Here is a 41,363-nt window from a genome sequence, read left to right as displayed (position 1 = left end):
CGCCCGCGCCCGGGTCGGCCGCGAGGCCGCTCCGCACCCGCAGCCGGCCCTCGCCGTCGGAGGCCGTCGCCAGCGGGGGTGTGCCGGGCGGCGCGGCGAGCCGCAGCGTGGACTCGCCGGCCCGGAGGAGGGAGCCCGCCGGGAGGCGCACGGGGGCGCGGCCCACCGGGGCGCCGTCCAGCGTCGTGCCGTTTGTCGAACCGAGGTCCTCCACCGTGACCCGGCCGTCCCCGTCGACCGTGACGGCGCAGTGCAGCCGGGACACGTCGGGGTCGTCCAGCGCGACGTCCGCGTCCGCCGAACGGCCGATGGCGATCCGGCCGCCGTGCAGCAGATGCACGCCGCCCGCGTCCGGCCCCGCGACCACATGCAGCTGCTGGAACCGCGCCGAGGCGTCGGCGGACACCTCCTCGTCCTCCCCCGGGGACTGGAGCCTCAGCACCGCTCCGTCGATCAGCGGCGGCTCCCCCAGCACCCGGCGCTGGGCGTCCAGCCTCTCCCCGCCCGCGTAGAGCACGACCGAGCCCGGCGCGTCGGGGCCGCAGACCGCCGACGCCAGCCCGGACGCCACCGCCGCCAGGGGGGTGCCGGCGGGCGCGGTGACCAGCACGTCGCAGGTCCGTCCCGCGGGTCCGGCGGCGGACGCCGGCGAGGACGCCGACGTGGGGGCCGGGGAGTGCGAGGGGCCCGGGGGAACCAAGGGGGCCGCGGGTGCTGCGGTCGCCGCGGACTGCCCGCTGCGCGGCGCGAAGACGGTCAGCCGGATCTGCATCGCCCTGAGCAATCCCTTCTGCGCGGGGTGCCCGGCAGGGGAGCCGCCCTGTGATCCCCCACCCGGCAGGTCGGCACGCGCCGCGAGGCTCCCTCCCTCACCGCTTTCGTGCTGAGTGCATCCTCGCACCTGCCTCCGACAACCTGCCCGCACCCCGGTCATAAGTGATCTTGAACGATCGTCTCCGGTCGCGAAAGTGCCTGGCAGGCGTCTGCCGCGAGGAGATCCGGCAACCTTCGGCCCTATTTGCGCGTCTTTCCGGCGAACGCCTCAGCGGGGCGCGGCGGGATTTCCGGGGCCTCTTCCGAGGGCTCCTGAGCCCTCCGGAGCAGTCCGGTGACGTGCCGGCGCCCCGCCATCGGCAAGATCATCGACGGTCGGGCACCCCGGCGATGCGCCGCACGGCCTTAAAGTGGGTCGGACACCCGGACGCATCCGGGCCACGCAAGGACCACGATCAGCAGGGAGCGCATGACGTGCGGCCGGTAGGCAGCAAGTACCTGCTCGAGGAGCCGCTCGGCCGCGGCGCCACGGGCACCGTCTGGCGAGCCCGCCAGCGGGAGACCGCGGGCACTGAAGCGGCCGTTCCGGGGCAGCCCGGCGAGACCGTCGCGATCAAGGTCCTGAAGGAGGAGCTCGCCAACGACGCGGATGTCGTGATGCGGTTCCTGCGGGAGCGCTCCGTGCTGCTCCGGCTGACCCACCCCAACATCGTCCGCACCCGCGACCTCGTCGTCGAGGGCGATCTGCTCGCCCTCGTCATGGACCTGATCGACGGCCCCGACCTGCACCGGTACCTGCGAGAGAACGGGCCCTTCACCCCCGTCGCCGCCTGTCTCCTCACCGCGCAGGTCGCCGACGCGCTCGCCGCCAGCCACGCCGACGGCGTGGTCCACCGGGATCTCAAGCCCGCGAACGTCCTGCTCGCCGAGCGCGACGGCCAGATGCACCCGATGCTCACCGACTTCGGCATCGCGCGCCTCGCGGACTCCCCGGGGCTGACCCGTACGCACGAATTCGTCGGCACGCCCGCCTACGTCGCGCCCGAGTCGGCCGAAGGCCGACCGCAGACCTCCGCTGTCGACATCTACGGCGCGGGCATCCTGATCTACGAACTGGTCACCGGGCGGCCCCCGTTCGCGGGCGGCACCGCGCTCGAGGTGCTCCACCGCCATCTGAGCGAGGAGCCACGCCGCCCCTCCACCGTCCCTGACCCTCTGTGGACGGTCATCGAACGCTGTCTGCGCAAGGAGCCGGCCGAGCGGCCGAGCGCCGAGAACCTGGCTCGCGGCCTGCGCACCGTCGCCGCGGGCATCGGCGTCCACTCCACGGCGGCGCAGATCGAGGCGGCGGAGGGCGTCGGCGCCCTGCTCGCGCCCGATCCCGCCCCCGCACAGGTCCCCGACGCCCCCGGCGCCGCCGACTCCACACAGGTGCTGCCGAGCGGCGGGTCCGTGCCGTCGTACGACCCGGCGGCCGCGACCAGCGTGCTGCCGCAGACCGGCGCGCCCGGCGGCGCGGATCTGCCCGGCGCCGACCCGACCGCCGTCATGCCGCCCGTGCCGCCGCGCCCCGAAGGCGCTCCCGGGACCCCGGGCGACTCCGGCCGTCCCGAGGACCCGCACCCCTGGCAGTCGCAACTCCAGGCGGCGCGCGACCGCAACGAGCAGACGCAGATCCAGTACCTCGACCCGAGCGAGGACCCGCTGCGACGCCGCCCCACGCGCCAGTCGCAGCAGCCCCCGCAGTCCCAGCCGTACCAACAGCAGCCCCCACAGGCTCAGCCGTACCAACAGCAGCCCCCGCAGCCGTATCAACATCAGCAGGCCTCGCAGGCTCCTCAGCCGTACCAGCAGCCTCAGCCGCAACCTCAGCGGCCGGCGCGACGCCGTTCTCAGCGCCAGGCGCCACCGGCGCCCCAGCAGTACGCCCCGCCGCCGCAGCAACAGCAGTACGCGCCTCCGCAGCCGCCGCCCGAGCAGCGCCGGCAGCCCGAGCCCCGGCCCCCGAGGGAGCCCAGAGAGCCGCGCCGACGCAGCGCCAACCCCATGCGCATCCCGGGCCTCGGCTGCCTCAAGGGCTGTCTCTTCACCATCGTCCTGCTCGTCGTCGCGGGCTGGCTCATCTGGGAGCTGACCCCGCTCCAGGACTGGGTCGCACAGGGCAAGGGCTACTGGGACGCCATCGGTGACGCCGTCACGGCCGTCAGCGACTGGGTCTCGGAGCTCGGCGGCTCCGATCCCGGCACCGGCGCCGGCACGGGAACCGGACAGTAGCCATCTCACCCGCGTACGTTTAGGCGTCAGGGCGAACGGGGGCGTGGGGCATCGCCAGCGCTGAGGGAGCAGTCTTGGCACGGAATATCGGCAGCCGTTACACGGCCCAGCAGATCCTGGGGCGGGGCAGCGCGGGCACGGTGTGGCTCGGCGAGGGGCCGGAAGGGCCCGTGGCCGTCAAGCTGCTGCGCGAGGACCTCGCCAGCGACCAAGAGCTCGTAGGCCGCTTCGTCCAGGAGCGCACGGCCCTGCTCGGGCTGGACCACCCACGCATCGTCGGCGTGCGGGACCTCGTCGTCGACGGCGAGGACCTCGCACTCGTCATGGACCTCGTCCGCGGCACCGATCTGCGCACCCGGCTCGACCGGGAGCGCAGGCTCGCGCCCGCGGCGGCCGTGGCGATCACCGCGGACGTCGCCGAGGCGCTCGCCGCCGCCCACGCGGCAGGGGTCGTCCACCGCGACGTCAAGCCGGAGAACATCCTCCTCGACATGGAGGGCCCGCTCGGCCCAGGCGGGGCGCACCCCGCACTGCTCACCGACTTCGGCGTGGCCAAGCTGATCGACACCCCGCGGCGTATCAAGGCCCGCCCCACGGGCCCGCACTCCCCGAACCCTTCGGGGATCATCGGCACACCCGACTACATCGCCCCCGAGATCGTCGAGGGCCTGCCGCCGCGCGCCGCGGTCGACATCTACGCCCTGGCGACCGTCCTGTACGAACTCCTCGCGGGCTTCACCCCCTTCGGCGGCGGCCACCCCGGCGCGGTGCTGCGCCGCCATGTCACCGAGACCGTGGTGCCGCTGCCCGGCATCCCCGACGAGCTGTGGCAGCTCATCGTGCAGTGCCTGGCCAAGGCGCCCGCTTCCCGGCTGCGCGCCTCCGAGCTGGCCGCCCGGCTGCACGACCTGCTGCCGCTGGTGGCGGGCATGGCTCCGCTGGACGTCGACGAGCCGGACGAGCCCGAGGTCCAGCCGTCCTCGGAGCCGTACGAGCAGAGCACGCCCCCGGAGGGCTCCGACGCTCCCCGGCGGCGCGGCGCGGTCCCGCTGGTGCCCGGAGCGACGCCCGCCGACTCCAACCGGGACACCCACACCTCCATGCGCGTGCCCGGCCCTGACGAGCTCGCGGGCGGGGCGCGCGGCACGGCTCGGGCGCCCCGCGTCCCCGGCCGGCACCGCCCCGGCTCCGCCCGGCACAAGGCGGAGGCGGTGCGGAAGCGACGCCTCGTGCTCGGCGCCGCCGGACTGGTCCTGGCAGCGGCGGCAGGCGTCGGCGGCTGGCTCGCCACCAGCGGAGACGACGGCGATCAGCAGCCCGAGGACTCCCGTCCCCCGGCGACCGCCGAACCCTAGGGGGCAGGAGTGTCGCAGGCAGCCGTTACGCTGGACCCGTGGCAGTCGTCGATGTATCCGAAGAGCTGAAGTCCCTCTCCTCGACCATGCGGTCGATCGAGGCCGTTCTGGACCTCGAGAAGTTGAGGGCAGACATCGCCGTGCTCGAGGAGCAGGCGGCCGCACCGTCCCTGTGGGACGACCCGGAAGCGGCACAGAAGATCACCAGCAGGCTTTCGCACCTCCAGTCCGAGGTCCGCAGGACCGAGGCGCTGCGCGCCCGGATCGACGATCTCGAGGTGCTCTTCGAGCTCGCCGAGGCCGAGGACGACCCGGACACCATGGCCGAGGCCGAGGCGGAGCTCGCCGATGTGCGCAAGGCGCTGGACGAGCTGGAGGTCCGCACCCTGCTCTCCGGCGAGTACGACGAGCGCGAGGCCCTCGTCACCGTCCGCGCGGAGGCCGGCGGCGTCGACGCCTCCGACTTCGCCGAGCGCCTCCAGCGCATGTATCTGCGCTGGGCCGAGAACCACGACTACAAGACCGAGATCTACGAGACGTCGTACGCGGAGGAGGCCGGCATCAAGTCGACCACCTTCGTCGTACACGCCCCGTACGCCTACGGCACGCTCTCGGTCGAGCAGGGCACGCACCGCCTGGTCCGCATCTCGCCGTTCGACAACCAGGGCCGCCGCCAGACGTCCTTCGCGGGCGTCGAGGTGCTGCCGGTCGTCGAGCAGACCGACCACATCGAGATCCCGGAGAACGATCTCCGCATCGACGTGTACCGCTCCTCCGGCCCCGGCGGCCAGTCGGTCAACACCACCGACTCCGCGGTGCGCATCACCCACATCCCCACGGGCGTGGTGGTCTCCTGCCAGAACGAGAAGTCCCAGATCCAGAACAAGGCCTCGGCCCTCCGTGTCCTCCAGGCACGCCTCCTCGAGCGCCAGCGCCAGGAGGAGCGCGCCAAGATGGACGCCCTCAAGGGCGACGGCGGCAGCTCCTGGGGCAACCAGATGCGCTCTTACGTCCTGCACCCGTACCAGATGGTCAAGGACCTGCGTACGGAGTTCGAGGTCGGCAACCCGCAGTCCGTCCTGGACGGCGACATCGACGGCTTCCTCGAGGCCGGCATCCGCTGGCGCAAGCAGCAGGAGCAGGAGAAGTAATCCGGCTGCTGCCGTATGCCGGAATTCGCTGGCGCAACCGCCTGAGTAAATGAAAACTCGCTTTGTCGACAAGGTAACTGCCGCCTGAGGGGCGGCAGTTCAGTTTTACGTCACAGTTGCATCCCCGCAGGTCAGGCAAGCAATGCCATTTCGGACATCGCACGCGCAACCACCTTGACGCTAGTGCGAAAACTGGGAAAGCTGACGCGCGACATGCGTATCTCGGGGCGCGTGTGACACGGGGGGCGCAGTGAACGACCTTCGGTGTCCGCTGCCCTGGACGCTGTCCTATGACGAGTACAGCTACTGGGGGTAGCAGTTACATGACGAAGAAGACGCGGATCCGCGTTGCGCGTATCGCGGCAGGCGCGGTGATCGCGGCCGGTGCATCGCTCACCGCCGCGGGTGTCGCCCAGGCCGTGGACGACGAGCCGGGCCTGGGAGGCCTGAACGCCGAGGTCACCGTCGCCGCCGAGGCGAACCCGGACGACGAGAACCCGGCCGGCGGTGTCGACGGCGGCAACACGTCCGAGGGTGGTGGTGAGGAGCCGACCACGGGTGGTTCTGGTGAGGAGCCGACGACCGGTGGTTCTGGTGAGGAGCCGACGACGGGCGGCAACGCCAACAGCGGTGGCGCGGGCGACAACGGCGGCAGCGAAACCGCGAACAGCGGCGGCAACGCCAACAGCGGCGGCGCGGGCGGCAACGGCGGCAGCGAAACCGCGAACAGCGGCGGCGGCAACGGTGAGGACACCCACGGCGGTGGCACCACCACCTGCACCGTCGACCTTGACGGCGCCGAGTGCTCCGACAGCAACACCCCGGGCACGAACAACGTCGGCTCGAAGCCGGTGCAGCAGGGTGAGGCCAAGGAGGAGCTGGCCGAGACCGGCGCCGCCGAGACCACGTTCCTGCTGGTCGGCGCCGCGACCATGATCGCCGGTGGCGTCGGCTTCCGTATGCTGCCGCGCCTCGTCGCCGGCGGCCGTACCGCTGTCTGATCCAGTGCGCAGCGCCTTACGGGTGCACAGTGCACAAGGGCCCGGGGCTGGAAACAGCCCCGGGCCCTTGCGTACGTATGAGTGATTACGCGGTCTGGTGCGCGGCCAGCAGCCCCGCCGCCGCGATCAGCAGCGCCAGCAGCGTCAGCAGCGCCGCCGGGCTCAGTCCGCCGAAGGGGCTCTGCTGCAGCCGCTCGCGGTTCGCCCGGCAGACCGGGCAGCGACCCTCGGTAACCGGAGCCGCACAGTTCGCGCACACCAATCGGTCATAGGTCATGCGCTTTCCTCCTCCCGCGTGCCCGGCCGGCCGCAGTCGCGGACCTCAAGCACACTTCTTCCCGGCAACGCCCGGGGAAACGCGACGGTTCCCGGGTGTTCCACTCCCACTGTGCCAGCTCGCGCGGTTTTCGGCGCGTCCCGCTGGGTCGGTCCACTCTCACACCCAGACAAAAGGCGCAACCGGGGACGCCGACTGCGCACGCCTGTCCGTGTCGCGTAATCTCACGCTCACCTACTTCCTCCCGGCTGACCGCGTGGTGCACTGTGATCCGATTCGACAGCGTCTCCAAGAGCTATCCCAAGCAGAACCGTCCCGCTCTGCGCGAAGTCTCCCTCGAGATCGAGAAGGGTGAGTTCGTCTTCCTCGTGGGCTCCTCCGGTTCCGGAAAGTCGACCTTCCTCCGCCTCATCCTCCGTGAGGAGCGAGCCAGCCACGGCCAGGTCCATGTGCTGGGCAAGGACCTCGCCCGGCTGTCCAACTGGAAGGTGCCGCACATGCGCCGCCAGCTGGGCACGGTCTTCCAGGACTTCCGTCTTCTCCCCAACAAGACCGTCGCGGAGAACGTGGCCTTCGCCCAGGAGGTCATCGGCAAGCCCCGCGGCGAGATCCGCAAGGCCGTGCCCCAGGTGCTCGATCTCGTCGGCCTCGGCGGCAAGGAGGACCGGATGCCCGGCGAGCTCTCCGGTGGTGAGCAGCAGCGTGTGGCGATCGCCCGCGCCTTCGTCAACCGCCCCATGCTGCTGATCGCGGACGAGCCGACCGGCAACCTGGACCCGCAGACCTCCGTCGGCATCATGAAGCTGCTGGACCGCATCAACCGCACCGGCACCACCGTGGTGATGGCGACCCACGACCAGAACATCGTCGACCAGATGCGCAAGCGTGTGATCGAGCTCGAAAAGGGCCGTCTCGTACGCGACCAGGCACGCGGCGTCTACGGCTACCAGCACTGAAAGGACGCCATGCGCGCCCAGTTCGTCCTGTCGGAGATCGGCGTCGGTCTCCGCCGCAATCTTACGATGACCTTCGCCGTCATCGTCTCCGTGGCCCTGTCGCTCGCCCTCTTCGGCGGTGCGCTGCTCATGCGCGAGCAGGTCAGCACGATGAAGGACTACTGGTACGACAAGGTCAACGTCTCCATCTTCCTCTGCAACAAGAACGACGCGGCCACTTCGGACAAGTGCTCCAAGGGCGCGGTCACCGCCGAGCAGAAGAAGCAGATCGAAGACGATCTGAAGAAGATGAGCATCGTCCAGTCGGTCCACCACGAGTCGGCCGAGGAGGCGTACAAGCACTACCGGGAGCAGTACGGCGACACCCCCATCGCGTCGACGATCACCCCGGACCAGATGCAGGAGTCGTTCCGGGTCAAGCTCGAGGATCCGGAGAAGTACAAGGTCGTGGCAACGGCCGTGGCCGGCCGGGACGGTGTGCAGTCGGTCGTCGACCAGCGGGGCATCCTGGAGAACCTCTTCAACTTGATGAAGGGCATGAACATCGCGGCCCTCTCCGTGATGGGCCTGATGCTGGTGATCGCCCTGATGCTGATCGTCAACACCGTGCGCGTCTCGGCGTTCAGCCGTCGTCGTGAAACAGGCATCATGAGGCTGGTCGGCGCCTCCAGCTTCTATATCCAGATGCCGTTCATCATGGAGGCCGCCTTCGCGGGCCTGCTCGGCGGAGTCGTCGCCTCCGTACTGCTGCTGGTCGGCAGGTACTTCCTGATCGACGGCGGTCTCGCGCTCTCCGAGAAGATGCAGCTGGTGAACTTCATCGGCTGGGACGCGGTGCTGGCGGTGCTGCCGCTGGTGCTGGTCATCGGCCTGCTGATGCCCGCCCTTGCGGCTGCCATCGCATTGCGCAAGTACCTCAAGGTGTGACAAGCACCCCTGGCGTCGTATGGCCAACAGCCGTACGGCGCCTTTTGCTTGTCCTACACTCAACGCCATGCCGGGCCAGGAGTTCAGCATTCGGCCCCGCCGCATCGGCCGCGGGGCGGTCTTGTCGTTGGTGTTCGCCGGAGTCCTGGCCACCGCGGCCGCCACCAACGCGCTGCCCCGCGAGGAAGATCCGTCGCCGTCCCGTCCGTCCGCCGCCCGTCCCTCCGCCCCCGGCCCCCGGGACGCCGTCGGGCATCTCGACCGCGAGGAGGTGGCACGCGCCGCCGCGGAGGCGATGGCCGACGGCAAGTCCGGCGTGAAGGCCGCCGAGGAGGTCGTCAGCCGCAGCGGCGACCGCTGGGGCGCGGTATACGACAAGCGGGAGTACGAGGAGTTCGCCAAGGCCCTCGACGGCGAGTACACGGGCGTCGGGCTCTGGGCGAGACGCACCCGCGACGGCGGCATCGAGATCGCCAAGGTGCGGCCCGGCGGCCCCGCGGACAAGGCAGGCATCAGAGCCGGCGACCAGCTCCTCGCCGTGGACGGCCGCCCGGTCGCCGAGCGGCCCGTCACCGAGGTCACGGCCCTGCTGCGCGGCGGCGACCGCACATCCGTCGCCCTCGGTCTTGAGCGGGACGGCCGCAGCTGGACCGAGACCATACGGCGCGCCCGGCTGACCACTCAGACCGTCACCGTCGAGCAGCCGCCGGACGCGGACGGCATCGTCATGATCAAGGTCTCCTCCTTCACCAAGGGATCGGGCGAGCGGGTCCGCGAGGCTGTCCGCGAGGCCCCCGAGAACGCCGGAATCCTGCTCGACCTGCGTGGCAACCAGGGCGGTCTGGTCTCCGAGGCCGTCATAGCGGCATCCGCCTTCCTCGACGGCGGCCTGGTCGCCACATACGACGTCCACGGAGAGCAGCGGTCCCTGTACGCAGAGGCCGGCGGCGACGTCGACCGGCCGCTGGTCGTCCTGATCGACGGAGGCACCATGAGCGCGGCCGAGCTCCTCACCGGTGCGCTTCGCGACCGCGGCCGGGCCGTCGCCGTCGGCTCGCAGACCTTCGGCAAGGGATCGGTGCAGATGCCCAGCGAGCTGCCGGACGGCTCGGTCGCCGAGCTGACCGTCGGCCACTACCGCACCCCGGCCGGCCAGAGCGTCGACGGCCAGGGCATCACCCCGGACCTCAGTGTCACCGAGCGGGCCGAGGATCGGGCCCGGGCAGTATTGAGTGGCCTCGGGGGCGGCTCGTAGTGCGAAAATGACGGCACTATGGCAAAGGAAAAAGGGCGCAAGCTGATCGCGCAGAACAAGAAGGCGCGGCACGACTACCACATCCTCGACACCTACGAGTGCGGTCTCGTGCTGATGGGCACCGAGGTGAAGTCGCTGCGTCAGGGGCGGGCCTCGCTGGCAGACGGGTTCGTCCAGATCGACGGCCACGAGGCATGGCTGCACAACGTCCACGTGCCGGAGTACAGCCAGGGCACCTGGACCAACCACAGCGCACGGCGCAAGCGGAAGCTGCTGATGCACCGCGCCGAGATCGACAAGCTGGAGTCCAAGTCACAGGAGACGGGTCACACGATCGTGCCGCTCGCCCTGTACTTCAAGGACGGCCGGGCGAAGGTCGAGATCGCCCTGGCGAAGGGCAAGAAGGAGTACGACAAGCGCCAGACGCTCCGTGAGAAGCAGGACCGCCGCGAGGCCGAACGCGCGATCTCGGCGGCCCGCCGCCGCCAGCGGACCTGACGCCTGCCGCCGCCGGCGGGCCTCGGGCCTGACGCCTGTCGTCGGCAGCGGGAATGCGCTGGCATCCGCAGGCGTTGGTCACGTACGATGACACCTGCACCGCACGGCAGGTGCACACCTTGAAAAATGCACATGGGGATGATCGGTTTCGACAGCGGATGTCGAAGCAGGGGAAGCGTGTCGAGGAAGCGGCAATGATCTCGTAAACCATATGTCGCAACCAATAATCGCCAACACCAAGCGCGATTCCTTCGCCCTCGCTGCCTAAGTAGCGACCTGCGAAGTGTCAGCCCGGGGCTGTTCCCGACCCGGATCCTGGCATCAGCTAGGGGACTAAACCTCTAAGCCCGGTCACGGGGCGTAGAGGGAAATCAAACAGTGACTGAGCCCGTCGGAGACTTGTTCGCGTGATCTCCGGGGCCGAGAAAATCGCAGCGGACTGCACACGGAGAAGCCCTGGTTCCGCACCGTTGGACGCGGGTTCGATTCCCGCCATCTCCACTCATCCCATGTATTGGCCTCCGGCCCGCGAGCCCGCTCGCGGGCCGGAGGCTTTTTGCGGAGCCGCTGCCGCCGCCAGTGCGAGCGCCGCGGCGATGACCGGGACCACGTAGGCGTACGCCGCCGTAGGGGCGTGGTCCGCCGTCCAGCCGCCCGTCGCGGAGCCGGCGGCGAAGCCGGCGAGGAGGGCGGTGACCGCCAGGGTCATGCCCTCGTTGAGGCGGGAGGCGGGGGTGTGGCGCTGGACCCGGGCCATGGCGGTGATCATCGTCGGGGCGGTGGCCGTTCCGGCGAGCAGGAGCGCCAGGGCGAGGGCCGGGAGGCTGCCGATGGTCAGGGCGGACAGCAGCGGCAGGAACATCAGGACCGTCAGCGCCGCCAGGCAGGAGCGCAGCCCGACCGTGCGGCGGATGCGGCCGTAGACGAGGCCCGCAGCGCAGGAGCCCGCCGCCGCCAGGGCCAGGACCGCACCCGCCGCGGGGGCGTCGACATGGGCGAGGGTGACGACCTCCATCGCGCCGAAGACCCCGCCCAGCGCCAGGAAGACCGCGAAGAGGCCCAGCGGCAGGCGGGCGTGGGTCCGGGGCTGGGGCGGCGCGACCGGGGGTTCGGTGGCGCGCTGGGACGCGAAGACCAGCACGCCGGTGAGGAGGAGTACGGCTGCGGTCAGTGTGCCCGCTTCGGGGAAGAGGGACGAGCACAGCACGGCCGCGAGCACCGGACCCAGCATGAAGCAGAGCTCGTCCGCGGCCTGCTCGAAGGAGTTCGCCGTGTGCAGGGCCGCGGGGTCGCCCCGGTGGAGGCGGGCCCAGCGGGCGCGGGACATGCCGCCCGTGTTGGGGGTGGTCGCCGTCGCGGCGTAGGCGGCGAAGAGGGTCCAGTCCGGCGCGTCGAAGCGTACGCACAGCAGCAGCGCCAGCCAGCCGAGCACCGCGCACACGGTGGCCGGCACGGCGATACGGGCCTGGCCGTGCCGGTCCACCAGCCGCGCCGTCCAGGGCGCTGCCGCGGCCGTGGCGGCCAGACCCGTCGCCGTGACCGCGCCGGCCAGCGCGTATGAGCCCCGGCTCCCGGCGATCATGATGATCGCGCTGACGCTGAACATCCCCATCGGAAGGCGGGCCAGCAGACTTCCGGCGGTGAAGGCGCGGACGCCGGGGGTGGCGAAGAGGCGCGCGTAGGGGCCCGGAGGGCGGGGTGGCACAGAACGGGGCGGGGTGAAACGCGGGGCCGCCGCCAGTGTCTCCGGGGTGACGGCGAGAAGGGGCGGACGCGGGAGGGGGCGGGAAGGAGTCGGCATGCGGACAAGCCTCGGGGCGCACGGGAGACGGCGTCCAACACCTGATCGGGGACGATTCACGCACTCACGTTGTTAAATGGCGGTCGTGGTCCCCGACATCGAACCCCGCCTGCTCCGCGGCTTCGCCGCCGTCGCCGACGAACTGCACTTCACCCGCGCCGCCGCCCGTCTCTTCGTCGCCCAGCAGGCCCTGAGCCGCGACATCCGGCGACTGGAGCGGCAGCTCGGCGTCGAGCTGTTCGTCCGCAGCACCCGGCAGGTGGCGCTGACGGCCGACGGGCGGCGGCTGCTGCCGTACGCCCGCAACGTCCTCGATGCGTACGAGGAACTCGCCACGGCCGCCGGCGATCCGGCCCGCCCGCTGCTCGTCGACCTCAACAGCGAGGGCATGACCTCCTCCGAGGTGCTGAAACGCGCCCGTGAACTCGCCTCGGACTGCGAGCTGATGGCGCGCTTCGAAAGCGGGCTCACCGGGGCGGCCGAGCAGATCGCCGCCGGACGGCTGGATGTGTCCTTCGGGCGGTTCGCCGGGCTCGACCCCGCCGTCCGGAAGCTGCTGGCGCAGCAGCCCGTACGGTACGAGCCGATGGCCCTGCTGCTGCCGCACGGCCATCCGCTCGCCCGGCTGGAGCGCATCCCGCTGTCCGTGCTGTCCGGCGAGACCGTGTACGCCGGGGCCGGCAACGACCGGACGCTGGAGTGGACGGACCTCGCCCGGCGGCTCTTCGCGGGCCGCGGCATCCGGCTGGCGCCGCCCGCGCCGCTCGCGGTGGGCGTCGACGAGTTTCGGCGGATGATGGCGAAAACAGGCCACCCGGTGCTCGCGGTGGTCGGCTATTCGGCCATCCCGGGCACGGTGCTGCGGCCGCTCACCGACCCCGTGCCGCTGTCCCCCGTCTCTCTCGTCTGGCGGCGTGGCCTGCGTCACCCTGGCCTCGAAGCGCTCCGCGCCGCCGCGGCCGAGCTGGCCGCCGCCGGGAACTGGCTGGTCAGACGGGATGAGGACTGGGTTCCCGGGGAGGATGCGGACATGATGGGCGCATCGCCCGGCCGCGGGCTCACAGACGGGATGTCCGCCGGGTGAGAGCAAGGTTTCAGACCGGTCACCTCCTGCCACGGCGCTGAAACGAGCCGTTTCTAGCGTCGTTGCCACGATCCGACACCCGTGGAGGCATGTGATGGCTGGCCGGTGGATTCAGCAGTGGGACCCGGAGGACGAGACCTTCTGGCGGGAGAAGGGCGAGCGCATCGCCCGCCGCAATCTCATCTTCTCCGTGGTCAGTGAGCACATCGGGTTCTGCGTGTGGAGCCTGTGGTCCGTGATGGTCCTCTTCATGGGGCCGGAGTACGGGATCGACCCCGCCGGCAAGTTCTTCCTGATCGCCGTCGGCACCTTCGTCGGCGCGGTGATCCGCGTGCCGTACGCGTTCGCCGTCGCCCGCTTCGGCGGCCGCAACTGGACGGTCTTCAGCGCGCTGATGCTGCTCGCGCCGACGCTCGCCGCCTTCGCGGTGATGGAGCCGGGCACCTCATACAGCACGTTCATGGCGGTGGCGGTCCTCACCGGCGTCGGAGGCGGCAACTTCGCCTCCTCCATGACCAACATCAACTCCTTCTTCCCGCTGCGCAAGAAGGGCTGGGCACTCGGCGTCAACGCGGGCGGCGGCAACATCGGCGTCGCCGTGGTGCAGTTGATCGGCCTGCTGGTCATCGGCACGGCGGGCGCCGCCAACCCGCGGATCGTGCTCGGCATCTACATCCCGCTGGTCATCCTCTCCGCCGTCTGCGCGGCGCTGTTCATGGACAACCTCGCGCCGGTCAAGAACGACACCGGGGCCGCCAAGGAGGCCGCCCGCGACGCGCACACCTGGATCATGTCGTTCCTCTACATCGGCACCTTCGGCTCGTTCATCGGCTACAGCTTCGCCTTCGGCCTCGTCCTCACCACACAGTTCGGCCGCACCCCGCTGCAGGCCGCCTCGCTCACCTTCATCGGTCCGCTCCTCGGCTCGCTGATCCGGCCCGTCGGCGGACTCCTCGCCGACCGCCTCGGCGGCGCGCGCGTCACGCTGTGGAACTTCATCGCCATGGCCGCGGCCACCGCCGTCGTCGTCACCGCCTCCGTGAGCGAGTCGCTGCCCGGCTTCCTCGCCGGCTTCATCGCGCTCTTCGTGCTGACCGGCATCGGCAACGGCTCCACCTACAAGATGATCCCGGGCATCTTCCAGACCAAGGCACTGGCCAAGGGCCTGACGGGGGAGGCGGCCGCGGCGCACGGACGCCGGCTCTCCGGGGCGTCGATGGGCCTCATCGGTGCGGCAGGCGCCCTCGGCGGGCTCGGCATCAACCTCGCCTTCCGCCAGTCCTTCCTCACCGGCGGCACCGGAACCGCCGCCTTCGCCGCCTTCCTGGCCTTCTACGCGGTGTGCTCCGTCGTGACCTGGGCGGTATACCTTCGCCGCCCGGCCGCCGCGCCGGCCTCCGCCGGGACCGGATCCGAGGCCCCGTCCGAGGCGGAGCCGCAGCTCAGCTACGCCAGGGTGTGATCGCTGCCCACCGGCAGCACTCCGTAACCGCAGGGAAATACGGGTGAACCGAGCCTGTCACGCACGCTTGGCAGGCTCGGTTGACCCATCCGCACACGTGGGGACGAACACCATGCAAGACGACCGCCGACCAGGCCCCCTGGCGGGGTTCACCGTCGGAGTCACCGCCGCCCGGCGCGCCGACGAACTCGGCGCGCTGCTGCTCAGGCGCGGCGCCTCCGTCGTCCACGCCCCTGCCCTGCGCATTGTCCCGCTCGCCGACGACACCGAACTCCTCGCCGCCACCAAAGAGCTGATCGACCACGCCCCGGACGTAGTCGTCGCCACCACCGCCATCGGCTTCCGCGGGTGGGTGGAGGCGGCGGACGGCTGGGGCCACGGCGAAGCGCTTCTCGACCGGCTGCGCACCGTGGAGCTCTTGGCCCGCGGACCGAAGGTCAAAGGAGCGATACGGGCCGCAGGACTGACCGAACACTGGTCTCCGGCCTCCGAATCCATGGCCGAAGTGCTCGACCGGCTGCTCTCCGAAGGAGTCTCGGGTCGACGGATCGCCCTTCAGCTGCACGGCGAGCCGCTGCCCGGCTTCGTGGAGTCGCTGCGGGCCGGCGGCGCGCACGTCGTCCTCGTACCCGTCTACCGGTGGATGCCGCCACAGGACCTCGCACCGCTGGACCGGCTGCTGGACGCCGCCCTCACCGGGGCGCTGGACGCCATCGCCTTCACCAGCGCACCGGCGGCCGCCTCCCTGCTCTCCCGCGCCGACGAACGCGGCCAGCTGCACGAACTGCTCGACACACTGGACCACGACGTCCTCGCGGCCTGTGTGGGGCCGGTCACCGCCCTGCCGCTGCAGGCGCGCGGCGTGGACACCGTGCAGCCGGAGCGCTTCCGGCTCGGACCGCTCGTCCAGCTCATCGGGGCCGAGCTGCCCGCGCGTGCCCGGGTCCTGCCCATCGCCGGCCGCCGGGTCGAGATCCGCGGCCACGCCGTTCTGGTCGACGACGAGCTGCGCCCCGTTCCGCCCGCCGGAATGGCGCTCCTGCGCGCGCTGGCCCGGCGGCCCGGCTGGGTGGTCTCCCGCGCCGACCTGCTGCGCGCACTGCCGGGCGCGGGGCGCGACGAACACGCCGTGGAGACGGCGATGGCCCGGCTCCGTACGGCCCTGGGGGCGCCGAAGCTCATCCAGACGGTCGTCAAACGGGGCTACCGGCTGGCCCTGGACCCGGTGTCGGACGGCAAGTACGCCGACGGCACATACGCGGACGGCGCGAACGCCGACGGCACCACCGCCGACGGCACCACCGCCGACGGCGCGAACGCCGGCGGCGGCAACTCCGGCGGCGGCGCAGAAACGGGCGGCGCCAACGCCGGCGGCCCATACGCGGGCACTCCGGCGCCGTAGCGTCCCGCGGCGCATGATTTCCGCCATTTCCGTGTGGACTCCCCATGAGGCGCAACCTGCCACACACGTTGCGCGTATACGGCATGGGACGCGCTGTACCGACAGCGCGCCCATGACCACAGGGGAGAACCACGCATGCTCACCAGCGCGTCCCGCAAGGCGGGCGCACTCGGGGCGGGTGCGGCGCTCAGCGCCGTCCTGCTGACCCTCACAACCGTTCCCGCGCATGCCGCAGGCAGCGCCGACACGCCCCCCGACCTCACCGCGCTGTCCGGGGTGCTGAGCACCGCGCTGGACCAGAACGCCCCGGGCGCGATGGCCAGAATCGACGACGACGGCGCCGTCTACCGGCTCTCCAAGGGCGTCGCCGACAAGACCGCGGGGCGGGCGCTGAGCACCGAGGACCGCTTCCGCGTCGGCAGCGTCACCAAGTCCTTCTCCGCCGTCGCCCTTCTCCAGCTCGTCGACGAGGGGAGGGTCGACCTCGACGCCTCCGTCAACGACTATCTGCCCGGACTGCTGCCCGACGACCGGATCACGGTCCGTCATGTGCTCAGCCACCGCAGCGGCCTGTACGACTACACCAACGACATGTTCGCCCAGACCGTTCCCGGCTTCGAGGCCGTACGGAACAAGGTCTTCACCCTCCAGGAGCTGGTCGACCTCTCGCTGGAGCGGCCGCTGAACGGCGAGCCCGGCGGGCCGTACCGCTACTCCAACACCAACTTCGTCGTCGTCGGCATGCTCATCGAGAAGGTCTCGGGCCGCTCCCTCGCCGTCGAGTACCGCGACCGGATCATCCGGCCGCTGGGGCTGCGGGACACCGTGTACGTCCACCCCGGCACCCGCATCCCCGGCCGCCACACCAAGGGCTACCTCCCGGACGACGACCCGGCCGCGCCGACCGTCGACGCCACGCGCCAGACCGCCTCCTGGGCGCAGAGCGCGGGCGCGATGATCTCCAGCACACGTGATCTGAACACCTTCTTCTCCGGGCTGTTCGAGGGGCGGCTGCTCACCGCCGAGTCGCTGAAGCAGATGCAGCAGTGGACGCCGGTCAACAGCACCCAGGGGTACGGCCTCGGGCTCCGCCGCCGCGATCTGTCCTGCGGGGTCTCCGTCTACGGCCACACCGGCACCATGCAGGGCTACTACACCTACTCCTTCACCACGAAGGACGGAAAGCGCAGCCTGACGGCGATGGCCAACACCTCCAACAACGGGCCGGTGCTGGGCACCATGGCACGCACCCTGGAGGCCGCCTTCTGCGGCGAGCAGGCCGCCCCCGCGGCCACGAAGCGCATCGCCGAGCCGCGGCACGAGGACATCGCGCCGAACACCACCCTGCGATGAGTCGAAGGCGTCACTCCGGGGTAAGCGAGGAGGGCTTTCGGCGGCAGGCACGGCGGGGCACTCTGGTGGGAACGGCCGACGGCGACGGCGGCCGGCGGTGACCCCGAGGCGGTGGCAGGCGCATGGCACGCACGGCCGGCATGGCAGGCGCGACGGCAAGGTCCCGGACCTCGTCCTCGTACGAGTGGAGGTTTGACTCCGGGCGCATCTGCCTGGACCTCGTGGCCTCTTCGGAGGCGGCGCACGCCGACCGGGAACCGCTGGCCGAACCCGGGGTGCTCGCCCGCTGGCTGGTCGGCGCGGGGCTGGTGCCGGCCGAGACCGCGCTGCCCGGCGTGGACTCCCGCTGGGTCGCCCGGTTCGCCGAACTCCGCGACTGTGTGGGCCAGCTGGTCCGCGCCCAGATCGAGGGGCGGTGCGCCGAAGCCGCCCTGGAGCGGGTGAACGCGTTCGCCGCCGCACCGCCGCCCGCCGTCCGCGCCGTGACCGGTGCGGACGGCGGGCTCGTACGGGCGCTGTGGGCAGCGCCCGACTGCCGGGAACTGCTGGCGGTCGTCGCCCGTGACGCCGTCGAGCTGCTGACCGACCCGGCGGCCCGGGCCCGGCTGCGGCAGTGCGAGGGCGACAACTGCCGTCGGGTGTACCTGGACACCTCCCGAGGGCAGCGCCGCCGCTGGTGCTCCAGCGAACTGTGCGGCAACCGCGAGCGCGTGGCCCGGCACCGGCGGCGGGCGGCCGCGGCCCATCTGTAGCGGAGGCCTCCCGAGCAGGTCTCCCGAGCAGGTCTCCGAGCAGGCTCCCCGAGCAGGCTCCCCGAGCAGGTCTCCCGAGCAGGCTCCCCGAGCAGGTCTCCCGAGCAGGCTGCCAGGCTCCCGGACCGAAGCCCGGTACAGAACGTCCGCGCAGGGCTTCGGCAGACCCCCGCGGCCCCGGAAAAAGATTTCCTGATTTTCTCGCTGCCGCGTTGAGTGATCCACGCGCCGCCTCCGTACGGATGGGGGAGAGACCGCCAGCCGACTGTCAACAGGGTCTCGACCGGGAGGTTCAGGTTGCGCAAGGATGCCGCCGTGGCCGATGACCGTCCTCAACGGGCCCGCCATCGCAGCGAGAAACGACGTGTCGACTCCTCCGTCACCCCCGTCCCCGACGAGGAGTTGATGCGTGCGCTCTATCGCGAGCACGCGGGGCCGTTGCTCGCCTATGTGCTGCGTCTCGTCGCAGGCGACCGCCAGCGTGCCGAGGACGTGGTGCAGGAGACGCTCATCCGTGCCTGGAAGAACGCCGGTCAGCTCAATCGGGCCACCGGCTCTGTCAGACCCTGGCTGGTGACGGTCGCCCGACGCATCGTCATCGACGGTCACCGCAGCCGGCAGGCCCGGCCGCAGGAGGTCGATCCGGCGCCGCTGGAGGTCATGCCCGCGGAGGACGAGATCGACAAGGCGTTGTGGCTGATGACGCTCTCAGATGCGCTCGATGATTTGACGCCCGCTCACCGGGAAGTTCTGGTCGAGACATACTTCAAGGGGCGCACGGTCAATGAGGCGGCCGAGACACTCGGCATACCCAGCGGGACGGTGCGGTCCCGGGTTTTCTACGCGCTCCGTTCCATGAAGCTCGCTCTGGAAGAGAGGGGGGTCACGGCATGAACACATATGAGCCACGGCAGGAACCCGGGCAGGAACAGGAGTCCATCCACGACACCGTCGGCGCGTATGTGCTGGGCATCCTGGACGACGCCGAGGCCACCGCCTTCGAGGCGCATCTGGCGGGTTGCGACATCTGCGCGGCCCATCTGGAGGAGTTCTCGGGGATCGAGCCGATGCTGGCGATGCTGGCAGAGGCGCCGGCCCCGCCGCAGCGGGAGCCGGACGCTTCCGGACTGCCCGGCGTACCCGAGCAGAGCGCGGGTCCGGCGGCGTCCGGCATGACGCAGGGCATGGGGCCGCTGCCCGGCATGCGTGACATGTCGTCGGTGCCGGGCCTTCCGGAGTACCGGCAGAGAGCCGGCGGACGCAGGTCCGGCAACCGATCCAGCGGCAACCGCTCCGGGGGCCGCTCGGCCGCACGTCGCCCCGCCGTACCCCACGAGCCCAGCCCCAGGATGCTCGACGGCCTCCTCGGCGAGGTCGCCGTCAAGCGCGACCGGCGGCGCAAGCGCGGTCTGTATCTGGTGGCCGCCGCCGCGGCGCTGGTCATCGGCGGTCCCACCGTCGCGGTCGTGGTCACCGCAGGCGACGCGGGCGCCGGCAGCCGGAGCGCGGCGGGGGAGCCGACCGGGAAGACGGCCTTCGAGGGCATGGACGAGCAGGTCCGGGCCACGGATCCGACGACCAAGGTCAGCGCCGTCGTGGGCATGCAGGACAAGGCCTGGGGCACCCGGACGGTGCTCGAGCTGAAGAACGTCAAGGGCCCGCTGCGGTGCAGCCTCGTCGCCGTCTCCAAGACCGGCGAGGAGGAGGTCGTCACCTCCTGGGCCGTCCCGGAGTGGGGCTACGGCATCCCCGGCAGCACGCACAAGAGCGCCAAGGACCCGCTGTATGTGCAGGGCGGCTCGGCCATGGAGCGGAACGACATCGATCACTTCGAGGTGCGCACTTTCGACGGCGAGCGCCTGGTGGAGGTGGACGCCTGACAGGAGCCTGACGGACACCGCCTGACAGACCCGCCCCCTTGGCGTACGGTTGACGGCTGCCCAGCGCACGTCAGAAGGGGGCCCACGGTGGCCGCGCACGATACCGCCGTCGACTCGGTCCGCGACCGTGAGATCGCGGTCGAACAGGAACATCTGGACAAGGTGTACCGCCGCCTCGAGGAGAAGATCCACGAGGCGGAGTTCCTCATGGACGACGCCGCCAAGCGCGGACAGGTCGGCACGCCCGGAGCGCTCGCCGAGCGGGACGCCCAGGTCTTCCGGGCGGGTGTCCACCTCAACCGCCTGAACAGCGAGTTCGAGGACTTCCTCTTCGGCCGTATCGACCTGCTGTACGGCAAGGACGGCCAGAAGGGCCCCGACGGCGCGTACACCTCAGTCGAGCCCGCCGAGGACGCGATCGGGCCGGACGGCGCCGCCGAGATCGGCGAGACCCTGCACATCGGCCGCATCGGCGTCCTGGACGCCGAATACGCCCCGCTGGTGATCGACTGGCGTGCCCCTGCCGCCGCGGCCTTCTACCGCTCCACCCCGGTCGACCCCGGCCGGGTGGTGCGCCGGCGGGTCATCCGTTCCAAGGGCCGCAAGGTCCTCGGAGTCGAGGACGACCTGATGCGCCCCGAGCTGACCGCCACCCTGGGCGGCGCCGAACTCCCGGCCGTCGGCGACGGGGCGCTGATGGCTGCCCTCGGCCAGGCCCGCAGCCACACCATGAGGGACATCGTCTCCTCCATCCAGGCCGAACAGGACCTGGTGATCCGCGCCCCCGCCGCCTCTGTGACCCAGGTCGAGGGCGGCCCCGGCACCGGCAAGACGGCCGTCGCCCTGCACCGGGCCGCGTATCTGCTCTACCAGGACCGCAGGCGGTACGCGGGCGGCATCCTGATCGTCTCCCCGACCCCGCTGCTCGTCGCCTACACCGAGGGCGTGCTGCCCTCGCTGGGCGAGGAGGGCCAGGTCGCCATCCGGGCGCTGGGCAGCCTGGTGGACGGCGCGGAGGCCGACGCGTACGACGATCCCGCCGTCGCCCGCGTCAAGGGCTCGGCGCGGATGGTGAGAATCCTCCGCAAGGCCGCCCGCGGGGCCCTGGAGCTGGGCGAGACTCCTGATCGGCTGCGCGTCGTCGCCTTCGGCCGCCGCGTCGAACTGGACGCGGACGAGCTGAAGCGCATCCGCCAGAACATCCTCGGCGGCACCGCTCCCGTCAACCTGCTGCGCCCGCGCGCCCGCCGGCTGCTGCTCGACGCCCTGTACGCCAAGTCCGGGGCAGCCGCCCGGCACACCGACCCCGAACTCGCCGCCGAACTGCGGTCCTCCTTCGACGAGGACGTCAGCGCCGAGGACTCCTTCCTGGACTTCCTCAACGCCTGGTGGCCGGAGCTCACCGCGCGGGGGGTGCTCTCCGCCATGTCCGACGAGCGGCGGCTCGGGCGCTGGGCCCGCCGGGTGCTCAACCCCGGCGAGGTGCGCAGGGTGGCCCGCTCGCTGCGCCGCCAGGAGTTGTCGGTCCACGACGTGGCGCTGCTGGACGAGCTCCAGACGCTCCTCGGGGCCCCGGCGCGGCCCCGCAGGAAGCGCGAGGTCGACCCGCTGGAGCAGCTCACCGGTCTGGAGGAGCTGATGCCGCAGCGGGAGGAGACCCAGCGCGAGCGGGCCGATCGACTGGCGGCGGAGCGCACGGAGTATGCGCATGTCATCGTCGACGAGGCGCAGGACCTCACCCCCATGCAGTGGCGCATGGTCGGCCGCCGCGGCCGCCACGCCACCTGGACGGTCGTGGGCGACCCGGCGCAGTCGTCCTGGTCGTCGCCGGACGAGGCCGCCGAGGCCCGCGACGAGGCGCTGGGAAGCCGCCCGCGCCGGCGCTTCAGCCTCACCGTGAACTACCGCAACCCGGCGGAGATCGCCGAGCTGGCCGCCAGGGTGCTGGCGCTGGCCATGCCGGGTGCGGAGTCCCCGGCCGCGGTCCGCTCCACCGGCGTGGAGCCGCGCTTCACCGTGGCGCAGGACGGCGAGGCGTTGGGGGAGGCCGTGCGGGCGGAGGCGCTGCGGCTGTTGGAGCGGGTGGACGGCACGGTCGGCGTCGTCGTCGCCATGCAGCGCAGGGAGGAGGCCGCAAGGTGGCTTGCCGGTCTGGGCGAGCGGGTGGTCGCGCTCGGCTCGCTGGAGGCGAAGGGGCTGGAGTACGACGCGACGGTGGTCGTCTCACCCGCGGAGATCGCGGATGAGTCCCCGGCCGGGCTGCGGGTGCTGTACGTGGCGCTGACGCGGGCGACGCAGCAGCTCACAGTGGTCTCGGGGCAGCGGGACGAGCCGGACGGGAACGGGGTGCCGGATCTGCTGCGGGACTGACGCCCCGGCCCCGGCGGCCGCGGACTGATCCGCAGTCAACTCGTCGCCGGCTTGACCTCTTCTCGGGTCTTCCCGACGTGTCCCTGCCGTCTCGACGGCCGCCTGCATGTCGTCTCCGCGTCCGGGAATCGCCTCCGCGTCCGGGAATCGCATTTCCGAGGCGTTTGTTAGCCTGGGTGTGGCATCGGCCCGATCCAAGCCCCCGGGCCCAACCTTCGTCGCTTCGAGCGACCACTTGCCGCGAGGCGAGCATGGCGGGTCGGTGCCGATTTTCTTGCGTTTCCTGTGTTTCTCGTATGGGACAGGTCCGCGTCACCCGGAGGGTGGTGCGGACCTGTTTCGTTTCTCCAGTCCTCCGTTCCCCTGCGGGATCGAATCTCGTATGGTGGAAGTCGTTTTCCGTAGTAATGCCCTGTTACCGGCTACCCGCTGGTAGGTGCGAACATCGGAAAGCGTCGCCGGGCAGTACAGGCCACGGCCGCACAGCAACGAAGCTAGGGAAAGCAGAGGAACCCGGTCATGGCAACGGCGCCCAGCGTCTCGTACTCGATGACGGTCCGGCTGGAGGTGCCCGCGAGCGGAACCGCGGTCTCCCAGCTCACCACGGCCGTGGAGTCCTCCGGCGGCTCCGTGACCGGTCTGGACGTGACCGCTTCCGGCCACGAGAAGCTGCGCATCGACGTCACGATCGCCGCCTCCTCCACCGCGCACGCCGATGAGATCGTCGAGGAGCTGCGCAAGATCGAGGGCGTCGTCCTCGGCAAGGTCTCCGACCGTACGTTCCTGATGCACCTCGGCGGCAAGATCGAGATGGCGTCCAAGCACCCCATCCGCAACCGCGACGACCTCTCCATGGTCTACACGCCGGGTGTGGCCCGGGTGTGCATGGCGATCGCCGAGAACCCCGAGGACGCGCGCCGGCTGACCATCAAGCGCAACTCCGTTGCGGTCGTGACGGACGGCTCCGCTGTGCTGGGCCTCGGCAACATCGGCCCCAGGGCCGCGCTGCCCGTCATGGAGGGCAAGGCGGCCCTCTTCAAGCGCTTCGCCGGCATCGACGCCTGGCCGATCTGCTTGGACACCCAGGACACCGACGCCATCGTCGAGATCGTCAAAGCGATCGCCCCCGGCTTCGCGGGGATCAACCTCGAGGACATCTCCGCGCCCCGCTGCTTCGAGATCGAGGCGCGGCTGCGCGAGGCCCTGGACATCCCCGTCTTCCACGACGACCAGCACGGCACCGCCATCGTGGTGCTCGCAGCCCTGACCAACGCGCTGCGCGTGGTGGGCAAGGAGATCGGGGACGTACGGGTCGTCATGTCCGGCGCGGGCGCCGCCGGTACGGCCATCCTGAAGCTGCTCCTCGCCGCAGGCGTCAAGCACGCCGTGGTGGCCGACATCCACGGTGTCGTGCACGCCGGACGCGCCGACCTGGTGGACGCCGCCGAGGACTCGCCGCTGCGCTGGATCGCGGACAACACCAACCCCGACGGCGTCACCGGCACCCTCAAGGAGGCCGTCGCCGGTGCGGACGTCTTCATCGGCGTCTCCGCCCCGAACGTGCTCGGCGCGGAGGACGTCGCGGCCATGGCGGACGACGCCATCGTCTTCGCGCTCGCGAATCCGGACCCGGAGGTGGACCCGGCGATCGCCCGCCAGACCGCGGCAGTGGTCGCCACCGGCCGCTCGGACTTCCCGAACCAGATCAACAACGTGCTGGTGTTCCCGGGTGTCTTCCGCGGTCTGCTGGACGCGCAGTCCCGCACCGTCAACACGGAGATGATGCTCGCCGCCGCCACAGCGCTGGCGGACGTGGTCACCGAGGACGAGCTGAACCCGAACTACATCATCCCGTCGGTCTTCAACGACAAGGTCGCGGGCGAGGTCGCGGGAGCGGTGCGGAAGGCGGCCCGGGCCGCGGGGGTGGCCGCGTCGAATGCGGTGACCATCTGAGGGCTTGAGGCTTGAGGGCTTGAGGCTTGACGGTCTGACGGCGGCGGCCCGGACGGCCGGGCGGATGGCTCGCGGGCACGCGGCCGGGTCGGCCGCAGCGCGGGCCGGTACGGGCCGGAGGTCTGCCGGCGTCCGCCCCGGGGCAGCCTGGCCGGCGGCGTCCGTCGAACTGCTGTGGGAGGCCCCACATCGGCGTGACGCCCGGCGCGTCGCGGGGCCTGGGGCCCCTTTGGCCGCTCTAGTGTGGCGGTCCATGAGCTCTGCGCTCATACGCCGCGTGCTTGGACCGCACGGTGCCGTACGGCGCCGCCGCCGCTCGGCTCCGCGCAGTCCTCGGGAAGTAGACGGAACGTCACCATGACGGGGCTCTGGCGCTTTTCGTGTGACTCCGAAGGGTGCCGGATTGGCTTTCCCGCCGCTGGTGGGGGCAGGATGCGTATTTGGGCGCGAGGGTCTGACGGCAGACCCGGGTCCGGGGACTGTCCTAGGGCCCTGGCAGCATCGGCTTCGATCTCACGCCTCACAGGCAAGAAGAACACGGGAGTAACAACATGAACCGCAGTGAGTTGGTGGCCGCGCTGGCCGACCGCGCAGAGGTGACCCGCAAGGACGCCGACGCTGTGCTGGCCGCCTTCGCCGAGACCGTCGGCGAGATCGTCGCCAAGGGCGACGAGAAGGTCACCATCCCCGGATTCCTGACCTTCGAGCGCACCCACCGTGCCGCTCGTACCGCTCGTAACCCGCAGACCGGCGAGCCGATCAACATTCCGGCCGGGTACAGCGTGAAGGTCTCCGCGGGCTCCAAGCTCAAGGAAGCCGCCAAGGGCAAGTAAGCCCCGCCGACACCAAAGGGCGGCCACCTCGCGGTGGCCGCCCTTTTGGATGTCCGCGCCGAAGCGAAGCCGTCGGCAGGGGGGTGGGGCGCCGGCCACGCGGCGCACCCTCCCCGGAGGGGCCGGGGGCGAAGCCCCCGGTGTTCACGACAGCGCGCCGCCGCCCGGCAGCTCCACCTTCGCGCCCAGTTTCTCCAGCTTCGCCATGAAGTTCTCATAGCCGCGGTTGATCAGTTCGATCCCGTGCACCCGCGACGTGCCCTGCGCCGCCAGCGCCGCGATCAGGTATGAGAAGCCGCCCCGCAGGTCCGGGATGACCAGATCCGCGCCCTGGAGCCTGGTGGGGCCGGACACGACCGCGGAGTGGAGGAAGTTGCGCTGGCCGAAGCGGCAGTCGGAGCCGCCCAGGCACTCCCGGTACAGCTGTATGTGCGCGCCCATCTGGTTCAGCGCGGAGGTGAAGCCCAGCCGCGACTCGTACACCGTCTCGTGGACGATCGACAGCCCCGCCGCCTGGGTGAGCGCCACCACCAGCGGCTGCTGCCAGTCGGTCTGGAAGCCGGGATGGACGTCGGTCTCCAGGGCGATCGCGTTGAGCGAGCCGCCCGGGTGCCAGAAGCGGATGCCCTCGTCGTCGATCTCGAACGCGCCGCCGACCTTCCGGTAGGTGTTGAGGAAGGTCATCATGGAGCGCTGCTGTGCGCCGCGCACATAGACGTTGCCCTCGGTGGCGAGCGCCGCGGACGCCCAGGACGCCGCCTCCAGGCGGTCCGGGAGCGCCCGGTGGGCGTATCCGCCGAGTTTGTCCACACCGGTGATCCGGATCGTGCGGTCGGTGTCCATCGCGATGATCGCGCCCATCTTCTGCAGGACGCAGATGAGGTCCTCGATCTCCGGCTCCACCGCCGCGTTCGACAGCTCCGTCACGCCCTCCGCCAGCACGGCGGTGAGCAGCACCTGCTCGGTCGCGCCCACGGACGGGTACGGCAGCCTGATCTTGGTGCCGCGCAGCCGCTGCGGGGCCTCCAGATACTGGCCGTCCGCGCGCTTCTCGATCTTCGCCCCGAACTGCCGGAGCACGTCGAAGTGGAAGTCGATCGGCCGGCCGCCGATGTCGCAGCCGCCGAGGCCGGGGATGAAGGCATGGCCGAGGCGGTGCAGCAGCGGGCCGCAGAACAGGATCGGGATGCGCGAGGAACCGGCGTGCGCATCGATGTCCGCGACATTGGCGCTCTCCACATACGTGGGGTCGAGCAGCAGCTCGCCCGGCTCGTCGCCGGGGCGGACCGTCACCCCGTGCAGCTGGAGCAGACCGCGCACCACGCGGACGTCGCGGATGTCGGGCACATTGCGAAGGCGGCTCGGCTCGCTGCCGAGCAGAGCGGCGACCATCGCCTTGGGCACGAGGTTCTTCGCGCCGCGGACGCGGATCTCGCCCTCGAGCGGGGTGCCGCCGTGGACAAGCAGTACATCGTCTGTGCCGGTCATGAATCTCGCGTTCCGAAAGGGCTCCCCCCGGCGGAGCGAGGGGAGGTCGGGCAGGGCCAGAGAAAAGATTAAGGGGCTTCTACCCGCGTGCTGTACGGCCAAGACGTGTATGGGAATGTAATGAATCCGGCACAACACGCTCTGTTCGCCATATCTTGCCGAGCGTGACCGTTCCGTGATCGGGCCGTTCGCGGGAGCGCCGCTTCCCCGGAGCGGTCTGAGCTGCGCTCATACGTGCGGCCGAAGGCGGCCCCCATGTGCTCGGCCAGGAGCCCTCCACCGGGGCCGAAGATGCGGGATCATGTCGGCATGACCGAGGTGTCCTCGCTCACAGGCCGGCTGCTCGTCGCCACCCCCGCCCTGGCCGATCCGAACTTCGACCGGGCGGTGGTGCTGCTGCTCGACCACGATGACGAGGGCTCACTCGGCGTCGTCCTCAACCGTCCGACGCCGGTCGGCGTCGGGGACATCCTGGAGCCCTGGGCGGATCTGGCGGGCGAGCCGGGCGTCGTCTTCCAGGGCGGCCCGGTCTCCCTGGACGCGGCGCTCGGCGTCGCCGTGATCCCGGGCGACGAAGGCCCCCTGGGGTGGCGGAGGGTCCACGGCGCCATCGGCATCGTGGACCTGGATGCCCCGCCGGAGCTGCTAGGCGCCGCGCTGGGCTCGCTGCGGATCTTCGCGGGGTACGCGGGCTGGGGTCCCGGCCAGCTGGAGGACGAGCTGGGCGACGGCGCGTGGTACGTGGTGGAGTCCGAGCCGGGCGATGTCTCCTCCCCGCGCCCCGAGACGCTCTGGCGGGCGGTGCTGCGCCGCCAGCGCAACGAGCTGGCGATGTTCGCGACGTACCCCGACGACCCCTCCCTGAACTGAGCCGCCGAACCGATCGCGGGCGGCTTCAGTACCCTGGCACTTATGAGCACTCTTGAGCCCGAGCGCGGGACAGGCGCGGGAACCCTCGTAGAGCCGACGCCGCAGACGTCGCACGGCGATGGCGACCACGAGCGCTTCGCCCACTACGTCCAGAAGGACAAGATCATGGCGAGTGCCCTCGACGGCACTCCCGTGGTGGCACTGTGCGGAAAGGTCTGGGTGCCGGGGCGTGACCCCAAGAAGTACCCGGTCTGCCCGATGTGCAAGGAGATCTACGAGTCCATGGGCGTCGGCGGCGACAAGGACAAGGGCGGCAAGGACAAGAAGTAGCGGTTCCCCCTCACCGCTGGGTGCGGCCCCCGGTTTGCGCGTACGCGCGCAAGCGGGGGCCGTCCGCGTATGCGGCACCCCGCGCTGCGGCCGCCACGGCGCGGGTGCGGCCGCAGCACGGGAGTGGTCGAGACCCCTTGTCCGTCGTGGGCGTGGCCTCTAGCCTCGTGGGCACTGCGCACTGCGGAACAGATGTTGCGCATGCTGCGATGCAATGCAATGCGATGCCGGTCGGCTATGTCGGCTATGTCGGCTAGTTGGCTACGCCGGCCGGCGGGCCGGCCGACGGCGCCGCGGAGTTGACGGCCTTCGGCTCCGTGCGCGGTGACGGACCGAACTCGCGGAATGGGCCGCACCCATGGATCTGATCCCTGCCCCCGCACACATCGACGGCCCGCACGGCGGTGTGTTCGCCGTGGACGCCCGCACGGCCCTTGCGGCGACCCCCGGAACCGAGGGCACGGCGCGCTGGCTGCGCACGGTGCTCGGCGCCGCGCTGGGGCTCGAACTCCCGCCCGGCGCGCCCGGCGCCGGCGACACCGTCACACTCCGGATCGACCCCGGCCTGCCGCACGAGGGATACCGGCTCACCGTCGCCGGCGGAGTGGAGATCGACGGCGGCGGCCCGGCCGGAGTCTTCTGGGGCGCCCAGACCCTGCGTCAACTCCTCGGCCCCGACGCCTTCCGCCGCGCACCCCTGCGTCCCGCCGCGTACCGCGCCATCGCGCACCAGGCGATCGAGGACGCGCCCCGCTTCGGCTGGCGCGGCCTGATGCTCGACGTGGCGCGGCACTTCATGCCCAAGGACGACGTCCTGCGCCACCTCGATCTGCTCGCCGCCCACAAGCTCAACGTCCTCCACCTGCACCTCACCGACGACCAGGGCTGGCGCATCGAGATCACACGCCATCCCAGGCTGACGCAGACCGGCGCCTGGCGCGCTCGAACGCGCTGGGGGCACCGTGCCTCAGAACTGTGGGACCCGGCCCCGCACGGCGGCTACTACACCCAGGACGACATCCGCGAGATCGTCGCCTATGCGGCGGAGCGGCATATCCGCATCGTCCCCGAAATCGACATCCCGGGCCACTCGCAGGCGGCCATCGCCGCGTACCCGGAACTCGGCAACGCCGACGTCATCGACACGACCTCCCTCGCCGTCTGGGACACCTGGGGCGTCAGTCCGAACGTACTCGCCCCCACCGACACTGTGCTCCGCTTCTACGAGGGCGTCTTCGAGGAGGTCCTCGGACTCTTCCCGGCCGACGTCTCGCCGTTCGTCCACATCGGCGGCGACGAATGCCCCAGGGACCAGTGGAAGGCCTCCCCGACGGCCCAGGCCCGCATCAGGGAACTGGGGCTCGCGGGCGAGGAGGGACTCCAGTCCTGGTTCATCCGCCACTTCGGCCGCTGGCTGGCCGCCCGCGGCCGTCGGCTGATCGGCTGGGACGAGATCCTGGAAGGCGGCCTGGACCCCGGCGCCGCCGTCGCCTCCTGGCGCGGCTACCGGGGCGGCATCGAGGCCGCCCGCGCGGGCCACGACGTCGTCATGTGCCCCGAGCAGCAGGTCTACTTGGACCACCGGCAGGCCGAAGGCTCCGACGAACCCATGCCCATCGGCTACGTACGCACCCTGGAAGACGTCTATCGGTTTGAACCCGTTCCGCCCGAGCTCCGCGGACGGCCCGAGGCCGCCCGCCATGTCCTCGGCGCACAGGCGAATGTGTGGACGGAGGTCATGCAGGACCGTTCCCGCGTCGACTACCAGGTCTACCCACGCCTGGCCGCCTTCGCGGAAGTTGTCTGGTGCCCGGCCCTCCCGGCCTCCGCCGAACGCGACTTCACGGAGTTCGAACGGCGCATGGCCGCCCACTACGCCCGGCTCGACGCGCTGGGCGTCGACTACCGCCCGCCCGGCGGCCCGTTGCCCTGGCAGCGCCGCCCCCTTCCCGAAGGAGTGATGGGCGCGCTCGGACGCCCGATCGAGGGCGCGCCCCCAAACGTGTGAGCCGCCGGGAAAGGCGCATGGCCCGCACCCCGGCCCTGCGAACGTGGACACCCTCAAGGAACACCTCGCACAACAGTCTCACAGACCATGATCTTGCGATCCTGTACAGGCGTCCGCAAAACCGGACTATTGGTACGAGCATGGCTGTCGGGGCACTTCGGGTTCAATGTGCCCTTCGCGGACCCTCGCGCCGACCGGTCGGGATGATGTGCCAGAGTTGCCACGTCCGGGCTGTGAGCACGTACGGTACGGCCACGTACGGTACGGCTCACAGGCGGATGGCCGGGACACCGGGAAGGGGCATCTGGGTGACCACGCACGCACCGCAGGCGGCGCACTCCGTCACGCTGCCGGTCTCGCTCGACGAGGCCGTGGCGGCGCTCGCCGCCATGCCCGCAGCCGTCCCCGTCGCAGGCGGCACAGATCTGATGGCCGCCGTCAACAAAGGCCAGCTCCGTCCTGCGGGACTCGTCGGCCTCGGCCGCATCGGCGAGATCCGCGGCTGGCACTACCAGGACGGTCACGCCCTGCTCGGCGCGGGCCTGACCCACGCCCGCGTGGGGCGGCCCGACTTCGCCGCCCTCATCCCCGCGCTGGCCGCCGCCGCGCGGGCAGCGGGACCGCCCCAGATCCGCAACGCGGGGACGCTCGGCGGCAACATCGCCTCCGCCGCACCCACCGGCGACACCCTGCCCGTGCTGGCCGCCCTCGAAGCCGAGCTGGTGATCGCGGGACCGGGCGGCGCACGCCGTGAGATCCCCGTCTCCCACCTGCTGGCCGGCCGCGAGATGCTCGGCCCCGCGGAACTCATCGGCCATGTGCGCGTCCCGCTGCTGCACGCGCCCCAGGTCTTCCTGAAGGCCACCGGCCGCACCGGACCCGGCCGTGCCACCGCCTCCGTGGCCGTCGTCCTCGACCCGGCGCGCCGCGGCGTGCGCTGCGCCGTCGGCGCGATCGCCACCATGCCGCTGCGTCCGCTGGAGGCGGAGCGCTGGATCGCCTCGCTGATCGACTGGGACGGCGAACGTGCGCTCGCGCCCGAGGCTCTGACCGCCTTCGGCGACTACGTCGCGGCCGCGTGCATCCCCGACCCGGAACCGGTCCCGGCGGCCGAAGAGGGCGGAGACACGGGCGCGGGAGCGGCTGTGGAACAGCCCGTGCTGTCGCCCGCCGTACTGCATCTGCGGCGCACCGTCGCCGCGCTGGCCCGTCGAGCACTGGGGAGGGCGCTGTCGTGAGCAGCGACGAGAGCGTGCAGCAAGGGCAGGGCCGGACCGCAGCGCAGGGGCCGGGCGGCTGGCAGCCCACCCCCCAGGGCGGCGAGTACGACGCCGAGGCCACCGCGTTCTTCCACCTGCCCGCGGAGGACCCCTCTCAGGACGGCGCGCTGGACGCCGCCGCGCCACTGGAGGCGCCGGGCCATGGCTATGTGCCGCCGATGATCACCCCGCTGACGCCGGCGGCGGGCTCCGACCCGGCGGCGACGGGCGGCTGGGCGGCGCCGCAGCCGACCGGCCAGTGGAACCTCCCGGAAGCGGCGGGCCTGACCGAGGGGGAGCCTCCGACGGCCGCGGACGCCCCGGCCTCCTCCTCCGCGTCTGCGTCCCTGTCGTCCCGGCCACCCCTGTCGTCCCAGCCGTCCCAGCCGTCCCAGCCGTCCCAGCCGCCCCCGGCCGCATCCGAGCTGACGGGTCAGTGGACGATCCCGGTGGCGAACGGGGATCTGCCCGACGAGTCCGGTGAGTACTCGGCCTCCGCCCTCGCCTCCCAGTGGGGCGGCGACCCGCCGTCCGCGGCGCTGCCCGGAGGCGCGCCCGCACCCTGGCCGGCGGCTCCCCCCGAGGCGGCCCCCCGGGTGCCTTTCCAGGACCGTCCGGCGACTCTGCCGGGAGGCGCGCCCGCCCCCTGGGCGGAGTCGCTGAGCGAAGCCGGCGCGCCCGCCGGGACGCCGGATGAGCCGCGCTCGCCGGCTGTGGCGGAGGAGCCCGCCGCCCATGAGAACGCCGAGCCCGCGCCGGAGGCCCCCGCGCCCGAGGCCTTCACGCCGGAGCCGGGGCCGGAGCCGGGGCCGGGGCCGGGGCCGGAGGCTTCCGCACCGACGCCCGACGAGTTCCCGGAGGCTGAGTTCCCGGCACCGGGGTCCCCGACGTCCGAGTTCCCGGCACCCCGGCCCCCGGAGTCGGAGCACGAGCACGCCTCGGCCCCCGCCCCGGAGCCTGCCCCCGAGTCCGCCCCCGAGTCCGCCCAGTCGTCGACGCCGCCGAGCGACGAGCACCCCTCCACCTCGTACGTCCTGCGGGTCAACGGCGCGGATCGCCCCGTCACCGACGCCTGGATCGGCGAGTCGCTCCTCTACGTGCTGCGCGAGCGCCTCGGCCTCGCCGGCGCAAAGGACGGCTGCTCGCAGGGCGAGTGCGGCGCGTGCAACGTCCAGGTCGACGGTCGGCTCGTCGCCTCCTGCCTGGTACCCGCCGCCACCGCCGCGGGCTCCGAGGTCCGCACGGTCGAGGGGCTCGCTGCGGACGGCGAACCCTCCGACGTCCAGCGCGCCCTGGCCCGGTGCGGCGCGGTCCAGTGCGGCTACTGCATCCCCGGCATGGCCATGACCGTCCACGACCTCCTCGAAGGCAACCACGCCCCCACCGACCTGGAGACCCGTCGGGCCCTCTGCGGCAATCTGTGCCGCTGCTCGGGCTATCAGGGCGTGCTGGCAGCCGTGCGCGAGGTGGTCGCCGAGCGCGCGGCGAGCGCCGCCGCTGCCACGACGGACCCCGAACCGGAGGACGGCAGCGCCCACGACAGCGAGCCGGCAGTGGCGGAAGCTCGCATTCCGCACCAGGCGCCGCCCGGTGCGGGTAGTGTGCAGCCCCACCCGCACGACGGAGGCATGGCGTGAGCAACGACGCGGCCACCACCGCGACGCCCCCGGCGGTCGACGGCCCCCCGCAGGAGCCCGCCGCCCACGGCATCGGCGCGTCCCTCCCACAGGCCGACGCCCGCGCCAAGACCGAGGGGACCTTCCCGTACGCCTCCGACCTCTGGGCCGAAGGCCTGCTCTGGGCGGCCGTCCTGCGCTCCCCGCACGCCCACGCCCGCATCGTCTCCGTCGACGCCTCCGCCGCGCTGGAGATGCCGGGCGTACGGGCCGTGGTGACCCAGCAGGACATTCCCGGCGACGGGGCGTACGGCAAACGGATCGCCGACCGCCCGGTCTTCGCCACCGACGTCGTACGCCACCACGGCGAGGCGATCGCCGCGGTCGCCGCTGACCACCCCGACACCGCCCGCCTCGCCGCGGCCGCCATCGCGGTCGAGTACGAGCCGCTGGAACCGGTCACCGACCCGGAACAGGCCTTCGCCGCCGAACCCCTGCACCCCGACGGCAACCTCATCCGCCATATCCCACTGCAGTACGGCGACCCCGAGGCCGTCGGCGAGGTGATCGTCGAGGGCCTCTACCGCATCGGCCGCCAGGACCCCGCCCCCATCGGCGCCGAAGCCGGCCTCGCCGTACCGCGCCCGGACGGCGGCGTGGAGCTGTACGTCGCCTCCACCGACCCGCACGGCGACCGCGATCTGGCAGCCGCGTGCCTCGGACTGGAACAGGACCGGGTCAAGATCGTCGTCACCGGAGTCCCCGGCGCCACGGGCGACCGCGAGGACCCAGGCTTCCAGCTGCCGCTCGGCCTGCTGGCGCTGAAGACCGGCTGCCCGGTCAAGCTCACCGCCACCCGCGAGGAGTCCTTCCTCGGCCACGCCCACCGCCACCCCACCCTGCTGCGCTACCGCCACCACGCCGACGCCGAGGGCCGGCTGGTCAAGGTCGAGGCCCAGCTCCTCCTCGACGCCGGCGCGTACGCCGACTCCTCCTCCGAGTCCCTCGCGGCCGCCGTCGCCTTCGCCTGCGGCCCCTACGTCGTCCCGCACGCCTTCGTCGAAGGCTGGGCCGTCCGCACGAACAACCCGCCCTCCGGCCATGTGCGCGGCGAGGGCGCGATGCAGGTCTGCGCCGCCTACGAGGCGCAGATGGACAAGCTGGCGGCCAAACTGGGCCTGGAGCCGCACGAGGTACGCCTGCGCAATGTGCTGGCGACCGGAGACATCCTGCCCACCGGCCAGACCGTCACCTGTCCCGCGCCGGTGGCCGAACTCCTGCGCGCCGTACGCGACTACCCGCTGCCGCCCCTCCCCAGGGACACCCCGGAGGACGGCTGGCTGCTCCCCGGCGGCATCGAGGGAGCGGGCGAACCGGGCGCGGTGCGCCGCGGCGTCGGCTACGCCCTCGGCATGGTCCATATGCTGGGCGCGGAAGGCACGGACGAGGTCTCCACCGCGACCGTCAAGGTGCAGGACGGCGTCGCCACCGTCATCTGCGCGGCCGTGGAGACCGGCCAGGGCTTCGCCACCCTCGCCCGCCAGATCGTCCAGGAGACCCTGGGCATCGAGGACGTACGCGTAGCCCCCGTCGACACCGACCAGCCCCCGGCCGGCCCGGCCGCCCACGGCCGCCACACCTGGGTCTCGGGCGGGGCGGTGGAGCGCGCCGCCAAGATGGTCCGCACCCAGCTGCTGCAGCCCCTGGCCCACAAGTTCGGCATGTCCACCGAGCTGCTCCAGATCGCCGACGGAAAGATCACCTCGTATGACGGCGTGCTGTCCACGACCGTCACCGAGGCCATGGACGGTAAGGAACTCTGGGCCACCGCCCAGTGCCGCCCCCACCCCACCGAACCCCTCGACGAGTCCGGCCAGGGCGACGCCTTCGTCGGCCTCGCCTTCTGCGCCGTCCGCGCGGTCGTCGACGTCGACATCGAGATCGGCTCGGTCAGGGTCGTCGAGATGGCCGTCGCCCAGGACGTCGGCCGCGTCCTCAACCCCGCCCAGCTGACCGCCCGCATCGAGGCAGGCGTCACCCAGGGCGTCGGCGCGGCCCTCACCGAGAACCTCCGCACCGCCCGCGGCCTCCTCCGCCACCCGGACTTCACCGGCTACGCCCTCCCCACCTCCCTGGACGCCCCGGACATCCACATCGTCAAACTCGTCGAAGAACGCGACGTCGTGGCCCCCTTCGGCGCGAAACCGGCGAGCGCCGTCCCGGTGGTGACCTCCCCGGCCGCCATCGCCTCCGCGGTCCGCGCCGCCACCGGCCGCCCGGTCAACCGCCTCCCGATCCGCCCCCAGGCCGCCGTCGCCACGCCCAACGCGTAGCCCTTTACGGGGCTGTTGACCGCAGTCATTAGAGTGATGGCTCAACGAGGCGAGTCGCCAGCGGGGTGGGGAACCATGTCATTTGACGAAGAGTGGGCCGGCATGCGGAACGCCGCTGCGCAGCAACAGCCGACCAGCATGCGACTCAATCAGTTGCCGGCAGAGGGCGGCGGAGGTCCTGAGGACTACAAGGTCACGTCCAAGGACCTCAAGGCTGTCGGCAACGAGGCCCAGGAACTCTTTCACGCCCTTGAGACAGCGGCGTTCCATGCCGGTGCGGAGACGGACACGGCTGCCAAGAGTCTCTACGAGGACGGTTTCCAGCTGGGGTCTGGCATGTGGACAGCATGGGATAAATGGCGGACCCAGTCCGAGACGCTGTTGAGCGCATGTGCACATATCCACAATCATCTCGAGGACACTGTGTCGACTCATGTGGACCATGAAGAGAAGCTCATCGCCAACTTCTCCATATCCAAGATTTCCCAGCACTTCAGCTGAGGGGGCGTGCAGATGCTGAAATTCGACCAGGTTCTTCATGCCAGGCTGGGAGGCCTGGAGAAGGCGGCGACGGACTGGGGGCAGACATACGACAAGCTGGCCAAGTTGGAGGAGAAGGCTGAGAACGGACTCCGCCGGAAGGCCGACAAGGCCGACTGGGCAGGTCAGAACGCCGGTGTCACTCGTCCCTTTGTGAAGAAGACCGCAAAAGAGTTCGCGGACGCTTCAACGGTCGCGGACAGCATCCGCAATATCCTCAAGGATGCCTTGTCCGAGTTCAAAGCGGCGAAGAAGGCGCTTGAGAAGCTGGTTGACGAGGCACCGGCCAAGGGAATCCGCATCGATCCCAATGGCGCTGTCAGTTACCTCGTCCACCCTGACCGCAGGAGCAAGGACTACGACGGCCCCAAGCCTGAGCAGGCGGACTTCGATGCAATGAGGTCGGCCATCAAGGCCGCGATCGACAGAGCCAACGATGCGGATGATGTGGCGTCGCGAGCTATGAGGACAGTGGTCGGTACCGACGAGAACAACTTCTCCGGGACCGATTATGACTCTCTCAAGGATGCGTCGAGAGCGCAGGACGCCGAAGACGCCAAGCTGGCTGCGGAGATCGTCAAGAAGGGCGACGACGCCTCACCCAAGGAGATCGACCGGCTCAACAAGTACATCAGGGACAATGAAGGTGATCGGTACTTCGCTGAGCGCTTCGCCCTCGAAGTGGGCGCGAAGGGTACTCTCGAATACTGGGCTGACCTCGGTGACACCGGTGATGGATCACGCCTTGGCCTCGACCACCCGGACAAGCTCAAGGAGCTCCAGAAGAACTGGAGTCTGACGCTCGCTGCGGCTACACATTCGACTAGCCCGGAGATGGAAGCCTGGAAGTCCGACCTGATCAAGGCAGGCGACGACCCGATCCGGACACCTCGGGGAGCCTCTCCATACGGATTCCAGGTCATGAGCAACCTGATGCGCTATGGAGACTACGACGACAAGTTCCTGCGTTCTTATGGCAATGCGCTTGTGGTGACCGAGCAGAAGATGACGAACGGCGGCTCCCATCCTCCCCAGAAGGCTTGGTTCTCCCCGAGTATTTCCCACCTCAATTGGACCGGCGGCGACCAGGGTCGGGACCCGATGATTGGCTTTATGGAGGCACTCGGACACAACCCGGGGGCGTCGACCGACTTCTTCAACAGCAAGGTCGACCTTACGCCGGAGAACAGCAAGGACAACAAAACGCTCGATGTGTTCGACTACTTCTCCAAGGACCGGGACTGGCCCGAAGAGCTGACGGACAAGGGCAAGATGTCCAAGGAGCCCGGTTTCAATGCCATGGGCCATGCGCTGGAGTCCGCCACGACGGGGCATTCCTACGACGTCGTGCCCGGGCAGAAAGACGTGCGTACGGTCGAGAACGCTGAAGTCATGCAGAAGGTCGTTGAACACTACGGCAGTGACCCGAAGTACATGCACGAGCAACCGGGTATGGACGACAGCTTGGGCAAGATGGGCGCCGCGTACATCGACGAGCTCAATCGGTCGCTTGAGCAGGACCTCGACACGACCATGGTGGAGAAGAAGAACTCTCCCTTCGGTTACAACGACGAGGACGGAAACTCGAAGTTCGGCGAGCGGTTCAACAGGGAGCTCCTGTGGAACCGAGGTGACGCGGTCAACTTCATGGGCGTCGTGTCCCAGAGCGAGGCGGGGCACAGCACGCTATCGCCAGCGCAGATGATCTACACGTCAAGTGTCCTCGACGAGGTCGGCCCCAAACCTGGTACGGATCTCAGGGATCCGAGAAACCTCACAGACGCCCAGACCACCCTGCGCATTGGTTCCGAAGCGCAGGGAATCATGGATCAGTCTCGTATGGCGCAGATCGACAAGGACTACGAGAAGGATTCCGAGGAGCATAAGAAGGCCGTAGGTGAGACAACCGCCTGGGTCAAGTTCGGTGCAGGCGTAGTCGTCACCGGTGGGGTGGCAGCCCTCACTGGTGGAGCGGGTTCTGCGCTCATTCCGCTGGCTGCAGAGACTGCGGGGGGAACGCTTGTCACATTTCTTGGCATGGAGGCTGACGATATTGCTGAGCAATACGAAGAGGATAAACTCCTCAAGCAGTCCTCGCAGAAGCTGTCTGACGAGGCGCTAGCCAAGGGTAAGGCGAACTCCCTGTTGCCCGGAACAGCTTTCGCTCACGCTCCGGGGTGGAGCAAGGAAGACTCCAACTATCTAGATGAGGCGCTAGTTCAGAACGTGAGAAATGCGCGAAATAACGCGCGGGACAATTCACTTCCTGAGCCGTACGAGAAGGGCTGACAGTGCGCACCCTGCTCAGAACTCTTTTCTCATCTGTTCTCATCGCCGCTACAGCGGCGACGGTAGGCTGTTCGTCTCGTGTGAGCGGAGGCGAGGAACCCCGCGGGATGTCGACGGACGAGGTGTGTGGAGCGTTTGCGAAGGAGGCCTCGGTTTCGGCTGCGCTCAAGGCGCTAGTGGGTGATGGGCGTCTCAGAGACAGTCTTTCCGAGCCGGATGACGTGCTCAAGAAACTTCGCGCAAATGGTCGGATTGCACAGAGTGGGAAGGAGGACGTTCCTCGGATGCAACAGGCTGTCCCGTACTGCGTACTCATGTCGACCGATGACCGTGACGTGGACTTCCGCATCCAGTTCCGTGAGTCGCTGGGCGTCCCTGAGAGGAATGCCCGACTTGATCAGGGGAAGACGTTCTACGCATCAGGTGAGCGGGCGGACTCCTCTGACACAGTCGCTGCGGTCTTCTTCAAGTGCCGCATGAAGGCGCCAGCCCACGAGATCGTCGTCCACGCGCAGCTTGCGCGGTCGGACACGGGGGTGGGCGTACAGAAGGATGCGCGAGAGCACCAGATCACGGTCCTCAACGCAGCTGCGCTCAAAGTCGCCGCCGACCTCGACTGCCAGAACGACACCAAGCTCGCCAAGGGTGTGCCACATGTGGAAGCAGGCGCGTAGGGCCCAGGTGCTCTGAGCTGCCGAGGATGCCGCAGTTGTCCTCCGGCCAGGTGCTCCTGAACGGCAAGCTCGCCCCATTCGGCTGTCTTCGCTCGCAGGTGTCTGTGGACTTCAGGTGGTTGCGGGGACAGGAGACGACCAGCACCTGTTGGAATCTCCGCAGTTCCCGGCTGGGACGGGGTCGCCGATGAGCCAGCGAGCTGCGGCTGCCGAAGGGCGTGCCGTGGCCGTAAGCGGTGCACTGGCCTTTGTCGGAGCTACGCCGGGCTCCGGCTGCCTCGGCCGAGGGCGCGGGGTGTCAGTCCGGGATCTGGATCTCCAGTGGGCCGCAGCCGAGTCGCTGCGCCTCCGTGGCCACATAAGTTGGGAAGACTTCGCGGACGAAGGTGTAGTTGCGGGAAGCCTGTCGCTCCTGCGCGATGAAGACGACATCACCTTTCGGGCACTCGGCCCGCAGCGCGGCGATGGTCGGGGAGTGGGAGCCTGTTGGTTTGGATGCGCTGTCCTTCATGGACGGGCCGTTGTGGATGGCGGCCCTTCCGACAGCGCCGGTGAGATCCTGCTCCTGAATCGTCTGGAGCCGCAGCTGCGGGCGGATGGTGTGCCCCACGACGATGTCGCAGGTGCGGACGGGACTGTTCTCTCCGGCCGAGGTCCGTATGCGGATGTCCGACTCTGCATAGGGCTTGGGCAGACGCAGTCCCTTGACGCCGCACAGTTCGCCATCGGCGCGCATCGCCTGGAAGTCCGGTACGGCGGTCAACGTGCCAGGCTCAGGGAGTGAGCCTGAGCAGCCGAGTTCCGCCATGGTGGCGTTCGCGACATGGACGGCGGTCCGGGCGAGAGCCTTGTGGAACGTGGCGTTTCTGTGTGCGTCCTCGGTGTTCTGGATCTCGTCGTCGCCCATCGTGATGTCGACGACCGCCGGACCCGAGAACATCCCAGACCTGGAGCAGCTGTCCGGGAGCGCCACCCAGGCGCGGGTGTCCGAGGCCATGCCCAGCAGCCCGTCGCCCAGCGGAGTCAGCCTGGACGACAGGAACTCCTCGGCCCAGGGGATGTTGCCCTTCTCGAGGCCATCGAGTTTTTGAACCCGGATGTCGATCTGGCGGCCGGGGGTGTGTCCGTTGTGGCTCGTGATGCGGCAGCTGCCGTACAGCGGCACGGCTGCCCTGCGGGACCAGGCGGGTCGAATCTCCGCGGCCTCGGTGTCCCAGCTGCCGAGGAGCTCGTCGAGATCTTGTTCCGTCACAGAATCCCAGCAGGGGGAGTCGGCGAAGGCCAGCGTATGCGTCTGCCAGGCGACGACGCCCGCGCCGAGGAGCGCCCCGGCGAACGTCAGAGCAAGAGCGCCCAAGAGACGGCGGCGACGACGCGCAGGTGAACCGGGCGGCCCGATGGGTGTGGGGTGGGCAGGTGTCAAGGAAACCGAACCGGTGTCGAGTGCTGCAGACACGGGAGTAGTGCTCGGCGGTCCGTACGGCGGTTGGTTGTCGATGGTCACGCTTCCCCGTCCCCCTGGTTGTCCTGGCTCTTGTCGCATCGCCTTGCAGAAGCGTAATAACAGGGCTCTCGGACGCTGACGCGGGCAGGCCAATCCCAACAAGGTCCCAAGTGAAGATCGTCTGCGCGAAGCAATCCAAACCGGACCATCTGCTCCGGTCGCCGAGCCAGAGTGACGCGACGCACATTGCGTCAGCAATGCTCAGGTGCGTGTTGTCAGTACATCTGACTACAGTTAAGCCTGAGACTTTGCGTTGCACGGGGATACAACTACGGGGAGGCGTCGGTTTCATGGCAGACGACGGGGGGATGTCGGCGGACGAGCGCATGCTCCGGATGGTCAATCCAGCGCTGGCATCGATGCTGTACGACCCGGAGTCGATGACGTCGTTCAAGAAGCGCGTCGACGAACTGCTGGTCGATCTGATGGGCTCACCCGCAGCACCGGACCAGGTTGCCGCGTCCCCGGTGGGCCGCAGCCAGTTCGGCGGCGGGGGCGGTGCATGGACGGAGGCGTCGGGCATCTTCGACGCCTATGAGAACGTCATCACCCAACTCAAGCAGCTCTCGCAGCTGCTGGCCGACTGCGTCGAGGGCATGGGCATCGCAGTGGTGTCCGCCAAGGACGGCTACCAGGACATGGACGACGACGTCCGTCGGCGGATGCTGTCGATCCGGCGGCGCACCGAGGATCACTACGACGCCGAGCGCGATCCGGTCGCCCAGCAGCTTGCCCGCGAACGCGCCCAGGCCGCGGGCGGAGCCGACACCGCCCCGGGCGCCGGCAACGGCGACTCCGCCGGCGCAGGCGGCTACCAGTAAGCGACAGTCGATCAACGGGGAGACGGGGTCATGGTTAACGCAGCGGGCGGCGGCGGTGGGGGCGGCGGTACGCCGTTTGAGGGCATGTCGCATGAGCAGATGTTGGCGTGGCTGGATCAGGCGTCGAGTTTTCATGTGCGGGATGCGGGGGATCGGCTGGCTCGGGCTGCGGGTGAGATCCGGAAGATTGCGTTGCAGTTGAAGTTTCGTCCTGAGCGGGTGGAGTGGCAGGGCGAGGGCTTTGAGGCGTTTGTGGAGTGGGGTGCGAGTCTG

Annotated in this window: 33 protein-coding genes, 1 other RNA gene and 1 pseudogene; 30 read left to right on the top strand and 5 right to left on the bottom strand. The window is 70.4% G+C overall.

The window, feature by feature from the left end:
- On the bottom strand, positions 1-772 hold a 772-nt coding region (locus tag QCN29_RS30725), incomplete at its 3' end, for an FHA domain-containing protein (protein ID WP_279932287.1).
- A gap of 476 nt (positions 773-1,248) precedes the next feature.
- On the opposite strand from QCN29_RS30725, the gene QCN29_RS30720 reads away from it, so the two are divergent.
- From QCN29_RS30720 to QCN29_RS30705, 4 genes are all read left to right on the top strand, one after another.
- Positions 1,249-3,048, top strand: a complete 1,800-nt coding sequence (locus tag QCN29_RS30720; RefSeq protein ID WP_279932286.1) for a serine/threonine-protein kinase — start codon at positions 1,249-1,251, stop codon at positions 3,046-3,048.
- A gap of 74 nt (positions 3,049-3,122) precedes the next feature.
- A complete protein-coding gene (locus QCN29_RS30715; protein ID WP_279932285.1) occupies positions 3,123-4,403 on the top strand; it encodes a serine/threonine-protein kinase in 1,281 nt (426 codons plus the stop codon).
- A gap of 38 nt (positions 4,404-4,441) precedes the next feature.
- Positions 4,442-5,554 (top strand): peptide chain release factor 2, encoded by a 1,113-nt coding sequence (gene prfB / locus QCN29_RS30710; RefSeq protein ID WP_279932284.1) that lies wholly within the window; start codon positions 4,442-4,444, stop codon positions 5,552-5,554.
- 323 nt (positions 5,555-5,877) lie between these two features.
- Positions 5,878-6,555 (top strand): hypothetical protein, encoded by a 678-nt coding sequence (locus QCN29_RS30705; RefSeq protein ID WP_279932283.1) that lies wholly within the window; start codon positions 5,878-5,880, stop codon positions 6,553-6,555.
- A gap of 85 nt (positions 6,556-6,640) precedes the next feature.
- Here the strand turns inward: QCN29_RS30705 and QCN29_RS30700 are convergent, their stop codons facing one another.
- Complete coding sequence (locus QCN29_RS30700; RefSeq protein ID WP_240138849.1) at positions 6,641-6,832, bottom strand: hypothetical protein; 192 nt, start codon at positions 6,830-6,832, stop codon at positions 6,641-6,643.
- Positions 6,833-7,098: 266 nt separating this feature from the next.
- On the opposite strand from QCN29_RS30700, the gene ftsE reads away from it, so the two are divergent.
- From ftsE to ssrA, 5 genes are all read left to right on the top strand, one after another.
- Entirely contained in the window at positions 7,099-7,788 is a 690-nt protein-coding gene (gene ftsE, locus QCN29_RS30695; protein WP_240138850.1) for a cell division ATP-binding protein FtsE, read from the top strand.
- Positions 7,789-7,797: 9 nt separating this feature from the next.
- Complete coding sequence (gene ftsX, locus QCN29_RS30690; protein ID WP_240138851.1) at positions 7,798-8,715, top strand: permease-like cell division protein FtsX; 918 nt, start codon at positions 7,798-7,800, stop codon at positions 8,713-8,715.
- 67 nt (positions 8,716-8,782) lie between these two features.
- Positions 8,783-9,970, top strand: a complete 1,188-nt coding sequence (locus tag QCN29_RS30685; protein ID WP_279932282.1) for a S41 family peptidase — start codon at positions 8,783-8,785, stop codon at positions 9,968-9,970.
- An 18-nt stretch (positions 9,971-9,988) separates the two neighbouring features.
- A complete protein-coding gene (gene smpB / locus QCN29_RS30680; RefSeq protein ID WP_279932281.1) occupies positions 9,989-10,468 on the top strand; it encodes an SsrA-binding protein SmpB in 480 nt (159 codons plus the stop codon).
- Between the two features lie 134 nt (positions 10,469-10,602).
- Positions 10,603-10,972: a transfer-messenger RNA gene (ssrA, locus tag QCN29_RS30675) on the top strand.
- Here the strand turns inward: ssrA and QCN29_RS30670 are convergent.
- Positions 10,971-12,269: an MFS transporter gene (locus QCN29_RS30670; protein ID WP_279932280.1), complete on the bottom strand. Its 1,299-nt coding sequence runs from the start codon at positions 12,267-12,269 to the stop codon at positions 10,971-10,973. The genes ssrA and QCN29_RS30670 overlap by 2 nt on opposite strands.
- Positions 12,270-12,345: 76 nt before the next feature.
- On the opposite strand from QCN29_RS30670, the gene QCN29_RS30665 reads away from it, so the two are divergent.
- The 10 genes from QCN29_RS30665 (at position 12,346) to QCN29_RS30620 (ending at position 25,358) form a co-directional block, all read left to right on the top strand.
- Positions 12,346-13,353, top strand: coding sequence for a LysR family transcriptional regulator (locus QCN29_RS30665; protein ID WP_279932279.1), 1,008 nt, complete (start codon positions 12,346-12,348; stop codon positions 13,351-13,353).
- Positions 13,354-13,447: 94 nt separating this feature from the next.
- Positions 13,448-14,815: a NarK/NasA family nitrate transporter gene (locus tag QCN29_RS30660; protein ID WP_279932278.1), complete on the top strand. Its 1,368-nt coding sequence runs from the start codon at positions 13,448-13,450 to the stop codon at positions 14,813-14,815.
- Positions 14,816-14,927: 112 nt separating this feature from the next.
- Positions 14,928-16,217 carry a uroporphyrinogen-III synthase gene (locus tag QCN29_RS30655; protein ID WP_279932277.1) on the top strand — a complete coding sequence of 430 codons (1,290 nt, stop codon included), beginning with the start codon at positions 14,928-14,930 and terminating at the stop codon, positions 16,215-16,217.
- Positions 16,218-16,352: 135 nt separating this feature from the next.
- A complete protein-coding gene (locus QCN29_RS30650; RefSeq protein ID WP_279932276.1) occupies positions 16,353-17,570 on the top strand; it encodes a serine hydrolase domain-containing protein in 1,218 nt (405 codons plus the stop codon).
- A gap of 122 nt (positions 17,571-17,692) precedes the next feature.
- A complete protein-coding gene (locus QCN29_RS30645; RefSeq protein WP_398860295.1) occupies positions 17,693-18,322 on the top strand; it encodes a CGNR zinc finger domain-containing protein in 630 nt (209 codons plus the stop codon).
- A gap of 297 nt (positions 18,323-18,619) precedes the next feature.
- Complete coding sequence (locus QCN29_RS30640) at positions 18,620-19,216, top strand: sigma-70 family RNA polymerase sigma factor (protein ID WP_240138860.1); 597 nt, start codon at positions 18,620-18,622, stop codon at positions 19,214-19,216.
- Entirely contained in the window at positions 19,213-20,202 is a 990-nt protein-coding gene (locus tag QCN29_RS30635; RefSeq protein ID WP_279932275.1) for an anti-sigma factor family protein, read from the top strand. The genes QCN29_RS30640 and QCN29_RS30635 overlap by 4 nt, the downstream gene beginning before the upstream one ends.
- Positions 20,203-20,289: 87 nt before the next feature.
- Positions 20,290-22,572 carry a HelD family protein gene (locus tag QCN29_RS30630; RefSeq protein ID WP_279932273.1) on the top strand — a complete coding sequence of 761 codons (2,283 nt, stop codon included), beginning with the start codon at positions 20,290-20,292 and terminating at the stop codon, positions 22,570-22,572.
- Positions 22,573-23,091: 519 nt separating this feature from the next.
- Complete coding sequence (locus QCN29_RS30625; RefSeq protein WP_279932271.1) at positions 23,092-24,525, top strand: NAD-dependent malic enzyme; 1,434 nt, start codon at positions 23,092-23,094, stop codon at positions 24,523-24,525.
- A 551-nt stretch (positions 24,526-25,076) separates the two neighbouring features.
- Positions 25,077-25,358: an HU family DNA-binding protein gene (locus tag QCN29_RS30620; RefSeq protein WP_016645140.1), complete on the top strand. Its 282-nt coding sequence runs from the start codon at positions 25,077-25,079 to the stop codon at positions 25,356-25,358.
- 144 nt (positions 25,359-25,502) lie between these two features.
- On the opposite strand, the gene murA is transcribed toward QCN29_RS30620, so the two are convergent.
- Positions 25,503-26,846, bottom strand: coding sequence for a UDP-N-acetylglucosamine 1-carboxyvinyltransferase (gene murA / locus QCN29_RS30615; RefSeq protein WP_279932256.1), 1,344 nt, complete (start codon positions 26,844-26,846; stop codon positions 25,503-25,505).
- A 309-nt stretch (positions 26,847-27,155) separates the two neighbouring features.
- On the opposite strand from murA, the gene QCN29_RS30610 reads away from it, so the two are divergent.
- From QCN29_RS30610 to QCN29_RS30570, 9 genes are all read left to right on the top strand, one after another.
- Positions 27,156-27,716, top strand: a complete 561-nt coding sequence (locus QCN29_RS30610) for a YqgE/AlgH family protein (protein WP_240138869.1) — start codon at positions 27,156-27,158, stop codon at positions 27,714-27,716.
- A gap of 42 nt (positions 27,717-27,758) precedes the next feature.
- The gene (locus QCN29_RS30605) at positions 27,759-28,046 is read left to right on the top strand and encodes a DUF3039 domain-containing protein (RefSeq protein WP_240138870.1); all 288 of its coding nucleotides are present in this window, start codon (positions 27,759-27,761) and stop codon (positions 28,044-28,046) included.
- Positions 28,047-28,404: 358 nt separating this feature from the next.
- Positions 28,405-30,054, top strand: a complete 1,650-nt coding sequence (locus QCN29_RS30600; protein WP_279932254.1) for a beta-N-acetylhexosaminidase — start codon at positions 28,405-28,407, stop codon at positions 30,052-30,054.
- Positions 30,055-30,362: 308 nt separating this feature from the next.
- Positions 30,363-31,292, top strand: a complete 930-nt coding sequence (locus QCN29_RS30595; RefSeq protein WP_279932252.1) for an FAD binding domain-containing protein — start codon at positions 30,363-30,365, stop codon at positions 31,290-31,292.
- Positions 31,289-32,950, top strand: a complete 1,662-nt coding sequence (locus QCN29_RS30590) for a (2Fe-2S)-binding protein (RefSeq protein WP_279932251.1) — start codon at positions 31,289-31,291, stop codon at positions 32,948-32,950. The genes QCN29_RS30595 and QCN29_RS30590 overlap by 4 nt, the downstream gene beginning before the upstream one ends.
- Positions 32,947-35,262: a xanthine dehydrogenase family protein molybdopterin-binding subunit gene (locus QCN29_RS30585; protein ID WP_279932250.1), complete on the top strand. Its 2,316-nt coding sequence runs from the start codon at positions 32,947-32,949 to the stop codon at positions 35,260-35,262. Before QCN29_RS30590 ends, QCN29_RS30585 begins: the two co-directional genes overlap by 4 nt.
- Before the next feature lie 75 nt (positions 35,263-35,337).
- Positions 35,338-35,763 (top strand): hypothetical protein, encoded by a 426-nt coding sequence (locus QCN29_RS30580; protein ID WP_279932249.1) that lies wholly within the window; start codon positions 35,338-35,340, stop codon positions 35,761-35,763.
- 12 nt (positions 35,764-35,775) lie between these two features.
- Entirely contained in the window at positions 35,776-38,091 is a 2,316-nt protein-coding gene (locus tag QCN29_RS30575; protein ID WP_279932247.1) for a hypothetical protein, read from the top strand.
- Between the two features lie 107 nt (positions 38,092-38,198).
- On the top strand, positions 38,199-38,765 hold the full coding sequence (locus tag QCN29_RS30570) for a hypothetical protein (protein ID WP_279932246.1): 567 nt from the start codon (positions 38,199-38,201) through the stop codon (positions 38,763-38,765).
- A 298-nt stretch (positions 38,766-39,063) separates the two neighbouring features.
- On the opposite strand, the gene QCN29_RS30565 is transcribed toward QCN29_RS30570, so the two are convergent.
- Complete coding sequence (locus QCN29_RS30565; RefSeq protein ID WP_279932245.1) at positions 39,064-40,122, bottom strand: hypothetical protein; 1,059 nt, start codon at positions 40,120-40,122, stop codon at positions 39,064-39,066.
- A 437-nt stretch (positions 40,123-40,559) separates the two neighbouring features.
- On the opposite strand from QCN29_RS30565, the gene QCN29_RS30560 reads away from it, so the two are divergent.
- Together QCN29_RS30560 and QCN29_RS30555 are read left to right on the top strand one after the other, a co-directional pair.
- Entirely contained in the window at positions 40,560-41,090 is a 531-nt protein-coding gene (locus QCN29_RS30560) for a hypothetical protein (protein WP_279932243.1), read from the top strand.
- A 30-nt stretch (positions 41,091-41,120) separates the two neighbouring features.
- Positions 41,121-41,363: pseudogene (locus QCN29_RS30555) on the top strand (hypothetical protein); the annotation flags it as partial.

The organism is Streptomyces chengmaiensis (assembly GCF_029846775.1).
Taxonomy (GTDB): domain Bacteria; phylum Actinomycetota; class Actinomycetes; order Streptomycetales; family Streptomycetaceae; genus Streptomyces; species Streptomyces chengmaiensis.
This window is presented reverse-complemented; position numbering and strand designations above follow the sequence as displayed.

What these genes read in the sequence shown, in the direction of transcription:
- QCN29_RS30665 (WP_279932279.1), top strand. Translation starts at nt 12,346, where the DNA reads ATGGCGGTCGTGGTCCCCGACATCGAACCCCGCCTGCTCCGCGGCTTC.
- QCN29_RS30600 (WP_279932254.1), top strand. Translation starts at nt 28,405, where the DNA reads ATGGATCTGATCCCTGCCCCCGCACACATCGACGGCCCGCACGGCGGT.
- QCN29_RS30580 (WP_279932249.1), top strand. Translation starts at nt 35,338, where the DNA reads ATGTCATTTGACGAAGAGTGGGCCGGCATGCGGAACGCCGCTGCGCAG.
- QCN29_RS30660 (WP_279932278.1), top strand. Translation starts at nt 13,448, where the DNA reads ATGGCTGGCCGGTGGATTCAGCAGTGGGACCCGGAGGACGAGACCTTC.
- QCN29_RS30620 (WP_016645140.1), top strand. Translation starts at nt 25,077, where the DNA reads ATGAACCGCAGTGAGTTGGTGGCCGCGCTGGCCGACCGCGCAGAGGTG.
- smpB (WP_279932281.1), top strand. Translation starts at nt 9,989, where the DNA reads ATGGCAAAGGAAAAAGGGCGCAAGCTGATCGCGCAGAACAAGAAGGCG.
- QCN29_RS30610 (WP_240138869.1), top strand. Translation starts at nt 27,156, where the DNA reads ATGACCGAGGTGTCCTCGCTCACAGGCCGGCTGCTCGTCGCCACCCCC.
- QCN29_RS30700 (WP_240138849.1), bottom strand. Translation starts at nt 6,832, where the DNA reads ATGACCTATGACCGATTGGTGTGCGCGAACTGTGCGGCTCCGGTTACC.
- QCN29_RS30685 (WP_279932282.1), top strand. Translation starts at nt 8,783, where the DNA reads ATGCCGGGCCAGGAGTTCAGCATTCGGCCCCGCCGCATCGGCCGCGGG.
- QCN29_RS30635 (WP_279932275.1), top strand. Translation starts at nt 19,213, where the DNA reads ATGAACACATATGAGCCACGGCAGGAACCCGGGCAGGAACAGGAGTCC.
- QCN29_RS30645 (WP_398860295.1), top strand. Translation starts at nt 17,693, where the DNA reads ATGGCACGCACGGCCGGCATGGCAGGCGCGACGGCAAGGTCCCGGACC.
- QCN29_RS30625 (WP_279932271.1), top strand. Translation starts at nt 23,092, where the DNA reads ATGGCAACGGCGCCCAGCGTCTCGTACTCGATGACGGTCCGGCTGGAG.
- ftsX (WP_240138851.1), top strand. Translation starts at nt 7,798, where the DNA reads ATGCGCGCCCAGTTCGTCCTGTCGGAGATCGGCGTCGGTCTCCGCCGC.
- QCN29_RS30575 (WP_279932247.1), top strand. Translation starts at nt 35,776, where the DNA reads ATGCTGAAATTCGACCAGGTTCTTCATGCCAGGCTGGGAGGCCTGGAG.
- QCN29_RS30570 (WP_279932246.1), top strand. Translation starts at nt 38,199, where the DNA reads ATGTCGACGGACGAGGTGTGTGGAGCGTTTGCGAAGGAGGCCTCGGTT.
- QCN29_RS30560 (WP_279932243.1), top strand. Translation starts at nt 40,560, where the DNA reads ATGGCAGACGACGGGGGGATGTCGGCGGACGAGCGCATGCTCCGGATG.
- QCN29_RS30670 (WP_279932280.1), bottom strand. Translation starts at nt 12,269, where the DNA reads ATGCCGACTCCTTCCCGCCCCCTCCCGCGTCCGCCCCTTCTCGCCGTC.
- QCN29_RS30650 (WP_279932276.1), top strand. Translation starts at nt 16,353, where the DNA reads ATGCTCACCAGCGCGTCCCGCAAGGCGGGCGCACTCGGGGCGGGTGCG.
- QCN29_RS30705 (WP_279932283.1), top strand. Translation starts at nt 5,878, where the DNA reads ATGACGAAGAAGACGCGGATCCGCGTTGCGCGTATCGCGGCAGGCGCG.
- QCN29_RS30655 (WP_279932277.1), top strand. Translation starts at nt 14,928, where the DNA reads ATGCAAGACGACCGCCGACCAGGCCCCCTGGCGGGGTTCACCGTCGGA.
- QCN29_RS30605 (WP_240138870.1), top strand. Translation starts at nt 27,759, where the DNA reads ATGAGCACTCTTGAGCCCGAGCGCGGGACAGGCGCGGGAACCCTCGTA.
- murA (WP_279932256.1), bottom strand. Translation starts at nt 26,846, where the DNA reads ATGACCGGCACAGACGATGTACTGCTTGTCCACGGCGGCACCCCGCTC.